The organism is Ruminococcus sp., assembly GCF_017549005.1.
Taxonomy (GTDB): domain Bacteria; phylum Bacillota; class Clostridia; order Oscillospirales; family Ruminococcaceae; genus Ruminococcus.
In genome coordinates, this window is record NZ_JAFYYT010000053.1 from 57,672 (window position 1) to 107,148 (window position 49,477).

Consider the following 49,477-nt stretch of genomic DNA (forward strand, 5'->3'; position numbering starts at 1 on the left):
TGACCAATAATAGAATCTGAATGCCTTTGTATTACCTGACCAAGAACCGACACGCCTTCCATGAACTCTTCATTGGTAAAGAATGCATTTTTCTCTGTGCCTGTAATATTGCCGATCTCCTGCATTACTGCTCTTACTGTATTATCAAATGCTCCGCCTTTGACATATTCCGACGCAAGTTTTGACAGATAACTGTAGTATCTCACTTTATAATCATTATTTGCAAGCAGCTTCATAAAGAATGATCTTTCGGAAAGCTCGCAGGTAAAAGGAGTATCGACAGGAAGGTTTACTACCATTGACGGCATTGCCGCAATAGCTGCTTCTTCAGCTTCCTGCATCTTTTGTTTTTCTTCGTCGCTCAGATTGTTATACCATTCTTCCCATTGCGCTTCCCACTGAGATTCGTCAAGTTCTTCTTCACTTTCAAGTCCATCTTCATAGAACATCTCTTCTTCGCCAAAATCTACATAACCGCCCCATGATAGATTATAATCCCATGGAATAAGACTTATCTTTCCATTGTTTTCATACAGGAAATAATTATGTTCATTTCTGCCTGTCAGGCCATCAAAATTCACGGTCATGGTCTGTATCGCAAGGTATTTCAGTACTGAATCAACGTCAACGTGTGCTTCGATATTCTCGCCGCTGTCAAAACTTTTCAATGCAGCAATAACCTTTTTCAGTGAATCTTTATCCCCTTCAATAACTGTATCTTCTGTTATGCCCTCATAATCCTCTTCGTTATCTCCTTTATATGAAAGATTGTGAAAAGGCTTGTACAGCGCCCCCTTGCTATCCCCGTAATTTCTCTCACAGAAATCATTGTCAACAGGTTCTACCGCAAGATAGCAGCCGAAGTATTCATTATTAAGATATATCTTCACATAATTGCATAACGGAGCGTCAAGGTCGATATATCGGCACATATCATATGCAATAACATCTTTCATCTGTGTTGCATCGCCAAGATTGTTATTCAAAGAGAGCTTGGTAAGTCCGTTATAGTTCTGCCCGTCTGTATATTTGTCAAATTTAAGCATGAAGCTGTAACGGTCTGAGTTTCCCATTGCCTTGACATCGTCAAGACTGCTTCCGCCCTTGGCTCTTATACCGACCTTTGATAGTTTTTCGCCATTTATCGTAATATCACAGGAAGAATACTTTTTCTCCGAAGCATTTTCAAGAAGTTCCTTCCATTCGTTTTCTCCTATTTCTATATTGAGCTCATTGATTTTTCCGGTTTGGAAAAGCTTGTCCTTATATCTCATTTGTGTAACTTTAGTGTCTTGCGTGGCAGGAGCTTTGTCTGAACATGAAGTCAATGAAAACATTGATATTATTGATGTGATAAGTGCTATAGCTTTTTCATGTTTCGTGTTCCTTTCATTATTTTTTTTGCAGAGTTTCTTTTATTATAGCTCATAAGTATTGAATTAGTATTGAAATCATAATAAAGGTATTGCATTTTTCAAAATAGTATGTTATAATACTGCCATAGAAGTAAATATTATTGGTCACCGGAGGACAGTGTGCCGTAGCACGAGGGGCGATAAATATCGTCCGCCTGTCAGATAAGGTGTCGAGTGCGCTCGGTTTTTTCACAGTATATGCTGTGATAAGCCGGGCTTTTTTTATTGGAGGATAATATGAATTCAGAATTATTTGCTAAACTTCCGCCAACAAAGCTGTTTTTCCGCTGTGCAGTCCCTGCTGTTATAACATCTGTCTTTTGTGCGCTGTATTCAGTTGTTGACGGTGTATTTGTCGGCAAGTACCTCGGCGAAGATGCTCTTGCGGCTATCAATCTCATAATGCCAATAATCATGATCGTTGAAGCGATATCCAATATGACAGCAACAGGTGCTTCGGTCAATATGTCCATGCTTCTCGGTCAGCATAAGCGTGAAGAAGCATCAAGAGTATTCTCATTTTCAGTCAAGTTCATTTTGATATTCTCGTTTGGAATAGGTCTGCTCGGTTTCTTTTTTGCAAGACCTTTTGTGACCTTGATATCTCCAGGGGCAAGTGAGAACGCCATTATGCTCAGCACGGAATATCTCAGGGTTTATTCCTTGTTTGCTCCGCTGATACCGATATATTTCGCAACTGACAACTATCTTCGTGTATGCGGACGTGAAAAGCTCAGTATGATACTGAATGTCACATCGCAGTTTGCAAATGTGATACTGGACTTTATACTTATTGCTGTACTTCATCAGGGTGTAAAGGCTGCCGCAATAGCAAGCTGTGTATCTATCAGTTCAGGCTCGTTGGTATCGCTGTTTCTTTTCATGGGTAAGCGCATGGACGTTTACTACACAAAAGAGAATATCCCTATTCCGCAGTTCTTTAGTATCATAGCAAACGGTTCAAGTGAGTTTTTCAGCAGTATCGCCACATCGGTAATGAGCGTGGTCATGAACCTGTTTTTGCTGAAATACGGCGGCACCACCGCCGTTGCAGCATTTTCTATCGTGATGTATGTTGACAGTATCATCGGTATGATGAATTTCGGTATCTGCGATTCGCTCCAGCCTGCGATCAGTTATTGCTACGGTGCAGGTATGCCTGAAAGAATGAGGGCGATTTTCAGGCGCGTCATTACAGCAACTATTACTGTATCGGCAGTATCATTCCTGTTTATGCTATTTATCGGACCTCATGCGGCTGTTCTTTTCATCAAGGAAAGCGATACAGAGCTACTGAAAGTAAGCATAACAGCAATTAAGCTGTTTTCATTCTCATACCTTGTCGGCTGGATTGATATGTGCTTTTCATCACTTTTCACGGCACTTGACCGTCCCGGGCGTTCTTTGCTTGTTTCACTTTTCGGAACATTGTTGTTTCCCATCATATTTCTTTTCCTGCTGACTGCTGTATGGGGACTTGACGGTGTATGGCTCATGGCAAGTATTGCAGCCCTTGCAAGCGGCATATTGACATTATTTCTCTTTAAAACGATGAGAATTAAAAATACTTGATTAACACACAGCACGATTTGATATGCTTTCAGCGCTGTATTTACTATTCTACCGGTAAATCTATAAATGCAGGCTCATGTTTAGCTTCACGGACATATCTCAGCATATCGTCACGGAGAAGTCGGACAGTAGATGTGTTTATGCCCGGGTGGCCGCAGATGTATTCATCCTTCATAAGGTCATTATCAATTACAAGCTGAATATCGTTATCGTCATCAAATATAAGCTCCAGTGCAGATACAGAGCCTGGAATGGTGTGAAGATACTCCTGCATCTTATCAGCTTCAGCAAACGAAAGACGGGTGCAGTTAAGCTGCGAGGTCAGGAACTTTGTCTTGAAAGGTTTATCTCCCGGCATGAGCAGCATATAAAAACTGGTCTTCTGACGGTTGCAGAGGAACAGGTTCTTGCATATCTTAGCACCGAGCACCTTTTCAATAGCAAGGCAGTCTTCCATAGTATCAGCGTGGTCATGATCGGCTCGCTTGTATTCTATACCAAGAGCATCAAGTTTATCGTATATGGCCATTTCAACGTCTGAACGCTGATCTGTAGGTCTTCCAGTGTAAAGTGTGTTATCAATATTCATCGTATCAACTTCTATACTTATATTATACTTGAAAAACTGAATAGATTCAATAAGTTTTTACTCTTTGTAACGAAAAAACTGCTAATATCAAGAGGGTTCGTAAAAAACGGCTCAGAGAGCATTCTCCGAGCCTGTTCCCTTTATATATTTCCGCCGACACCATAAATCCGGATCCGTGAATCATACAGCGTCCCACGGTTGACAAGTTCATGGTCATGGAATATATGCAGTCCGCATTCCCACAGCCAGCCGATCAGACATAAGACAAAAAACATAAAAATATAGTCAGTTATGCCATAGCCGCTGTTTTTGCCTCTTAGCCGCGAAGGCTGATTATGAGGCCTTTCAGGACATATTCATGATCAGCAGATTTTTTGATATAAGGTTCCTGTGAAAATTCAGGTTCACAGGATAATTAGCATTGTGTCCCCATATCGTTTCGCATTGTAAAATAGAATTCAGCGACATTTAAAGCAATACGGCAACAAGCAGAGCTACAAGCGGTATCACAGCTTTATTTATAGTTTCATTTCATGATCTTACCTCTGGAAACAGCGCAGCCGCACGGCATTTCGTGCGGCAATACGCTGTTTATTTGTTTTCTGTTTTCTCATACACCTTGTCAACAAGGTCAAGTCCGTAGTCATTCAGCTTTCCGTTGATTGCGTCGGTCAGCCACTCGGCAACGGATTTGTTCTGCTCCTCGAAGGTCAACCATACCACGGGCATTGCGATGATCGTGTGGGAGGTCATATTCCTTGGATCGTCATAGTAGCCGAGCCCGTCCCAGATAAACAGGCTGACATTCAGCTCCTTGAACTGCGGTATTGCCTCTTTCAGCGTCTGCTGATATTTGTCTGCAACCGACTCATCTACATCCATAATGCCGTTCTGAAAATAATTCTGGACCTTTGCAAGATCACCGTCCCTTGTCGATGTGCCGTAGAGAAGATGAATGTCGTTGCCGTATTTCTCACGAAGATGGCGTAGCATATCCATTGTCAGATTATCAGTCCTGATATTGTCCGTGATAGATTCTGGCGACTGCCAAACATTGACGGCGGTATCATGCCAATCATCAAACAATGCCATAGAAGAATCCACAAACAGATTTTTGTTTGCGGCATTCGGGAAATAGTTTGTATAAATATCGTCTGCAAGTATCGCCGCACCCCAGCCGCCTGCGCTGTAGCCTGTCACAAGCACCGTATCGGCGTTTTCGATGCCAGCCTTTTCCATGATCTGCTTCATGGCGGCGGTATAATTCGTATAGCCGTTGTGATACAGAATCTTCTCCTTGCCGTCCTTGTCGGTGTAGTGGAACTCGCCCGTACCCGAATGGAAATCTCCCGTGGCATAAGGGAACAGAATCATGCTCCAGTTTTCAAACGGACTGCCCTCAACATCGGAAGCAAGACCGCCCATATTCATGGTGGTATTCGCAAGCAGGTCGGGCTTGACGAGCTTTGTGTTGTAGGTATCGTCACGGGCAGTTTCCTCGTTGACGCTGACACCGCCGCCTGCAAAATAGATCATGACCTTATTTTCGCTGCCCTTTTTGAACAAGGCATGATAGCTGCCGCCCTCGGAGTCCTTCATCACGCTGTCGGATACTCGATACCATTTGCCGATCTTCGGGCCTTTCTTCAATTTCGGGTAATTCAGAATAAAGATATAAACGAGCAGCAGTATCACCAATATGGCCGCCAATATGATGCCGATGATCCTTAATGCCTTTTTCATATTATCCCTCCAAATCTGCTTTCTGATCCTGATATAAGCTGTTGCTCAGGATTTCGAGGTTATCTCCGATAAACGCCTTTGCCGCTTCGGTATCACCTTGTAATTGCCACATGAACCACGCTGTCACATAGCCGTCAGCGGAATAGAGCATATCGCCGTGTGCTGCGCCCTTGCGGACTGCCATAGCCTTTGGCGAGGTGACTTTTGCATAGGATTTCTGCATATTATCGGGAGTTATTACATCATTTTCAGTACCCGACAGCATCAATACGGGTATCGCTGTTTTTGCGGGATCATACGGAATATGAAGCACCTGCTCTGCAACCTCCTCCTGCGTAGGCGAGAGCGATACAGCGCACTTGTAAATATCCTTGTGTTCGGTTTCATTGATCGTATTGTAAACGCCGACACCGCCCTGCGAATGTCCCTCAACACCAATATTATCCATATCGAGCCTGTGATAGAAAATACTGTTTTCGTCTTCATTTGCATTCAGAAGATAGGAAAGCGTCAGGTCAGCCTTTTTGCCCTCCCATGTAGACGGATCTTCGTTGCCGATTGCGATAAATCCCCATGAAGCAAGATGCTCAAATACAGGCTTGTATCTCGATGCGCCGACACCCGTGCCGTTCACAAACAGGACAGCAGGATATTTCCTGTCGCTTGTTTCAAGCTCGGCAGGATACCATATGCTGATTGTTTTGATTTCAGCATCATCAGGATAATCTACGGTAAAGCACTTTACTTCATAACTGCCCATAGCCAAATACATTGCTTCAATATCACCGCCTGTTTTTACTTCGGAAGTGTAGTTGTCCGGTGCCATTTGCGCTGTCATGATATTGTTCCATATCTTTTTCAGACCAAACCAGAGCAATACTGCCAGCACAGCGATGATAAGTATTATTATAAAAATCACTTTCATAACTTTTTTCACCTTTCTCATTCCTTTCGTACTTGACATTATGGGATTTTTGTGGTATGCTGAATATGGTTCATCTGTATCATAAGTATAACATGAAAGTGCCCGAAAGTCAATAATATCGTGCAATTTGGTACACTTAGGGAGGTTTTGTATCATTTATGAAACGTGCAAAAAACAAACGCCCGCTGACGGTCAAAGACCGTATAGCAGGGGCGTTCATCAGACTGCTGAAAAAGCGTGAATATCACGAGATAACCGTTGTGGACATCATCACCGAAGCGCAGGCAGGACGAGTGTCCTTCTACCGCAATTTCAATGAAAAGGACGATGTTCTGCGCTATTATATCACAAGCGTCACAGACGACTGGCTCTCGCAGACCGAGGAAAACTACCTCACGCTGACGAAAGAAAGCCTGAGTCCCTACATCGTGTGGCTGTTTGAGCATATGTACGAGCATCGTGATGTGGTGAGTATCCTGATGAAAACGGACAAGCTGTATCTGCTCGAAGAAGAATTTGACAAGCGGCTGTTCGCACGGCTCTCCGATACCGCTTCGCCGTGGGAGATCGTCTACAAGATCGGCGGCGTGTATAAGCTGTTCGTGTATTGGGCGAAGAACGGCTATCAGCAAACACCACAGAAAGTGGCAGAGCTTGTAAAATAAGGAGAGAAACGAATATGGGTTCAATGCTGCTTGCAGTGATTTATTTAGCGTTCATAAGTCTCGGACTTCCCGATTCGCTCCTCGGTTCCGGCTGGCCGACTATTCAGAAGGACTTCAGCGTACCGTCAGCTTACGCAGGGTATGTGTCCATGTCCATATCATTCATGACCATAATTTCCGCACTTCTCGCCCCGACATTGATACGGAAGCTGCGCACACACCACATAGTAACAGGTTCGATACTGCTGACTGTCATAGGTCTTATCGGCTTTTCGCTGTCGAAGTCCTATGCTATGCTGTTTTTGTTTGTTGTACCATACGGTCTGGGTGCAGGCTCGGTGGATTCGGCACTCAACAACTATGTCGCAAAGCATTATTCATCGTCGGTTATGAATTTCCTGCACTGCTTCTACGGCGTGGGTGCAATGATAAGTCCTTACATCATGTCAATTGCCCTTGCCAAATCGCACTGGAACGAGGGCTACCGCTGGACGGCATACATACAGTCGGGAATAATGCTTGTATGTCTGCTTTCAGCCCCTTTGTGGAAGAAAAACGCCGAAGCCGATAATGACAGCGAGGAACATTCCGCAGGCATAACAGAAGCTCTCAGAATCAAGGGAGTTATCCCTACGCTGATAGCTTTTTACGCCTACTGCGCTGGAGAAGCGACCTGCTTTCTGTGGACTTCGAGTTACTTTATCGGCACAAAGACGATATCCGCACAAACAGCGGCGGCTTTCGGCTCGCTTATATTCGGCGGTCTTATGTTTGGCAGACTTATCTCGGCATTCGTTTCAAACAAACTGAACGACAGGCTTCTCATACGAATCGGAGTTGCCGTTGAAGCCGTCGGTCTACTACTGATATTCCTGCCCTTTGAGAGTTATGTCCCTGCTGCGGTGGGCTTTGTGATAACAGGCGTCGGCATGGGACCTGTCTATCCTGCGATACAGCACATGGCTCCCGAGAATTTCGGCAGGCAAAACAGTGCCGCAGTTATCGGTCTGCAAATGGCTTCTGCTTATATCGGCAGTACATTTATGCCTATGGTATTCGGCCATTTACAGCAGGCTGCAGGAATCGGGATAATGCCTGTATATCTGACGGTATTCGCCGCACTGAACATCGGCTTTCTGGAATATGCGTACAGGCATATTGAAAAACAAAATGATTAACGGCATTGCACTGCTTCTGCATATAAATTATTTGAGGCTTGCTCTCTGATTTGAGTGCAAGCCTCATTTCGTCAGAAAACTATCTCATCACGGCGTGAAGAACGTCAATAATAATTCCGATAATATGAAATCCACAGGTATATGAAGACTCTGTATCCGGCAACACATGAAACAGCTAAGAAATGGACTATGCCGCTGAGGAACCGGGGAGATAAAGTCCTGGGCGGGCTGGAGATCATGTATCCCGACAGGCTCGGCTGATATCCTTAGTATCCTGACAAATTACAGTATCCATTGTATACTGTAAAAAAATCTGAGCGGCTGAATAAAGTCGCTCAGATAATAACGTTTTTACCACAGTTTTTGAATTTACTGATTTTTCGCAGAGCCTTTCAAGCTGATTTTACGATATAATGTACAACAGCTCCCGAATTCGGGAGCTGTCTCTTTGGGGGCACAGAAAACGTCCGTTGCAGCTGTTATGCTTTCAACGGACGTTTAAATTTACTCTTTATTAATGAATTCTTCCATAGTTTTTATTGCGTCATCTGATATCGAAGTGTAAGCATAATATGCAAGTATATTGGAAGAATCCACAGCATTTACCTCGCCGTCCTTATTAACGTCAGCGACCGCCTTCTGATCGTCTGTGAATTCACTGTCCTGATATGTGGATATAATCGCATAGTGCCTAAGGACTTTTGATGCGTCAACAGCATCTATAATACCGTCACAGTTTACATCTCCGAGTGAAAGTTTCTTTTTCAGTTTTATTACAAGATCTTCATGCTGTCCGTATTCCTTAAACGAGACCTGATAGCTCTGTGACGAATATTCATACCCCTTGGGAGCGTCTTTTACAAAGACCTTGTAATTGCTTCCCGTATACAACAGATTATCGTATTTCATCACGGGTATATCTGATGTATTCCACGAATAGGAGTAGCTGTTGTTCTTTGAGCATACAAATTTGAGCTGTACATCGTTTATCGGTTCACCAGTAGCTTCGTCAACTACTGATATATCGGCAGAGCAGGCGGTTTCAGCTGTAGGAGCTTCCTCGATAAGGATGATTACCTTATCGCGCTGCAGGCCGTTCTCGACCTTGAATCGGATACCGCTGCTGCCTTTTTCGCTGTTCTGCTCCAGCTCATCGAGTGAAAATCTTTCACGCAATGATGAAACGCACATATATTCACTGCCTGTTTGCAGTACTCTGTAGCCTTCCTTGGGCACTATCCTGAAAGTGTACTCCCCGTCCGGCAAAGCGCCATTTCCTAACTGAAATGATGACAGACCTGATGCATAACAGTATCTGTAGCCGTTATCATCATAAATACCATATGATTCAAGCGGAAATTCCTTTTTGCCGTAGTTGTATACGCTTCCGTAGCTTGTAGCGTTATCCTTCTGGGTACAGATACAGCAGTCAACATCTACATTTCCGTACATATATGAATCATGAAGAGGTACTGCTATTTTATCAGTATCTCCGCCTTTCACGAAGTTTAGTTTTATACGTCCCGCATTATTGTACGATGCCATTGTTATCGGGAACTTTAAGTAATATTCAGCGTCGGGATCGTATTCTATGTCTGTGAAGGTTTTTACAGGCTCTTCGCTGATATCCCAGCTTGCAAGCTCAGTCTCGTTTTTACTTTCATCATTTAATTGTTTTACAAGCGATGCAGTAAGTGATTTCGGCGGCAGGAAGGTATTAAGATCATAAGTCGCTATCGTAACGGCACAGTGCTCGTTATCAACAGGGATCGGGTCTTCCTTGGGAAGTTCTACCTTTTTCAGCTTTGCCGCTTCTTCCTCGGAAACAGTACGCTTTGCTTTTATAACAATATCCTTGTGCTCTCCGAATTCGGTGAAAGTGAAAGAATAATCGGTCTCGGCTTTATAAAACGGAGGAAGATATTTCAATGATATTTCATACTTGTTGTTCAAAGCACGCAGGTCGTCAAATTTTATCGGTTTATCTTTGGCTGTTGACATCATTAAAGGCGCGGACGAACTGAATCTGTTTGCGAATTTAAGAACACAGCCTTCAAGAAGCTCTCCTGTGTCCTCATCAATGACGGATATCTCTGCCGAGCAGCTGTTTTCAGATGTCGAAGTTTCTTCAATATAGAATTCGATCTTTTTGTCTGCCACACCGTTTTTTACGTTGAAATCTATGCCTTTTGAAAAATCATAGTCGAAATAATCGTCCTCGTAATACTTGTGCGGGGCGACGTATAATGCAGCTTCTGAATTCTTTTGTACAAAGCTGTACCCCTCGGCAGGCTTTACATAAGCGGTATAATGACCGTCAGGAACTATGAAGGCTTCTCCCGAGTCAGAAAAGGCATTTATGTATCTGAATCCCTGATCGTCTTTTATATATGCTTCTTCGATCTCGTCTTTGTCATGTGCGCTTGTAATTGATGAATAGCTGCTTCCGAAGGATACGAGTCTTCTTGCAAAATGAAGTTCTGTTCCGTTTGAGATACCAAAGAAAAAGCCGGGGTACATTTGCTTATTAAAGCCACAAATCACAATTTTGTCCGTGCTGTTTCCATTTCCAATATTAATATCAGTTTCTTCAGGCAGATAAAAGTATTCAGGAATGTTTTCAATAATTATTTTGTAGCTGATACCATCACTCAGGCTGAGCTTGGAAAAGGTCTGCATATGGGTTTTTGCAGGCTCCCAGTCAGCCAATACCTTTCTTTCTTCCCCGCTGACTTCCACAAGCTTCGCTGTTATCCCCTCAGGAAGCTTATAATTTGGCGCGATAATTGATATCATCGCACAGCCCTCTGAAATTTGTTCTTCTGCTGACTCTGCGGCATAAGAGCGGAAAAAGCTGTACTGAGCTCCGTTATAAACTGCTGAGTTCCCCATAATTGCGATAGCTGACATTGCTGCTATCATTTTTCTGATCATCATAGTGATCCCTCCTTATATCATGATAAGTATATTATATAATACTTCTGATAAAAATACAAGCAGAATCTGTGATTTTACAATCTGTTAATAAACTTATAAAAAATAGAAAACAAGTAATTTAAATGCGCTGTAAAAACGAATTAAAGATAAATATTGCCCCTTAATATTGCACTTTACTATATCTTGTCATAACCGCCAAAAATTCAGGTAATTTGAACGAATCAAGCAGTATAAACAGAAATAAAATATGGACTGCAGTTATCCGCCGACATCTCACACCACTGTATGCACTGTTTGATACGCAGCAGCTCAATAAACTTAACAAGTAATGCACTTTTCAGTGTAGTAATCTAACATTAAGACTAATCCAAATCAGGTTAATCTCTTGTTGCTTATATTCTGAAAAGACTCTCTCTGCAGTAGTTCAATTAAAGAAAGAGCTATCAAAGATACAAAAAAGTTCTCCTGTGAAATTTCACACAGGAGAACTTTTTATATTATGTTATATTAAGATTATTACTTCATTGATGAGTTTAAACCAAGGTTGACTTTGGGTAACTGAATAGTTACCAAACAAGTAATTATTTATATATATGCTCATACGCTATAAAATAATGATAGGCATATTGGCAGTTTGAATATTATATCATGTCTATTTATCAGTCGAAGTTCCTGAGATACTCTGCTATTACAGGGAACGCCTTTTCAAAGCGTATCGGCAATCCGTGTCCGCAGGCTAACCACTCGGGAGACAGTTTTACTATCCGCTCCAGTGACTTCCGCATAAGCCGCGGACTGACTGCATGAGGCGTGATATCAGGACGTTTCCACAATGCTGTAAAGGCATCACCGCAGTACAGTACGTTCTTGCTGTATACCCCGACAGAACCGTATGTGTGTCCCGGAAGCTGTATAATATCTGCTTCAAAACCGAGCTTTCGTAGAAGTGAGCGCTCTTTTCCGTCAAAGTAGATATCTGCATTGTAGCGAGGGCTTTTGAACAGACTGCCGTTTATCCATTGTGTGTAATTCCTGAATCTGTATTTGGGCAGAGTGGGCTTTACCCTTTGTGACATATAATTTTGTCGGAGAGTTCTGTCACGCATATCAAGCAGAATTTTCGCTCCCATTTGCTGGAGCTTTGCCGCATTCCAGTCATGGTCAGCGTGGGCATGAGTAAGCAGAACGTACCTGATATCATACTCTTTCAGCCATTCGTGCAGTCCGTGCCAAACCTGAGGCATTCCTGTATCTATCAATATGTCTCCATGCTCTCCTCGGATCACATAACAGGTCACATCGGACTGAGCGTAGTAGCATATATGGCCATATTTCCGCGATCTGTCAGTGACAGGAGGAAAGACCTTGTTTACTATTAAATTAATATCAATATTCATAGCTTTATTATAACTTTGATTTCGCCGTCAACGGCCTTGCGGAACGTCTCTCCGTCAGCAGGACTTCCTGCCACTGTTCCGTAGTGTATCGGGATTGCATATTTAGGACGGATAGCGTTTACAAGTTCCGCAGCCTGTGAAGCGTCAGTAGTAAATGTACCTCCCGCAGGAATGAGAGCAATGTCGCAATTCACCTGCTTGTTATCAGGAGTTATGTCCGTGTCTCCTGCGATGTAGACGCGTCCGTGGTCGGGACTGTCGATGATGTATCCAAGCCAGCCGTTGGAATGCGGGTGGAAGGGTTTGCCTATATTGTATGCAGGGACAGCCTCAAATCTGACTCCGAGGACTTCGGACTTCTCGCCTGCGGACACCTGCTTTACGGTCAGACCAAGCTCCTTCGGCTCGTTCATTGAAGCCGGACAGACGATAACGGTACCAGGCTTCATGATCTTGCGGATATCATCGGGGGAATAGTGGTCGAAGTGACTGTGAGTGATGAAAACGATGTCGGCGTCGTGAGGAGTGCCGCTGATGTTGTACGGGTCTGAGTAAATTATCTTTTCCTCGTCGATTCGAATGCTGCTGTGTTCGTTAATGGAAATAAAGTCAAGCATGATGTGACCTCCCTGTCGGAATTATTTTTCAAATTATAGCATAAATTCTCAGAAATAGCAAGCGGTCTCTGTTATAATTCTTGCAAAAGGTCATTTAGTTGCCGTGCTGACTTCTGCCGAGTGGCTGGAGAACAGGAACAAGTTCGATATGGGCATTGAAATGGACATCGACCTCTCCGCTATCCATTCCACCAAAGCCGAGATCAACTACGATTCGCTGACGGTCACTTTTTCTATCCCCGACAGGGAAAACACCTCTCTGCTTAATACATATTTTGCATTTGCACTTGACGAAAAGGGCATAGTTTTTATTGATGACAGCGGCTTCGTGGACAAAACTATAAGCAATATTATCAGCTCAAAGCGCTGGACTATGCCGAGCCTTGAACGCTTCATTTATACTAATGAAAGGTCATCTATTTTCCATGGCTTGTCTTCATATCCTTCATAATATGCTTCATTTATTTCCAACATATGGAATCACCATTCCTTCTTAAAATCCAGTCTTACAAGTGCCTTGCCGTTGGGAAGAGGATGGGACTTCTGAAATATCAGTGTGTAACCTATCTCGACCATAGCGGCCGTCAGCACCTTTTCCTCCATTTGATGATGGACCTCGTCCAGCCTGTCGAATGCGTGAAGGTACGGCGACTCAGACACCCACTGTTTTTCGTCAGTATTTATCTGTATCACGCAGGAAACGTAATCGGGAGCGGTCTGCAAAATGGATTTCTGAAACGCTCCATAGCCGATGTATTCGATGAGCAGATTCGCTATCAGTAGCTGAGTCCGCGGCAGTTTTTCGGCTTCGTTCACAAGGTCGATGTGCAGGCATTCCAGTACGCCCGAAAGCTCCGTATATCGCCCGAACACCGCACGGAGATAGTCCGCATTTATGTCCACGCCGTAGACCCTGCGGAACTTCTCGGGGCGGACGTGCTCAAGACCGTTTCCCCCTGCGATGCCCAGTACCATTGCGGTCTCGGCAGGGTAGGCGCTGAACTGCTCTTGCATTATGGAATTCATTGCCTGAAGCTGCCGCACAGAATCAAGGCTCATGTGTTTTTCGTAGTCGTCAAGACTTATTTCTTCCCATGGATTGCTCATATGCAGCACCTCTCCAGGTCATACTCATTCTCTATCAGGAAGTATTCGAGCCCGTACCTGATACAGCCGCGAAAATACTCCAGATTGTCCTGCTTTATCTCCTCAATGTCGAGGTCGTTGGAAAGCCGCTTTTCGATAACATTTCCGAAGCTGACAATGTCATTGAAATGACTGTTTATATAGTTTTCGCTCATAACAAGGCAGATGTATTTTATCTGCGAAAGGTAGTCGGCGTCGAAGCTGTTCTGCCAGTCGAAGGGAATATAACAGCCCTCGATTATGAGGTTCTGTCCGTTCTCAATAGCGGTTTTTATAATTTCTTTCAGAATGTCCCAGAGGTATGCCGTCAGCTTGTCGTCATCATAGGGCGTGAGCTCGGTCTGACCGCTTCTTATAAGTCCCATTTTCAGGTGATCAATCGACAGGTAGGAATACTTGTATTTTTCAAGCAGCTTCTGTGCAAGTAGCGTTTTCCCCGTATGAGAAGCACCTGTTATCAGTATTATCATAAGTTAAACCGACCGCCTTTCTGTATTTTCCATAATTATACCATATTCGAAGGCGTTTTTCAAATCCATTGTATCAAGTCATATCAGAAATATTTTCAAAGAAGGTGAGTGTGATCAAAATTCAGTTGTTGCAAAATTTGCGGCAACTGCCGCTGACGGTAAAACATATCAAGTTGACTATTATAACCTTGACGTTATTATTTCCGTCGGCTGCCGTATAAAGTCGCAGCGCGTTGTCAAGTTCCGTAGATGGACGAACAAGGCACTGAAAGATTGCATAATCAAGGGTTATGCCGTTAATAATAAGCGTATCTAACAGATAGGTGTGGTCATACGTATTATGAAACTTGCAGAAAAACAGCTTGAAGCAGGACAGGTCCTGTCGGTTATAGAGAAGTTTAATGAGTTTTTTACAAACCGAAATCCCCTTTCCTTAACGGAAAGGGGATTTGATAGTTAATGCTAATTATTTCTTGTAAGGATGCTTTCCCAGTCCAATACCCATTCATTAATCTTTTCGTTGAATACATATGTTTTGATTTGAATGTCGAAGTCGTTTCCTTTCCATATGATTTTACAGGCATCATCGAAAACATATGCGGTATATTGCCCCTCGTTTGTCTTGATATATTCACGGTTGAAGACGTCTCCATAATATGCATATCCGTCATAGTATTCCCCGAGATAAGTATAAGAACCGTCATTTTCTATCTCATAGAATGTATACTGACAGGTATCGTCCATAAAATGATCTTCTGCCACGGTGATGTAGAGCTTGTGTTTGCCATCGGGAGAATCATATTGATGAGCATAGTAATCAGGAGTGAATAATTCAAAATCGAATAATACGCATATACCGTTTGATGTTTCTCTGACTGTTTTGGGCACAGTTACCTGGAACAGAATGATATTCTTTTTCTTTTTATATACCATAGGGTGAGATTTATACTCCTGCCGAGTATAAAGACAGTATATAGCGGATTTCCTTACGCTCTCGGGATCAAATCCATAGTATTCGAAGAACATCTCACTTTCGGCTATATCCAGAAATTTCCCTTGCAGATAATCACATACAGGAGCCATGAAATGAATACCCTCACCGTATTCTTGTTCAAGTGTACCGAGTATAACGTCGCTTTTTTTGAAAAAGTCACCGTCATAGATACCGAGGTATTTCTGTATTTCTTCATCATCAGTGCCGATATTCTCAAGATATGCTGTGAGTTCCCCAGGCGAACTTATGAAAGCTGATTTTATTTCAGCCCTGTCTGCTGTAGCAAGGATATCAACGCTGCTAACCTGTTTAAATGCTGTTTCCGGAGCTATAACTGCTTTTCTCAGTTCTACAAGATCAAAAATGTCGGCGTTTCCGTCCAAATTTATGTCGAGATAATTCAATTCATCGGCATAAACCATCGTATCTTTGTATTCCCTTGAACCATGGAGATAAAGCACCATAGTGACAAGGTCGCTTACATTCAGCTCGTCATCGCTATTTACATCGCCTATGATACGTGTGCTTGAATTATGAAGCATCAAATCATCGGAAGTATCAGGATAGATTTTTTCCTGTGCTTTGGCACTTATAGGATAGATGGATATTAATGTGAGTAAAGAAATAAAAATAGAAACTATCTTTTTCATATAGATCCCACCTTTTTAAAAAGAAGACGGTTGACACTTTTCCTTATACTATTATAATATTAAATATGGTAAGAAATCTATAATATTGTATTTCTTTTTTGTAAAGCTTTTTCTAATTATTAAAAAATACTATTCCGAAAAATCGTAATGGCATTAAGCTAAATAAAGAGATGTATGAGTCAAAACTTCTTGCATCAGTATTTGGCATTGCCTCAATGTCGGTTAAACTAAAAAGATGTAAGAGTATTTGCCTCTTACATCTTTTTTCTTAGGTTAATGACATTACCCGATTAAGGTGTTTCCTCGGTCAATTTGTTCTTTGCGAGTTCGGCATCATACTCCGCTTCAAGCATGGAATCGGCTGTGACCTCACGGCACAAAAAGCAGGCACGATAAAACGAGTCATCATAATCCAGCTTGATGCACTTTTTACAGGTGAATAAGAAATAACATTCATCGACATGATCCAGTGCATCGTGTTGTTGAGGATATGGTGCATGATGCAATCACCTACACTGATGTAGAGAATATCGTTGATGAGAACAAGCAGGTAGACTTATTCAGCGAAAACTTCCTTGATGAACTGAAAAAGGTCAAAATGCCTATAACACGTTTTAATGCCTTATTGAAGCTTTTATGAAAAGCTATTACTGCGTATGGACGCACAACAAAGTTAAGGCTATCGCGTTCGATGAACGATTAAAACAGGTCGTTGACGCCTATAACAGCAGAGATAAACTCGTATTTACGAGCGTAGTTGTAGCTGACTTTGTTAACGACCTTTCTGATCAGCTTATACAAATACTAAAAGATTTGCAGGAAGATAAATCATCTTTCGAAAAAATGAGTATCACTTATGAAGAAAAGGCTTTCTATGATATTCTTGTTAAAGTATGTGATGTTCATGGCTTCAAATATGAGGATGAAAAGTGTATTATTCTCGCAAAGAAAATCAAAGAACTAGCTGATGATAAATCACAATTTGCTGATTGGTCTACTCGTGATGATATAAAAAATCAGTTGAATATGGACTTAATAGTGCTTCTATATCAAAATGGCTATCCGCCTGAGTGGGATGAAGAGGTTTTTGAAAAGGTTATGGAACAAGCTGAGAATTTCAAGAAATATAATTAAAAATTAATTGCCCTGCATTAGCAGGGCATTTATATTATACTTTATCTGAATATAAATAATGTGTTATCATTTCTGCTGTAACGATGTAAAAAGTTTGAGAAATGTATTAAAGGCTTTATGTAAAAATGATATAAGTATTTTTATAATAACATTATTAATTATAGCGAGTGTGGACTTAACAGCAATAATAGTTAAAAAATAAATTTTTCTTAAATCCCTTGACAGTTAGCATCTATTCTGATATAATTAATGTGTTGCGATTGACCAGCGCCATTTTTTATAGGGGTATAGCTCAGTTGGTAGAGCAGCGGTCTCCAAAACCGCGTGCCGAGGGTTCAAGTCCTTCTGCCCCTGCCAGTTTTAAAGTAGAGGAAACGTCGATATATCGGCGTTTCCTCTTTTTGCTTATGGAGTAAAAATGGGGTTTGTCCTTTATCTGTCCTTTATTTATTCATTTAACAGTAAATTACGCACCCTTTGTTTTTTCTCGGTTTAGTATACATTTTGCTACATCGTCCATTGCTCGTGCCTGCGCTTCCTGGAAAGTATGAGCGTAAATGTTCAAAGTCGTTGTAGCGCAGCTGTGACCTAAACAGCCCTGCACAGTTCTGATATCTACACCGTTGTTGATGAGAATTGTGGCATTGAAATGTCTGAACCCTCCGTTTGCACACTACTCAGAGATTATCTCACATTTTTCCACAGTTACGCCCCAAATATTGTGCGTATGAGGAATTCTTTCGTTCCGATAGGTCAAGTGAAAACCGAATGGAATACAAGATAGATAAAAGTCTATCGTACTGTTATCATATACTACTATCTTTTTGAGCATGGAATTATAGACCTCAAAGCTGTCTGTATCCATATTCTCTGTTTGATTGATCTGAGCAATATATCCGCGTATTGCTTCAAGCTGCTTCTGATGATAACGACTAATATCACTGTTATTTGCAATCTGCTCGGATAACTCTGCGATTTCAGCATCATACTGATTCACCTGAACTTTCAGATCGTCTTTTGAAATGATGCCCTCAAGCATAAGATCAACAGAATTGCGCTTCTTTTCAGAGATTTTTTCAATTCTCTCCTGCAACGGCTTTGTATCTGTCACGGTAGCGGTTTCCTGTATGAACTTAATGTCAGCAAGAAGCTGCTCAGAAATACTATCTCGTTTATTCTGAATATGCTCCAGTACATATTTCATGCAGGTGTTGATGACTTTTTCAGTGATAAATCTATTGTCGCATCCGACCATAACACCGTTAACATTCATTTTCTGTACTGTACCATACTTAGAGCGATTGATACAGCGCAGACAACGATTTTTTATAGTTTTCCTACCCGTAATTCCAAAAGGACTTCCACACTTACCGCAATAAACCCGGCTGCTATGCCAATAGTGCTGAGAATACTTACGCCCCTCACGAGATTTTTTACCGCGCTTGCTTAGTAACTCCTGTGCTGCCTCAAATACTTCTCTGGAAATAATCGGTTCATGGTGATCTTGTATCGAAACAATGGGAACATTTGGGTTTGTTCCATCATTCCATGCTTTTTTCTTCGTGAGATAGTCAGTGCATACTTTTTTCCATTGCACCAGATCACCGCAATACTTCTCATTTTTCAGAATTCTTATCACAGAATCCTGACGAAAAATCGCACCCTTTATGCTTGTATAGCCTTCAGCGTTCAGTTCATTTGCAATTATAGAGCTGCCCTTGCCTTCATAAACATACTTATGAAAGATGTGTCTGACAATTTCTGCTTCTTCGGGTATTACTTCTATTTTACCTTCTTTAATACGATAGCCAAGCAGATGAGAATATCCGTAAACGTAACCATTTTCCATTTTACGACGCATTCCCCATTTAACACGCTCAGATATCTTACGACTTTCTTCCTGTGCAATGGATGACATAATTGTCAGGCGAAGTTCACCATCCTTTTCACGGGTGTCAATACCGTCATTCATAAAGATTACGCCGATATTTAACGCAGACAGCTTTCGGGTGTAATTAAGAGTATCCACGGTATTTCTTGCGAATCTACTTACTTCTTTTGTAAGAATGAGATCAATTCTGCCGTCCTCACTATCGGCAATCATACGATTGAAGCCGTCGCGTTTTTTGACGGAAGTTCCTGTGATACCTTCATCATAATATACCTCGACAAGTTCCCAGTCTTCATGCTCACTGATATACTCGGTGAAATACTTTATCTGTGCTGACAGAGAATTGAGCTGATCTTCCATGTTGGTGCTTACGCGGCAGTACGCCGCAACTTTAGTTTTGTTATTCATTTTCCTCCTTTTCCCGTAATGGGGAATGAATCCCCCTGCATTTTTATTATATAACTTTTACACTTTAAAGTCAATACACAAATGCAGAGGGAATGTGTTCATGCTGCCTGTTCGGACTGCTCCTGCAATGCGATAAGCTTTTCAAGCTGTTCCGCAGTTATGAGTCCCTGTTTGTAAAAAGCATTGTAGTAACCGATCTTCATTGCCTTTACAAACTCTTTCTCCTGTTCGTCTGTCAGAGCAATAGATGAAGTGGTTTCTGTTGTTACGATGGTTTCATTTTCATTCCTTTTCATAATACTCCTATCCGCTGCATTTTTTGCAGACTTTTCATATAAAAATTTCGGTATTTTCACTTTCATCCCTCCTTGAAAATTTTTTGTTTCTGAGATGAAACACGTTATGTAATTTGTCTGCGAATCTGCAAATCGTATACCCATTATAGCTCACTGGAACTTCATATTCAATTGACATTATGGCAGAAAAAAGCCCCCGAAAAAAAGCGCTTTTCCGGGGGTATACTGCTATCTCTGATAGGGAGTATTCTGTTGTATTAAAAGTCATAAAAGCACAGCAACTACTCATTCCTGTTGTCAAAATCAAACAAGCGTTTGCTAATCATATTTTTATCCATTCAGATGTTCGTGTAAGGTTTGTACAAATATGCTTCTTCAAAAAATCTGATTTCCGTCAGGGGGCTACTGCAAGTCTGTATTCTGTTGCAACGAAGAATAGATACTTGTAAGATGTGGCTCTGCTCTTGATGCAGTAGATACTGCTGCAAGGGATGATTTTATTTTTTATAGCAAGATAACAAGTTTGAAGTCCTTATACATATTTTATAAAGGCAAAGGGGCTGGGAATTTCCCAAAAAAGCGAGCTGCAAGTGTTACGGATTTTTCAAAAAATCGAAAGTGTACGTACACTTGATATGCTTGCTCCCCTCTGAAAAAGCAAATACAGCTTTTGAAGGAAATGCCAAAGTGTACTGACACTGGCGTTGCTTGCTCTCCTCCCAGGCGCGCTAAAGGAGCCGAAAACTTTTTAAGTTTTTCTCTGTATCGCAGGAGAAACTTTCATTGAAAATCATAATATTCCGAACTCCGTTGGAAATGAAAAATGTACTCAGTTATCACTTCTACAGAAATCATTTTCAGGAAAAATCTCTTTCTGCGCTTGCCATTTTGAAATAGATTTCAAAATCGGTGTATTTGATGTATTTGGTGTCTAATTGCCTGTATTCCGAAACTTCAAAAATACATCTGATACAGCGGCGATGTATTCAGTGTGTATCCGAAAACGGCTTAACACCGTATGTGAATACACTGAATACACCAAATACATCATTTTTCAAATTCAGATGAAAATTACTTTTCCCAAAGGAGACTGTTTTTATAAAGCTGAGTCATGTACCGTGTACCAAAAGTAACAAACGTAACAGCTCATAAATGTGGTACATCTGGTACGTGGTACGGCGCTGCTATTCTTAAGAGTTTGAAAACTGTAATGGATTTCAAAAACGGTGTGTTTGCTGCACATGGTGCGTAAACGGCTATATATCGCGGAGCTTTTTACACAGCTGCTGTTCCATTGCTGTACATGAGGTGTGTAGTGCTGTACATAGGTGTGTAAAAGGAATGCCGTAAAATAGAGGCAAACTGAAATTTTACACATCTACACGGCATTTTTTTAATTCCATCTGAGATTTTTTCTGTAGAGCATATCAATAAAAATCATTTTTTTCAGTTCTGCTTCGACAATTAAAATGAGCATTTCTTTTCTTCATTGACCCTGTGCATTGTAAAAATCCTCACAGTGATATTCGCTGCAAAACTCTTTTTCCTTTGCTACTTTTTTCCCTGATTTAAGGGCGCACTTATATACCACTTTCATGGTATGTGCGCTCTGCGAGGCTTTAATATAAGTCTTGAAATAATTTTTACATTATAATTTTTGTCTGAAAATATCAGCGAGTATAGCTATAATCTTCACAATTGCTTAACAAAGGAAATCTTATAATAACTAAATTGTAAAATTTTTATTATCATATTGAAAAAATATGTAAAATGTGATATAATGCTATTGTTGATAAGCTACACATTTTTATTTAAAATTTATAAAAGGAGAGATATTATTTATGCAGCAGAATAACATGGAAATTGTCAATGGAGTTTTAATAAAATATAATGGATTAGATGATGAAATCATTATTCCAGATACAGTTACTCGTATTGGCACAAAAGCCTTTTTTGAATATTTTAACATTGAAAGTATTATAATGCCAGATTCGGTATTATATATAGACGAATTAGCTTTTCGTGACTGTATAAGTTTAACAAGTATTAAACTTTCTGCCAATTTGATTAGTATTGGAAAATCAGCCTTTATGGGGTGTAGTGATTTAAAGAAAATAATAATTCCAGATTCAGTAACAGATATAGGTTACGAAGCTTTTGAATACTGTAGTTCATTAAAGGAAATCTCCTTATCAAATTCTCTTAAAAGCATTGAATCCGGCATGTTTGAAGGCTGTGCAATTGAAAAAATAATAATTCCCGATTCGGTAAATATAATTGATGATGCTGCATTTTTTGAATGCAGTAAGCTTAAAGAAATAGTAATTCCCAATTCAGTTACTTGCATTGGTAGTCAAGCTTTTACTGGATGTAGTAGTTTAATATCTATAACTATTCCAGATTCTGTAACAAGTATCGGTGACCTTGCTTTTGAGAATTGTACCAGTTTAACATCTGTAACAATTCCTGATTCAGTAACAAAGATGGGAAATAACGTTTTTGAGGGTTGCATCAATTTAAAAAATTAGGAGTACATATTATGCCTCCAAAACAGAAAAAGCCAAAAGAAGAGTGGAAAGACTACATCACTGATTCTAAGTTGATGGTTTTATACGTACTGCTGAAGTATACTGATGAAAAACATATGCTTGAAAAAAAGAAACTTGCTTCCATAATTGAAAGAGAATTCGGAGAGCATCATGCTATAAACATCAAAACCATTGACACAAGTCTAGATGCAATCGAAAGCTTCCTTGAGAACAAAAGCGATATATTCGGAAAATATAAGAGCGGCGCCAAAAATGGTAAAAAGATAAAGACTAACATTAGGATTGAGCATATATTCAGCGATCATGAGTTGAGATTTCTAATCGATATGGTAAGTTCATGCGAATATATAAGAATCGAAGAACGCAAAGATCTTATTCAAAAACTACTGACACTTTCTTCAAAGAATCTTGCTTCTGAGCTAAGACCTTATATTTTAAACTGTCCTAAAAAGAATAAGCCTATGAGGACTGAATTTGACAGAAACCTGAAAGTGATTCATGAAGCAATCGTTCATAAAAAACAGATACGTTTTTACCGTGCAACTCGTCAGACTAGTGGATTTCTGCTGCTTTCTCAGTTTCAGCTTGCGTTTCCTTTTCTGTTACAGCAGCAGTTGTTACCGCCTCTGTCGCCTGAGTTGTTTCAGCAGTTGTGTCAATACTTTCCTGACTTCCACAGCCTGTGAGCAGTCCTGCGATCATCAGGAATGGGATCATGATTTTCATTGTATGTTTCATAAGCAATACCTCCGTTTCGGTTTTCTTTACCTACATTATAGCAAAACGGAGACCTCATGAGAAGTCTCCGTTTGTTATGACCTATTAACCTTTGGGTTATTACTTATTCAGCTTTTTTCACCGCATTCAGGAACCGCTTCACGGTCTTGCTCGGTTTCGGTGCATGAAGCAGACCGAAGGGCATAGAATAGTCCCAGTCCACAGGCAGCGTTTTCAGCAGCGGATGGACATTAGACCACATATCAATGCACATCAGGACATGATCGCTGTTCTCGCAATCGTTGAACACCGAAAGATTGATGAAATCAAAGGTCACAATGTTGATCTCAGGGTGTTCTTCCGTGAGCCATTTGCGAAGCCTGTCCGTTTCCTCGTTCCAGCCCTCACGGATCAGCATGATCGACCTGCCGTGCAGGTCTTCCACGGTCAGCCTGTCTTTTTTCGCAAGAGGATCATAAACCGATACTGCACAGCGCATCGGTACATCTGCTACAAATTGTGCAGCACACTGCCAGTGTTTCAGCGCCCGTTCATCATAAACTCCGCACACGATGTCAATGTTCTTTCCCATGTTTTTGAGTATCTCTCTTGCGTTTTCGGGAGTGTTTTCAAAGGGGACGAGCTGGAATTTGATGTCGGGGATCTCCTCTCTGATCTGCGTCCACATATCCACAATGGTCTGTCCGGGTGTCATGGTCGATGTACCGATACGAAGTACAGACGGTTGTGTGTCATCGGCTTTCTTCGCCCTCTCTACCGATTCACGGCAATAGGCAATGATATACCGTGCATCCTCATAGACCGATTGTCCTGCCTTTGTAAGCTGCAAGCCCCTGTGCGTGCGTGTAAACAGACGAACGCCGAGACTGTCCTCCAAAAGATTGATCTGCTTGATTACCGCAGGTGGCGAGATAAACAGTGCTTCCGCCGCTTTATTGAAGCTGCCGCTGTCTGCGACAACGATAAATGTGTCGAGCTGGTGGTTATACATAATAATGCTCCCTTCGTAGAGATCTGCTATATTCCATTATATCACAGCACCGACGAAAAAGCAAGCATAAACCTTTAGGTTAATGCCAAAAGACCTGTCCAAACATATCAGACAGGTCTTTCATACATCTTATACCTTTGCAGACAGCTTTTTTGCATCGGAGGAGTTCACGATCATACCCTCATAGGAAAGTCCGTAAAGCCCGGCAAAGCGTGACATTGTATATTCTCCGGCTTCAAGCATCCACTTTTCGGGTGCTGCTCCCTGAAAGATAAAGAACAGCTTGCCGCTCAGTTCTCCTTGCCCGACCGGACCATAGCATCTGTCAAGCAAAGTACGCACACTGCCACAGATGTTGTGCCAGTAAAGCGGCGAGCCGATCACAAGCACATCTGCCGCCTTGATCTTTGCGATCACTTCATCAAACTGATCGTTAGGGAGCTTCTGTCCGTACACGCCGATCACATAGTTTGTCAGATTCAGCGTTTCGTAATTCTTACCGTTCAGCAATATCTTCGCAAGTCCGGCAGTATTTCCATCAGGATTCGGGCTGCCGTTGATAAATAAAATGCTCATATCATTTCTCCTTACCAGTTCTTTGTTTCCTTCTCACTTCGATTGTTCTTCTTGCGTTCCTCGACCATCTTCACGAACCACTCCACCATTGCAGGATCGTAGTGGGAGAAGAACGAGCTTGTCGCCGTGTCGAGGGCGGCGATCGCTGTCATATCCTCATCGGACAGTACGAAATCGAAAACGTCGATATTCTGGATCATACGATCTCTGTGTGTGGACTTTGGCAGCACCACAACACCACGCTGGATATTCCAGCGGAGCATGACCTGTGCGGAGGTCTTGCCATATTTTTTGCCGATATTTATGAGCGTTTCATTCTCAAACAGACCTCCTCTGCCTTCACCGAAGGGCGCCCACGCCTCACACTGTACGCCGTACTTGTCCATATACTCCTTAGCAACCTTCTGCTGATTGAGGACGTGCGTTTCCACCTGATTTACCATTGGCACGATGTTCGCAAAGCTGGCGATGTCTACCAGTCTGTCAGGATAGAAGTTGGATACGCCGATCGCACGGAGAACGCCCTCGTTGTAAAGCTCCTCCAATGCACGGTATGCACCGTAATAATCACTAAATGGCTGGTGCAGGAGCATCAGGTCGAGATAGTCCGTTTTCAGCTTTTCAAGGGAGGTGTAGACCGACTTCTTGCATTCCTCGTAGCCGTAATGCTCCACCCAGACCTTAGTTGTCAGGAAAATATCCTCCCTCGGAATACCTGACTTTGCGATCGCTGCCCCGACTTCCTCCTCGTTGAAATAACTCTGCGCTGTGTCGATCAGACGATAGCCCACTGAAAGTGCATCGGTCACGCATCTCTCGCACTCATCCTTTGTCACCTGATACACGCCGTAGCCGAGCATAGGCATTTTGATCCCATTGTTGAGCTGTACATATTCCATAGTAGACCTCCCATTAGTCATTGATATATCCCTGACTTTTCAGCCAATTCGTAACTTCATTCAGATCGGTATTATTTCCGTTAAAACCCTCTGCGACCGTTGCCCCGTCACATTCGTCCTTCAGAAGCTCATAGCCCGAATCCACGCCGCTGCCCTGATTGGTGCAGAACGGAACGATGGTCTTTCCGCTGACATCGTATTCCTCAAAGAAAGAACCGATCGGCATCGGGGCATTGAACCACCATACGGGAAATCCCACATAGATCGTGTCGTACTGATCGAGATCATCGGGAAGTCCGATCAGCTTCGGACGGGTGTTAAACAGTTCCTCCCAGAACGCACGATAAGCCGTCAGCGGATAACTCTCATAATAGAGCCTGCTTGTCTGAATGCTGTACAAGTCAGCACCCGTTGCTTGCTGGAAAAGTCTTGCAACGTACTCCGTGTTACCGTAAACATTGCCGCTGTTATCCGTTCTCATACTTGCCGATGAAACAGCATCGGTCTTGTCGAGATCGACTACATCTGCCTGCGAGAAATAGACCACAAGCGACTTCGTTTCACTTTCACCTCTGATAATCGCATTGTCCTTCTTGTTGCTCTTACCACCTAAAATGATGACAAGCGATATGATAACAAGTATCAGCAGGACAACAAGAAGCGCTTTCAGAAGTCCCTTGACTGTCAGTTTCTTTTTTGCCTTTTCTTCCATGATAACACCCCCGATCGAAGTTCTTTGAGTGTATTATACCATGAAAAGAAGGCTTTGAGAAGTTTCGATTGGTTATATGGTTTGAACCTTTGGGTTATAACTTGCTGTAATTATGGATCATCAAAGAGCTACGCCTTCCGTACACGGTCACTGAGGACATAGCCCTTTCCTTATGCTGTGATCATATCAGTCCTGAATCTCCTGCATCATAGTTGCACCGTCCTTGAAGCCGACCTTGTAGGCAGCTCTCATCTCAGCGGCGGCAGTCTCGCTCACGCAGTCAAGTATCTTGTGGAATACGTCAATCTGCTCCTCGTTCAGTGAATTTTCAAACGGTATGCAGAGCTTGTTGAACTCGTCTCGGTTTTATTACTGTAAAACCAACCGTCCAAACTTTACTACCCTTGAGGTATATAACTATATCCCGAGAGGCTATGATAATGATTATGGAGCTCCAAACGGAGAATCTTTCATAATAACTGATATACATTACGACCACGCTACAGCTCTTGTCGCATATGGCGGCTGCTACTGGGCCGGTCCTTCAGAGGTCATGGTTGGAGATCTTTCGTCTCCTCTTTCCTTTAAGCCACATCTCATAAGGCTGTACGATTTATTTGATCCAGATAGTGAAGCAGAGATTGACGTTATTGATTTTGAAAGCTGGGACAACGGATTATCACTAAAAATTGACTGCAAAAGAACTGTTATCATGAGTATTGAATAATTGAAACAAATGCTGTATTGAAGGCTTGTACTGCATTCTTCTAGGCTCAGAGATAATGTTGTTGAAACCGTATTCAATTAGAAGAATAGTATTTCATCAGGTAAAATCTCATTCCATACAAGTATTCCATACGAAAAAAATAAAAGGCTAATTATAGGCGAAAACGAGGCTTTATAAATATTCGAATCCCTCTCTGTCCGCTCTTTTAAGAAGCCTGTATTTCGAGAAAAACACCGAAATACAGGCTTTTCTCATGCCTGTAGAAAACAGTTTTAAATGCATTTTTGCAGTCGCGTGTGAAGAAAAAACAGGCGTTATGCACACGGAATGCACATGAAATGCACACGACGAAAGGCAGTATAACGATACAAAATAAGCCAGCTCCTTTACGGAGCTGGTCTTTTTATAATTTCATATTTGTTGTTGCTAATGGTATGTATAGTTTACCAGTTTTCATATCGTTTTCCTGTATGCAGTGCTCTCATTCTATGCATTTCCTCATCGGACAGATCAAAATCAAATACACTGATATTTTCAAGGATATGATCTGGGTTCTGCGAACCAGGTATCGTAATATATCCTGCCTGCAAATGCCAGCGAAGGATTATCTGAGCGGAAGTCTTGCCGTGTGCTTCTGCTATATCCATGATCGTTTCATTGCCGAACAAGTCCTGCGTATGACCTCTACCGCCGAATGGATACCATGATTCGATTACTGTTCCATACTTTGATACATATTCTTTGAATTCCGTATTCTGATAGAATGGGTGGTTCTCATTCTGTACCACCGCCGGCTTGATGTTCTCACCTGCAGTAACACGCTCATATTCTTCCGGAGTATAATAATTTGAAATACCAATACTGCGGAGCTTTCCGTCTCTTACGCCTTGACACAGAGCCTTATAGACCTCCGTATCCTTGCTGCCGGATTGATGTATCAGCATAAGGTCGATGTAATCCACGTTTAGTCTTTTAAGCGAATCGTCTATAGACTGATATGCCCTCTCATAATTGGAGGGCATTACTTTTGTTGTGATGAAAACATCTTCACGTTTTACTATACCTTCGGATACAGCTCTTTTCAGACCGTTGCCTACGCCTGTTTCGTTGCCGTAATACTGAGCCGTGTCGATAAGACGATAACCGTCTTTCAATGCTGTATAGACTGATCCTTCAACTGTTTCCTCGTCCTGCGTCCAGGTACCGAGTCCGAGTATTGGCATTGCATAGCCGCTGTTCAGCAATACGGTCTTGCTGTCAAAATCAAATTCTGTTTTCATATTTTTCTGTTCAAGTATCTTTTTTCTCATCAGAACAATATCAAAGGTACTCCATATACCATCATTATCAAGATCATAATGTTTATCTGTCAGGTCATTTTCTGTTGGTTTCCCAAGGATAAAATCGCTGAGATTGCGTATATCCTGCACTGTATATGTGACCTTGGTGGGGGCGAGCTGAAAAGAAACAGTTACTCCGCCGCTTCCAAGTGCATCGGTCAATCCGGTTGTATCCTTGATATGACCAATCTTAGTGTAGGTGTATGATGTGTCAAAGCTCTTGTAGAAAACAACAAGGCAGTTATCACCATACAGCATAATATCACCTGCGGTTATCCTGCCGACTTTTTCTGGAGCTGACGGTAATTTCAAATCAAGATAATAATACTTCTCATTGCTGTTAAGTTCTGACATATCAAGTGTCATGGGCAGAAACTCCTTCAATGCTGTAACGGTATCATTATTTTCAAGCGTGATCTGAAACTCTTTATCTCCGACAGAAATGTTCATAATAGGCTCGGATTCTTTCACTGTCTGTTCTTTAAATTCCGTAGCAGTGGCTGTTATGGAACTTCCTTTGTTTGTTGGTAAGGCGTCTTCATATGCTCCGCAGCCGCTGAACATAAGCATGACAACAGAAAAAAGAAATGATGTAAACAATCTATTTTTCATCATATATACTCCTTATCACTTTCGCTGGACTTCCGACTGCTATCATATTTTTGAGAATATCTTTTGTCACCACCGAACCTGCACCGATGACAGCATTATCTCCGATCGTAACTCCCGGAAGAACTGTTGAGTTAGATCCTATCCAGACATTTTTGCCGATATGTATAGGCTTTGGTATCAGGTCATGGCGTTCTTCGGGAAGCAGTCCGTGATTCAGCGTTGCAAGCACTGTGTTATGACCAATCAGCGCACCATCTCCGATATAGATACCGCCCTGATCCTGAAATTTACAGCCGGCGTTGATGAATACGCCTTTACCAAGATGGATATTCTTGCCGCAGTCTGTATAGAACGGCGGGAACAGCCCGACTTCAACAGGGTCTCCAATCAGCTCGGACATAAGGACATTTATTTCATCGGGTGTATGATAACGGCTGTTGATCTCCATTGTGATGCGGATAGCCTCCTGACTGAGACGGTGCATCGTCTGATGTATCCCGCACTCCGCCGTGACCTGTTTGCCGCTGTCCATATATGCAATAAACTCTGATGTTGTCATAGCTGCCACGCTCCTCAGACATTATTTCCTAATTCATAAGCAGCTTGCAGATATGCTTCATTTGCTTCTGCATCGGCAGGCTCGGATAGTCCTCCGCCAGAAAGTACCTTGACGAGACTTGCTTTTTCAAAGCAGTTCACCCAGCCCTGCATACCGCCTTTAGCTGTCTGACAGACCTCATCGCCGTCCTCAGCAGAGGCAGTGATAAGATACACATCTCTGAACTTGTAGTCGGACGGATAAAGCGGATTACAGCGGTCAAGCAAGGTTTTGAGCTGACCGCAAAGCTCATAGTAATAAATCGGATTTGCGAAAATCAGCACCTCGGCATTTCCGACTTTCTCACAGATTTCCGAAGCATCGTCATTTATCACACACTTCATTGTTTTCTGACAGGCAAGACAGCCCTTGCAGAAATTCAGTGTTTTGTCTTTCAGCGTGATGAATTCTACATCGTGACCTGCGTCCTCTGCGCCCTTTGCCGCCTGTCGGGCAAGTATTTCGGAATTGCTTTTGTTACGCAGGCTCGATGATATGACAAGTACCTTTTTAGACATGTTTTTCTCCTTTATTTAAGATATTCACGGTAGAACTCTTCAATCTTATCAAACGGAATTGCGTCCTTTCCACCGCCGTCATAGAGGTCGGTATGAACCGCATCAGGAATGATCATGAGTTCCTTATTGTCAGCATATTTGCTGTCCTTAGTCATAGCTTCATAAGTGTCTCTGCTGAAATAACATGAATGAGCCTTTTCACCGTGGATAAGAAGAACCGCGCTTCTTATCTCGTTGCTGTAGGTATTGATAGGCTGATTGATGAATGACATGCAACCTATTGAATTCCAGCCATCGTTTGAATTAAGTGAACGACTGTGGTATGCTCTGCCCTTGTAATACTCGCTGTAGTCCTTTACATAAAACGGAACATCATCAGGCACCGGAAGAGGCAGACAACCGCCGCCGCGTACATATTCTCCTGAAGCGTAGTCTTTTGTACGCTGTGCGTTGAGAGCTTCTTTCGTCGCAAAACGTGATTCTTCATTATCATTCTCATCAAAGTATCCGTTTGCATTGACTCTGGACATATCATACATTGTAGCTGTAACAGTTGCCTTGATGCGTGTGTCCAGTGCTGCAGTATTTATCGCCATGCCGCCCCAGCCACAGATTCCGCAGATTCCTATCTTATCAGGATCAACATTATCCTGTACTGAAAGGAAATCAACTGCTGCCTGAAAGTCCTCTGTATTTATATCAGGAGAAGCCATATATCTCGGCTGACCTCCGCTTTCTCCCGTAAAGGAAGGATCAAAAGCGATAGTCAGGAAACCGCGCTCCGCAAGTGTCTGTGCGTAAAGACCGCTGCATTGTTCCTTGACTGCGCCAAAAGGTCCGCATACTGCGATAGCAGCTAATTTTCCGTCGGAGTTCTTCGGAGTATACATATCAGCCGCAAGTGTAATTCCATATCTATTGTGGAAAGTAACCTTCTGATGGTCAACCTTGTCAGACTTCGGGAAAGTCTTGTCCCATTCCTGCGTAAGTGTAAGATTTTCCATGAAATTCATTGTATTTCCTCCTTTTTCTGTCATATCAGTGATGAGCTGTTCGGTTGGATCAGCTTCTGTCTGTGAGCTTTTAGGCGTATCAACGTTATTCTGTGTAGAATTGTTCTGAGAATTGCCGCATCCAGTAAGTAATGCAGTACATAGGCAGATCATTATAGTTGCCAATCTAATCTTTTTTTGTTTCATAATAATACTCCTTCTAAGTAATGTGATACGTAAAGCTTTACTGATGTGATCATGATCGTTTTATCGTGTGGGTGAAGTAGTCAAGGCAGTCTATACAATAATTATACTTATGGACTCTGTCGAGCAGTGAAAGTCTGTGCTTTGTAATCAGCTTATCAAGTGCTGTGTACTGCTTCTGTTCGATCAGCTTTATACACTCAGATATTTCTGCTTCTGACATACCTGCATCGGTCAGGTTGCGCTTTATTCTGAACAGGTCTATTTTGTCTGCCATGCTGTTCACCTCCCTGTGCTTTCATTCTAACATAGTTCATACGAAATAGCAAATACTTTATAAGCAAATCAAGATATGCTTGACAGGCATATCACGAAATGATATAATATAGCCATACCCGAAAGGAGGTACGGCTATGGAAATTCGTGTATTACGCTATTTTCTTACTATCGCAAGAGAAGGAAGCATTACGGCAGCTGCTGAACAGCTTCATATTACTCAGCCTACGCTGTCAAGACAGATCAAGGACTTGGAGGATGAACTTGGACAGAAATTGTTTCACCGAAGCAGTCACAGCATGAAACTGACACAGGAAGGTTTCATATTTCGTAAAAGAGCCGAAGAAATAGTTGCAATGGTGGATAAGACATCCGCTGAATTTCTTTCTATGGATAAACCGATTGCAGGTGATATCTATATCGGTGGCGGAGAAACTCTTGCAGTAAGTCTTATTGCTGACCTCATTTCAAAGCTAAGGACGGAATATCCAGATATACGATATCATCTTTACAGCGGCAATGAAGCTGATGTAACTGAACGGCTTGACCGTGGTTTGCTTGATTTCGGTATTCTTGTTCAGCCTGCAAATGTTACGAAATATGACTATATACATTTGCCTGCCGAAGATATATGGGGAGTTGTTATGCGTAAGGATTCTCCGCTTGCAAAAAAGAAAGCTATCGCCAAAGCAGACATTATAGATTTACCGTTGATTTTTTCTCGTCAAGTATTGAATACAAAAAGCGAAAACAACGCTTTCATTCAATGGTTCGGTGATGACTTTGATAAACTGAATATAGTCACTACTTTCAATCTGATGTATAATGCTGCACTTATGGTAAAATCCGGGGTTGGCTACGCTGTAGGTATAGACGGTATAACTAACACGAGTGACGAAAGCGAACTATGTTTCCGTCCGCTTGCTCCGAAAATGATCTCGGGACTTGATCTTATATGGAAAAAGTATCAGGCTTTTTCTCCTGCAGCTGAGCTGTTTCTTGAAAAATTACGGGATACTTTCGGTTGAAAGAGATTTGGAACCGGCAAAAATGCCGGCTCTTTCTTAATTCACATATACTTTACTTCATATCCCATAACAGCATATGAATAAGCCCTGCCCCAAACGGGGCAAGGCTCTTATCATTCCATCACATATTCTGCTATCTCCTGCGGAGTTTTTTCATCAACCGTCCCTTTTTGTCAAAATTTTCTCTCCAATATCATATCCGCCATTTTCTCAGCCGCAGGAGAAAGCTCGTTAAAATCATGAGCGATAAGGCTTATCTCCACTTCAATATCCGGCTTGACTTTGCCTATCACAAGGCTGTTGGGAATGCTCGACAGCATAAGCTCCGACAGCACACCTGTACCATTTCCCTGTGACACCATGTTGAGCTGTGTGCTTGCGGCATCAACGATCATTGCGTGGGACAGGTCAATGTTTTCTTGCTCGGCGATTGAATCTCTCGCAATACGGCATAGCACAAGGTCGGTTTGCACCTTCCTGAGATCAACGCTTACCGCCTTATCACGGTTGACCGAGACCATGTGATCTTTCGTCAGAACTCTGTGCTGTAAGCCGAGATAGGGCGATGTGCTTATGCCTATATCAGCCTTGTAATCAAGCACCATATTTTTCACTTCAAGGGGATTGCTTTCCAGCAGCTCTACCTTTACATCGGGGAACTGTTTGCGGAATATTGGCGATATCCTCGGCAATATAATTGATGTTCCTATGGGTACGGCAGCGATACGAACAACACCGCCGGACAGTTCGTTTTCCTCCATAGCCGTCTGATAGAGCCTGTTTTCAAGAGCCTGCATCTGATTTGCAAGCAGCAGTATCCTTTCACCCACATCGGTGAGGATAAGGCTGCTTCTTTTGTTTCTGATGAACAGCTTCACACAAAGCTCGTCCTCTAATTTCTTCACAGCCTGACTGACAGCAGGCTGTGAGATATACAGCTTTTTTGCGGCTTCGGTCAGACTGCCTTTTCTGCTCTCGGAAGCAAGTGCTTGACGGCTATCTGATACTTTTCACTCTCCGTGTAGCCACTGAACTGAATGACCTCCATGCGATTGAGAAGTGGTGCGGGGATTTTTTCTTCAAACATCTATTCACTTTTCAGCTATACCGTCCAGCACTTCCTGAATATCCCCATTGATACAGATGCTTTGCTCCTGTATCTCATCGGGAACATAGGCTTCACCGAAATTCACGCAGGCATAGACAGCTTTCGGATTTGCATAGGTCATCTTCCAGAAGGGATATTTAATGATGACGGGCGTGTTCATGCCGACGCCGAGTTCAAGGAACAGGATATGCTGTCCGTTGTGGCTGTCGAGGAAATCATGATAACGCTCAGCAGCTTTGTGCCAGCCCTCATCCTCGACAAAGGTATCATCTGCACGAAGGTTCATGCTCATAGGCTTTCCGCAGACGGGACAGTGCGGTATCAGCTCGGTGGGGATACGCATATCTTTCTGCTGTTCAAACATTGCCCTGACTGTTTCCTTGTTGTCGTAGGTCTTTTGGTGACACGGTTCACTGCACTGCCACAAGCCGTAATCGCCCTGCGTGTAAAACAATCGGCTCTTGTCAAATCCTGCCTTTTGAAACTGATGATCGACATTCGTGGTCAGCACGAAATAGTCTTTGTCCTTCACAAGCTCAAACAGCCGCTTGTATGTGCCGTTGTCTGCGTCCATGTAGCGGTTGATGTAAATGTAGCGTGACCAGTATGCCCACTGTTCTTCAAGTGTCGGGAACGGATAAAAACCGCCGGAATACATATCCCTGAAGCCGTATTTTTCAACGAAATCGGCAAAGTATTTCTGCAAACGCTCTCCCGAATAGGTAAAGCCTGCTGCTGTGGAAAGTCCTGCACCAGCACCAATTATAATAGCATCAGCAGTCTGTATTTCTTTTCTCAGGCGTTCAATTTCTGCCGAGTAATCCTTTGTATATCTCATAATCGTCCTCCTTGAACACGTTGAAAACAACCTGTATATCGTGTTTCTGACGATATTCTCTTACTGTTCGGGCAGCGATCTCCGCCGCTTCTTTCTGCGGAAAACCGAATACTCCTGTTGAGATACAGCAGAATGCAATACTGCCGATTCCGTTCTGTACAGCAACATCAAGACAGCTTTTGTAGGAGCTTTCAAGCAGCCTGCAATGCTCCTCGGTGAGCTGTCCCTGAACGATCGGTCCGACGGTATGTATTACATAGTCGCAGGGCAAGTTATATGCTTTCGTGATCTTTGCCTGTCCGGTCGGTTCTTCGTGTCCCTGCTTTTCCATAAGCTGACCGCATTCGTACCGGAGCCGAACGCCAGCAAAGGTGTGTATGCAGTTGTCGATACAGCTATGGCACGGCTGCCAGCAACCTGTCATTCCGGAGTTGGCGGCATTAACGATCGCTCCGCATTTCAGCGTGGTAATATCGCCCTGCCAGAGATAAACACCGTCCTCTATGAGCGTTAAGTCCGCAATATCGGTGATGCCTTTGCTTTCGGTCAGCTCTCGCAGATACTCGTCCTCCGTCTGCAGAAAGCTGTCATCTGCTTTCACCGCAGGACGGATATTCACAAGGCTTCTGTAAAGTCGGAACTTGTCGTTGTTATTATCGGGAATACGGATATCGCCCACATCTTTTCTTTCCGAAAGAAGATAGTCTATCAGAAAATCGAGTTTGTTTGTCATACGATCACCTCTTTACAACAGCACCTACGGGACATATCGCCTCACAGTTTCCGCAGTGCAGACAGTTTTCCTGCCTGATAACAGCCTTTTCCATCAGGGCAATACAGTTTTGCGGACAATCTGCAAGGCATGAACCGCAGGCGATACAATCATCGGTCACGAAATATCCGCTTGCTTTATTCTCAGCACCGCCGAATATGAAGCTGTCACGCTCTATGGGTTTCTTGGAAAGATCGAACCATTCTCCGCTGCCTTCATATATCTGGAAGACAGTCAGAGCCTTCCGGCTTTCTTCGGTCGGATATATTTCAAGCATATACGGATTTTTTTCAAACAGCAGTGGGAGCATATCCTGTCCAATCTCTCTGACTTTGCCACGAACAGAAACGGCGGTACAGCTCATGGTATCCTCGCCCTTTTTGCCCGATAATGCAAGATAGCTCTTATCCTTTAACCGCTGATAGAAGTTCTTACCCTTTGCAGTGAGGAAGTACAGACCGTTTTCATCGGCGTACATCATATCTATCACGCAGGTCACGGGCAAGCAGTCCTCGTCCACGGTCGCAATTACGGTGGAGTGTATCTGCTCCACGATGAATGCGAGATAATCTTTCACTGTCATAACATCACCCTCTATGGAAAGAGTGTGCTGGGTTTCAGCACACTCTTATGTTTATTCTTCTTCGATGATCTTCTTGGTATCGGCAACGATCTCTGCAAGCGTAGTCTTTTTCAACTCATTTTCAAGAGCCGACTGAGCCGCTTCAAGTCTGCCGTCCATGACCTTATGTATATTCCGTCCCACGGGGCATTTCGCATTGGGGTTCTCATGAAAGCGGAAGAGTCCGTCATCGTCCGTGCATTCTACAGCTCTGTAAACATCATACAGCGTGATCTCGCTTGTGGGCTTGGCAAGGTGTGCGCCGCCGCTGCCCTGACGAGTTTCTACGATTCCTGCCTCACGGAGCTGTCCGAGGACATTGCGGACGATCACCGCATTCACGCCCGTACTGCCCGAAAGGAAATCGCTCGTTACACGCATCTCACCGTCGAAAACCTCGATACAGGTGAGGATATGAACTGCCGCTGTAAATTTACTTGTAATCTGCACGAATGATCATCTCTTTCTTATTCTCTAACTACGCTGATGCGCTGACCAATGTGACCGCCTTTTTCAATCTCGTCAACCATAGCAACTGCATAGTCTGCATAGCTGATAATGCTCTCGCCCTTGCTGTTGAGAGTAAGTTCTTCGCCTGCAAGGATGTATTTGCCTGTGCGTTCGCCGTCAGCCTGAAAATCTCCTGCGGGGCTGATGTAAGTCCACTTGACATCATTACGCTCACGGAGTTCGCCCAGAGCTTTAGCCATAGCAGCCGCAAGGGGCTTGAAGATCTCAGGGAAATCAGCACCGTCAGAAACGCAGGCGGTATGCTCGGCATTCACATAAAGACTTCCTGCACCGCCGACAACGAGCAGTCTTGTATCCGTTCCCGAAAGAACATCACAGATGTGTTTCAGAGAAGTGGAGTGCTGACCGAGCGTTTCGGGAGTCCATGCACCGAATGCGTCCACAACTGCGTCGAAGCCTGCGAGGTCAGCCGCTGTCAGATCGAACAGGTCTTTTACGATAGCATTCTGCGCTGCGGACTTGTTCTCGCCTTTGACAACTGCGGTAACGTCGAATCCTCTGTTTACAGCCTCTTTAACGATGAGCTGTCCTGCCTTGCCGTTTGCACAAATAACTGCGATTTTCATAGTGAATACCTCCTAAAGTATAACATAAATGTGGGTTTCTGTAAAGTTGTAACATCGTTTGTTTCAACTTTCTGACATTAGTATATCACAAGAACTGAAAGTTGTCAATATTATTATTACAACTTTGACGAAGTGCATATAATTTCATGAGATTTATGCGCTTATTAAACAAAAAAGGAGCGCATTGCTCCTTTTCATCATTTATCGCTGTCCAGTATCTCCTCGCTCTTGTAGCGGTATCCAGCAAATGCTTCTTTCATAAAATCAGGTGTCTTTTCGTAGAGAAAAGCTGACATCTTCTCGACGTTCATTTCAAGTGTTTCATAAATCAGCTCATAAAAAACGCCCATAACACCATGCATATGATATTTTAGCTGAACCATCTGCTCTGCTGACAGTTCCTCTCCCGTGACCTCCTTCACGATCTTCTTCGCATTCTGCAAATTGAAGTTGAACATATATGTGTTGACGGCATTTTGTGAATGATCGTTGTATGCTCGCTGATAGAAAATGCGTCTTGCTACCAGATGATTCGTCATCTCTGTAAGTCGTTGCGGAGAGTAATCTGGCTCGGCATCACCAACGATATAGGCAAAATCATGCAGGAACACCCACGCAGCCAGCTCATACTTATCGTGGAAATGATAGTAAAAGGTCTGCGGAGTCGTTTCACATCGCTTGCAGAGGTCAAGCACTCTGACCTTATCAAATGGTTTCTCCTGCAATATTTCTTCCAATGCGTCTGCGAACATCAGCTTTGTACGGTCTTTCATAGTCATGGCTGTGACCTCCTTTTTCATCTGATTATATCATAGATTTTAGAAAATGTAAAGTATCTTGATAGAACTGCATTTTTATCAATTGAAATTGGAACAATCTTATCGTATAATAGAATTACAGAAAAACCGATCAAGATCAAAAAGATCTTAAACTAACTACGAGGTGAGATTATGAAAACAATCATTATCAACGCAAGTCCGAGAAAAAACTGGAATACGGCACAGCTCCTGAAAGAAGCACAGAGGGGAGCTGAATCCGTCGGCGCAGAAACAGAGTATATCGACATCTTTGACCTGACCTTTACGGGATGCCGTTCATGTCTCGCCTGTAAACGGAAGGGGGCGGAGCGCAATAAGTGCTATTGGAAAGATGACCTTTCTCCGTTGATTGAAAAGATTCTCGCAGCCGATGCAGTCATTATCGGTTCTCCGATCTACTTTGGTCAGCCTACCGCTTCTTTCCGTGCATTGTGGGAACGCCTTGCATTCCCCGTGCTTTCCTATGACGGTCAACCGATAAGCTACTATGACAGCAAGCTGAATGTCGGCTTTATCTGGACGATGAATGCAACTCCCGAATATTATGAAAACGGCTTGAAGCCCACGCTTGCAGTTACCGAAAATACCGCTCCGATGTTCTTCCACGGCGAGGTAAGGTCTTATGCGGCACTCGACACTTTGCAGGTCAGCGATTACAGCAAATACAGTATGGGTGCATTCGATGAGCAGGCGAAGAAACAGCGCCATGATACACAATTCCCGATAGATATGCAGGAATGTTTCAGGATGGGAGCTGATTTCAGCAGATGAAAAAGATTCTGATACTCAACGGCTCTCCCCACAAAAACGGCAGTACGGCTTCACTCGTAAAAGCGTTTACCGAAGGCGCAGAAAGCACAGGCAACGAGGTCAGTGAGCTTTATTTGCAGAGCATGAATATCGGTGGTTGTCTTGCCTGTGAAGCTTGCAGCAGGAACGGCGGACAGTGTGTTCAGAAAGACGATATGGAAAAGGTAAATGAAGCCTATCTGTGGGCTGATGTGATCGTGTTTGCTTCTCCTATGTACTGGGGTACGGTCAGTGGACAGCTCAAAGTCTGTATCGACAGGCTCTATGCGCTCCAGAACCGCATTGGCTATGCAGATATGTCTAAGCAGTATAAAGAAACGGCTTTTATCATGACTGCTCGGGGCGGATACTATAAGCAAGCACTTGATTTTTATCACATTTTCACCGATGTTATGGGCTGGAAGAACTGGGGTACTGTCCTTGGAAAGGGCAAGGAAGATGAAGCCCGAAAACTAGGTGCATCTATCCACTGAAAGGAGAAATGACTATGTTTAACAATTTTTTGGAGCTTGCCGAAGCAAGGTATTCAGTCAGACAGTATTCGGACAAACCGATAGAACAGGAAAAGCTCGACCGTATCCTCCGTGCAGGACAGGTCGCTCCGACTGCCATGAACGCTCAGCCACAGCGGATATTGGTTCTGAAAAGCAATGAAGCGGTAGCAAAGATCAGAACGCTGACACGATTTCACTTCAATGCACCGATGTATCTTTTGATCTGTGCGAATACAGCAGAATCCTATAAAGCGGTAGACGGTAATGATTCGGCAGAAGTCGATACCGCAATCGTCACAACACATATGATGATGCAGGCGTTTGATGAGGGTATCGGCACTTGCTGGGTGCGAGGATTTGATGCAAATATGGTATCGGCTGCATTCGGACTTCCGGAGCATATAGAGCCTGTTGCATTACTGCCGATCGGCTATCCCGCAGAAGATGCAAAGCCCTATCCGGGCGCACATGAAAAACGCAAGCCCATAACAGAAACCGTCAAATATCTTTAATACAGGAGGTAACCACTATGAACATTATGATAACAGGAGCCGCAGGAGGATACGGCAGCTATGCGATCAATTTCTTAAAGGAGTTCGCTCCGAATGACAACATTATCGCCCTTGTGCGTGATAACGGCAAAAAAGCCGACCTCGAAGCAAAGGGCTTTGAAGTCCGTGTGGCTGATTATTCCGATCTGTCGGGAATGACAAAGGCTATGGAAGGTGTTGACCGTCTGCTGTTTGTTTCCGTTCCCGTATTCGATCTGCAAAAGAATGTGGTCGAAGCAGCAAAGGCAAGCGGTGTGAAATATATCGCCTACACAAGTATCTGCGAACCGCAGTATCATAAATTCGGTTTGGAGATCAATCACAAGCAGACCGAGGAGCTTATCCGTCAGACAGGCATTCCCCATACATTCCTGCGTAATGGCTGGTATCTGGAAATGATGATGCCCTATCTTGAAGCAAGTGCTAAAATGGGCGCTTTTCCGTACTATGCAGGAGATGCTAAGGTGGCTTGAGCAGCAAAGCGTGACCTTGCCGAAGCAGGTGCAAGAGTGATCGCTTACGGCTGTGATGAGGAGATACTGGAGCTTTCGGGCAATGCCGTGACCTATGCAGAGCTTGCAAGATCTTCGGGAAAGGATATGGAGATCAAGCCTGTCAGCCGCAATGAATTTATGGCTGTTATGGCAAGATCGGGTATCCCGCAGATGGGAATGATGCTCGCCCAGAGTTATCAGGACTATGCGGTCCAGGGCAGCAATGGCGAGGAAAAGCTGACCTCTGCCGTGCTTGAAAAGGTCATCGGACATAAACTGTTGACGGCAGCGGAGATGATATAACTCCACTTTGAACCCATTGGATTCAAAGTATATGATAGAGAAGCTCTCAGTAATGGGAGCTTTTTCTTTTACTGCCGATTGACCTTTCGCTGGTTGTATGGTAGATTATATACTGTCTTCGATAATCATATATTGACATATTCTGCAATTAGCGATATAATGTAAACAAAGCAATGGTGCTGTCAATAATAACAGCACCATTATTTTTTCGGAGGTATCGTTATGAAAAAAGCCCCAATCATAGGTATTGTACCGCTTATTGACTGCTCAAAAAACAGCTATTGGATGCTTCCTGGATATTTCGGTGGTATCATTGAGGCTGGCGGACTTCCTGTAATGCTTCCGTTGACAAGTGAAAATACACATATTGAACAAATCACAGAAATGTGCAGCGGATTTTTGTTTACAGGAGGACAGGACGTAAGCCCTGAAATTTATTCGGCAAGAAAAATAGGTGCCTGCGGAGAATGCAGTCCCGAACGTGACGCTATGGAAACGCTTCTGCTGAAATATGCAATGCAGATTAATAAACCTATTCTAGGAATATGCCGCGGTATTCAGTTCATCAACGCTGCTCTCGGCGGAACTCTCTGGCAGGATATCCCTTCACAATTTTCGGACACAGTTACACATTGTCAGAAACCACCGTATGATGTTCCTAGTCATGAAGTATATATAGATAAAGGAACTCCTCTGCATGAGCTGCTTAAAAAACTTGAGCTTCCTGTCAACAGCTATCATCATCAGGGCATACGTTTGCTGTCAGAGGAGCTCAAAACTATGGCAAAAGCCCCTGACGGCCTTATTGAAGCCGTTTATTCGCCCAAGCATAAGTTCTTATGGGCTGTGCAGTGGCATCCTGAATTTTCTTATGCGCGAGACGATAATAGTCTGAACATTTTCAAAGAATTTATCAGGCACTGCTAATCAATAAGGTTATTATGAAAACGCTATAAATGGCCAAAAGGCAAAATTTTCTGCCGCGGAAAAGTCCGCAGCCTCTTTTATAAGATGATTATTTATGGTAATGAAAGATATCATTTTTCATTCCTTGTTCTTGGTTGTAGTTATAGTTGTCGTGGAAGTTGTTGTGGTGGATGCAGTGAATGAAGCCGGCTGTTTTTTATACATCTATCTTATTGAAATCCTGAACATTTACCCTGCAAATCTTTTTAGTCTTTTCACAGTATTGTTTCCTCTGTCTACATTGATACACTTCATATTGTCCCTTGATACTGCCTAAGAGTTCGTTCGTAGAGCTAAACAGGAGCCTATACCAATAGACCACGGTCTATTGACACAGCGAAAAACTGTTTCACAGAAATGGTATTTTCTTTTTTGAAACATTGCAATGAAAACGGACACCCTATTGAAATATGATTGGAGCCGGTCACCCGGCTCCTTCTTACATTATATATACTTTCTTTCGTATTCTTTGAGCCTGCGGTAAAAGGTGTTGGCACGCAGGCCCATCTCTTTCTGAAACCATACAGCCGTAATAGTACCAGACTTCCACTGCTCATACAGCTGCCCAAACTTTATCCAGTCGATATCTATAGGTTGTCTGCCTTTATACTTACCCAGAGCCTTGGCTATAGCAATGCCCTCGCGCTGGCGCTGTAATGTCTGTTCGCGTTCAAGCTCGGATAGTGCTGCAAATATAGATAGGACGAACCGTCCCTGCGGAGTGTTGGTATCAATGTTGCACTGTTACCGGAATAGCCTGAACTTACGCGGACTTTGGGCATAGCGTCCCTCATTCCGCTAAGTAAAGAACACTGTTTGTTGAGCTGCGGAAGAAATACGAGAATCTCGTCGATTGTCATATCAAAATCCGGAACAATAGTTGTTGTGTTGAACACATTTAATGCGTGCTTGAGTTTGCGTATCTTTCTCTCGACCTCAGCCTGAGCGTCACGCATTTCCTTGAAGTTATACTTTGGACGAACAGATTCGATGTCCTCCTGAAGCGCTGCCAAAAAATCTCCGCTGACCATTCTGCGGAGACGATAGGATAAACTCTTTCAATTCACTTCCTGTCATCAGCAAACCTCCCTGCATTTTCATATATAACTATTACAGAATAAAGCCTATGTGGGACTACCTGAAACTAATATTTATATTTTAACAAAAAAATCTCTGCCAAACTCGGCAGAGATCTATCATTTTGCAGCGCTTTTCAGCGCATTTAGTATCTTTTTCTGCACAGGGAATCTCTCTCTGCGCGGACATTTTTTCTCATAAAACTCATACAATGCGGAAGCGTCCTCACGGGACAGCATTCCCACAAGCTCCGCGGTGAATCCGTGGACCGCGTTCAGGAGCCAGTAAACGCTGACGGGGTCTTTATGCTCGGTCTGAATGCTGTAGATGAACTCCAGCACTTCCCTTATATCAGAAGTATCAGGTTTTTCAGCGGCATAATCCTCAAGCATTTTCCCAAGCCGCTCCGAAAAGCGGTCATGGCAGGGATCGTCGGCAATTTTCTTCCCGAACCCTAAAAGGCCGTCCGCAGGCTTTTTGCTGCGCTCGAGCTGCTCCACCTCGGATATATACTCATCATAGAGAGCTTTTATGGCAGAAAGCCCGTTTCTGTATTCACTCATCGTTTTCCTCCGCGTCTGTTTCGGGAGCTTCATCGGCTAAAGCGGCAGCTTTCATCTCCTTATGGAACTGATTATAGGTGTAAATGATAAAAGCGATATCTGCCGCCATGAAAATGGCTCCGATGATGCGGCTGACCGTGACGCTCATGGAAGTATTCTCGGCAAAAAATATCTTAAAGGCAAGATATGCGATATATATTGCAACGACTGCTCTTAATGCCGCACCCTTTCCCGCTTTTGACAGCTTTTCCGTATCATATTTTATCCCGTTCATATTTTCACCTCACAATGCTGTAAACCGAGTTGCGGCTCAGGATATTGTTTCCTGAGCCGCAAAAAGTATTATCAGCCAGCTTTACCTGTCTTTTTGTTTGATACAACGTCAAAGATAACAGCTATAAGAAGAACTGCACCCTTGACTACGTACTGCCAGTTGTTATCAAGTCCCTTGATGGACATACCCTGGTTGATAACGCCGAGAAGGATAGCTCCGACTACGACGCCGCCTACAGTACCGCTTCCGCCGTATGCCGAAGCACCGCCGATGAAGCATGAACCGATAGCGTCCATCTCAAACGAGTTACCTGTATCGCCGTTAACAGAGCCAACACGCGCTGCAACGAGAAGTCCCGAAAGACCTGCGAGGAGCGACATTGATGTATAAGCGAGGAAGTATACTTTCTTTGTGTCGATACCAGAAAGCTTTGTAGCCTTTTCGTTTCCGCCGACTGCATAGAAGTAACGTCCGAAAGCAGTCTTTGATGTGATGAATGCATAGATGAATACTATTGCAAGCACCCAGATAGCCATTACAGGGATTCCCTTATAGTGTGCTATCTTCCATGTGTAAGCCAGCACGAGAACGTCGATAACGATTATCTTTGCAAACTGTGATACGGCAGAAACCTGCTTGTAGCCCTTCTTAGCCTTCTTTATACGGTTGAGGAATGTGATAACCACAAGAGCTGCTGCAATAATGATACCCAGAATGAAAGCAGACCACTTTACGTCCTTGGTGTCAATTCCCGGAACTTCGATATAGGAAGCGAAGATGTCAAGGAACTTCTTTCCTACAGTACCGTCAGACTGAGGGATAGCGATAGTCTTTGAATCGAGTATCGCACGGCCGAAGCCTCTGAACAGGAACATTCCCGCAAGAGTACAGATAAACGGCGGAATATGTATGTAACCTATCCAGAATCCCTGCCACATACCGATGAGACAAGCAAATATCAGGCAGAGGCAGATGACGATTATCGGGTTCATATTATGCTTTGTAAGCATCTGAGCCGCTATAGCTCCTATGAGGCAGACTGTAGAGCCTACCGAAAGGTCGATGTTACCGCCTGTGAGGATACACATGAGCATACCGCAAGCAAGCACCAGAACGTATGCGTTCTGTATCAGAAGGTTTGAAAGATTCTGTGGATAAAGGAGACGTCCTTCAGTCCAAAGAGAAAAGAATATAAATACAACGACGAGCGCGATGACCATCGTGTACTTTTTTATGAAAGTTTTAGCGTTCATGTTACACTCCTTCGATCATTTATTTTTTGTCAGACTGAAGGATAGCGGACATGATCTTTTCCTGCGTTGCTTCTGACGCAGGCATTTCCGCAACCATTCTGCCTTCGTTCATAACGTATATACGATCGCACATACCGAGCAGCTCGGGCATTTCAGAGGATATCATTATCACGGATTTGCCCTGTGCCACAAGGTCGTTCATTATGCAGTATATCTCGTACTTAGCGCCGACGTCGATACCTCTTGTAGGCTCGTCGAGTATGAGCACCTCAGGATCGGCGAACATCCACTTGGCAAGCAGCACCTTCTGCTGATTACCGCCCGAAAGATTGCCGACAGCCTGCTGTACGGAAGGCGTCTTTGTACGAAGCTTTTCCTTGTACTCATCCGCAACTGCATTTTCCTTGTTGACGTCAACTATGCCCTTATTGCACACCTTTTCAAGACGCGCCATAGTTGTGTTCTGAGCAATGCTCTGCTCGAGGATAAGACCGTTTCCCTTTCTGTCCTCGGTAACGTATGCAAGACCTGCCTCGATAGCGTCACGGACGTTCCTGAGGCTCTTGTCCTGACCGTCGATCTTCAACTCGCCGCTGATATTCGTACCGTATGATCTTCCGAAGATAGACATTGCAAGCTCAGTACGTCCTGCGCCCTGCAATCCCGAGAAGCCGACTATCTCGCCGCGATGAACATTGAACGAAACGTTGTCAACGACCTTTTTCTCGTTGTATATGGGGTGATGAACGCTCCAGTTCTTCACTTCCATACCTATCTTGTCGCTCACGTTATGTTCACGTGCAGGATAACGGTCACTGAGCTCACGGCCGACCATTCCGCGTATGATACGTGCTTCGTCGATATTATGGGCTTCATTGTCGATAGTCTCGATAGTCGAGCCGTCGCGGAGGACCGTGATCTTATCGGCAACGTAGGAAATTTCGTTGAGCTTATGGGAAATAATGATCGAAGTCATGCCGTCCTTCTTGAATCCGAGAAGAAGGTCAAGAAGCATTTTTGAATCCTCTTCATTAAGAGATGAGGTAGGCTCGTCGAGTATGAGCAGCTTAACGTTCTTGCTGAGAGCCTTTGCGATCTCAACGAGCTGCTGCTTACCTGTACCGATGTCCTTTATGAGAGTGGTCGCCTCTTCTTTAAGGCCTACCTGTTTCATATGCTCCCTTGCTTCGTGATAGGTTTTGTCCCAGTCTATTCCGAAGCGTCCCTTGCGCTCGTTTCCGAGGAACATATTCTCACCGATGGAAAGCTCGGGGATAAGCGCAAGCTCCTGGTGTATGATAACTATTCCCTTTTCTTCACTGTCGTGAAGCGTTTTGAACTGGCAGATCTCGCCGTTATACACGATATCGCCTGTATAGCTTCCGAAAGGATAGGTTCCGCTGAGAACGTTCATAAGCGTGGATTTTCCTGCGCCGTTTTCACCTACAAGGGCGTGTATCTCGCCGGAGCGGACCTGTAAATTAACATTATCGAGAGCCTTTACACCGGGGAACTCTTTAGTGATATTTTTCATTTCAAGAATAAACTCTGCCAATTATATCCCTCCTTTACCATGTCTGAAACAGCGATTTTACGGGGTATTTTTTCCGAATGCGCCTAATTTCATTCAGAAAAAAGGGACGGACTCAGTCCGTCCCCCATTTTTTCAGACATTATGATTTATAATATGTTATTTCTTCATCAGGTCGTAGAAGCTGTTGATTCAAGATACTTATTGTTGCTGTCCCACTTATAAAGTCCTGTATCTACAAGCTTATCAAGTGAATCCTTTGTGATAACATAAGGAACGAGCAGATATGAAGGAACTACCTTAACGCCGTTGTTGTATGACTCTGTATCATACTTTGCCTCAGCTGAGAGTGAAAGGCTTGCGTCAGGTGTCTGACCTGAAAGAATAGCCTTTGCAACGTCGAGAGTAACGCCTGCCTCATCGCTTACGTTCTTGTATACTGTCATTGACTGCTTGCCGTCAACGATGTTCTGGAGGTTAGCGATATCGCCGTCCTGACCTGTTACGAGAGGAGCATTGCCTCCGCTGTAGTCAGAGTCGATAGCCTTTGCAACACCGAGAGCTGTTGAGTCGTTTGAGCAGAGTGCAACATCGAGCTTTGTACCGTCTGAGTAGTAAGAAGCAAGAGTGTTCTGCATATTCTCGAATGCCTTATCAGTAGACCATGTAGGTGTAGCTACCTGCTCGAAAGTAGTCTTGCCCGAAGGAACCTTGAGCACGCCCTTTGAGATATAGTCCTTGAGAACATCGTAAGCGCCGTTGAAGAAGAAGCCTGCATTGTTATCTGCAGGGTCGCCTGCTGTGAACTCGATATTGAAAGGACCTGCCTCGCTGTCAAGCTTGAGGGTATCGCGTACAAACTCGCCCTGGAGCTTACCAACGGTGTAGTTATCGAATGATACATAGTAAGAAACAGCGTCTGTGTTCATGATAAGACGGTCATAAGCGATAACAGGGATATCTACAGCCTTAGCGTCGGCAAGTGTCTGAGAGAGGGTCTCGCCGTCGATAGCAGCGATAAGGAGAAGATCTACCTTATCTGCGATCATTGACTGGATATCGTTGTTCTGCTGCTCTGTCTTATTGTCTGAGTACTTGAGCTCAACATCATAGCCTGCTGCCTCAAACTGCTCCTTGAGGTATTCGCCGTCACGGTTCCAACGCTCGAGAGATTTTGTAGGCATAGCAATTCCGACAGTCTTCTTGCCGCCGCTGTTTGAATCGCCGTCGTTGTTTGCTTCGGCGTCGTCCTTCTTAGCTGCGGTAGTAGTCTTAGTGTCGTTATTGCTGCTGTTGTTGTCTGATGAGCTTGAATTATCGCCGCATGAAGCGAGTGAACCTAACATCACCAGAGTTGAGAGTACTGCAAGAAACTTTTTCATTAGATTTTCCTCCTTAAATGTTAAAATTAATATGTGAAAAAATTATTGCCTTACATTAATTTATAACTTTCTTCCTGATACTTAGTATTCTACACAATATTCCCCCCATTGTCAATACGTTATATATTAACTTTGGTGGATTGTATAATTTGATAGCAGCAAATATGTGAAATATGCTAAAGGATTATATACGTTTTGTGATTTTTTTAAAGATTATTACAAGAAACGACACCAAAAAACCTCGAATGTCCACACAGTTCCACACATAATTTTTACCTAAAAAGAACGGGAGCAATATGCAGATATTGCTCCCGTAAAAATCATATTAACTTTATAAAAGGATCTTTAGTCAGCGCTTACTGCTTGTTGTATGTTGCCCACTGATAACGAGCTGTAAGCGGAGTTCTTCCGTCATAGTGGTTCAGCCAGTCGTCAACACCTGTACCCGGCCATACGTTCATCATAAGCTTACCGGGTGTCTGAGGAATGTTGTCATAAGCTGTGTATACTGCCTTTCCGTCAACGTACCATGTGATATGGTCGCGCTGCCAGTCGAAGCCGTATGTATGGAAGCCCTGTGAAGCGTCGAAGCCGAGGTCATAGAGCTTTTCGTGGTCAGCCTTACCATTTGTATAGTAATTGAACTGAACCTTTGTAGTGTCCTTGCCAAGGATCTCGATATCTATCTCGTCCCATGGATTATTGTCAGACTCACCTGTATAAGTGAAGAACGAAGATACAACACCGTTGTTCTTTATAGCCTGCATAGATGTCTCATAGTAACCGAAACCATAGAAATCGTTGGTTCTGTACTCAGCACCTGCATAGTTGTACTTGCCTGTGTTATCCTTGTCGATAGTGAGCTCGAGCGCACCGTTTCTGAAAGCAGTCTGAGACTTGTACCAGCCGCAGTCGAAAGGATTGCCGTTTGTCCAGCCGTCAGAAGCTATGAAGTAACGTGAAGAACCGGTCCTGAAGTCATCAGCCATTGTAGCAGAGCTGTTGAAGCTGCCTGTTGAAGCGCCTCCGTTGCCCTGATTCTGGTTCTGATTGTTGTTCTGCTGGTTGTTCCAGTCATTTACTTCCCAGTTGTACCATGAGTTGTTGTTATTCTGCTGGTTCCAGTCATTATTCTGCTGACCCTGATTCCAGTTGCTCCAGTCGTTCTGCTGCTGTCCCTGATCCCAGTTGTTCTGCTGATTCTGATTGTTCCAGTTGTTTACGTCCCAGTTATTCCAGTCCTGACCGCCCTGATTCCACTGATTCTGGTTGTTCCAGTCATTATTCTGGTTCCACTGGTTCTGATTATTCCAGTCATTGTTCTGGTTCCACTGGTTCTGATTGTTCCAGTCATTATTCTGCTGTCCCTGATTCCAGTTGTTCCAGTCATTCTGCTGCTGTCCCTGGTTCCAGTTGTTCTGCTGATTCTGATTGTTCCAGTCATTTACATTCCAGTTGTTCCAGTCAAAACCGCCCTGATTCCACTGATTCCAGTCATTATTCTGCTGCTGACCGTTGTTCCAGTTATTCCAGTCGTTGTTCTGCTGGCCCTGGTTCCAGTTATTCCAGTCGTTGTTCTGCTGGCCCTGGTTCCAGTTATTCCAGTCGTTATTCTGCTGACCCTGGTTCCAGTTGTTCCAGTCGTTGTTCTGCTGTCCCTGATTCCAGTTGTTCCAGTCGTTATTCTGCTGTCCCTGATTCCAGTTGTTCCAGTCGTTGTTCTGCTGTCCCTGGTTC

The 49,477-nt window shown here is 43.3% G+C and carries 53 protein-coding genes, 1 tRNA gene and 5 pseudogenes (1 of these 59 running past the window's edge); 18 read left to right on the top strand and 41 right to left on the bottom strand.

Annotated elements, in window-relative coordinates:
- Positions 1 to 1,274, bottom strand: the 5' portion of a protein-coding gene (locus tag IKW96_RS12955) for a CotH kinase family protein (protein WP_296575641.1). 91 nt of this gene lie to the left of the window's left edge; 1,274 of the gene's 1,365 nt are visible here — the first part of the coding sequence; its start codon is at positions 1,272 to 1,274; the stop codon falls past the left edge of the window.
- Positions 1,275 to 1,652: 378 nt separating this feature from the next.
- On the opposite strand from IKW96_RS12955, the gene IKW96_RS12960 reads away from it, so the two are divergent.
- Positions 1,653 to 2,987 (top strand): MATE family efflux transporter, encoded by a 1,335-nt coding sequence (locus tag IKW96_RS12960; RefSeq protein WP_296575644.1) that lies wholly within the window; start codon positions 1,653 to 1,655, stop codon positions 2,985 to 2,987.
- Positions 2,988 to 3,030: 43 nt separating this feature from the next.
- Here the strand turns inward: IKW96_RS12960 and IKW96_RS12965 are convergent, their stop codons facing one another.
- The 4 genes from IKW96_RS12965 to IKW96_RS12975 all read right to left on the bottom strand — a co-directional run bounded on the left by IKW96_RS12965 (position 3,031) and on the right by IKW96_RS12975 (position 6,244).
- Entirely contained in the window at positions 3,031 to 3,576 is a 546-nt protein-coding gene (locus tag IKW96_RS12965; RefSeq protein ID WP_296575647.1) for a prolyl-tRNA synthetase associated domain-containing protein, read from the bottom strand.
- Between the two features lie 140 nt (positions 3,577 to 3,716).
- Positions 3,717 to 3,851 carry a hypothetical protein gene (locus tag IKW96_RS14840; protein WP_367112960.1) on the bottom strand — a complete coding sequence of 45 codons (135 nt, stop codon included), beginning with the start codon at positions 3,849 to 3,851 and terminating at the stop codon, positions 3,717 to 3,719.
- A gap of 316 nt (positions 3,852 to 4,167) precedes the next feature.
- Entirely contained in the window at positions 4,168 to 5,319 is a 1,152-nt protein-coding gene (locus IKW96_RS12970) for a pectin acetylesterase-family hydrolase (protein WP_296575649.1), read from the bottom strand.
- Between the two features lies 1 nt (position 5,320).
- Positions 5,321 to 6,244, bottom strand: coding sequence for a hypothetical protein (locus tag IKW96_RS12975; RefSeq protein ID WP_296575652.1), 924 nt, complete (start codon positions 6,242 to 6,244; stop codon positions 5,321 to 5,323).
- A gap of 158 nt (positions 6,245 to 6,402) precedes the next feature.
- Here IKW96_RS12975 and IKW96_RS12980 point away from each other — a divergent pair, with 158 nt between their 5' ends.
- Positions 6,403 to 6,909, top strand: coding sequence for a TetR/AcrR family transcriptional regulator (locus tag IKW96_RS12980; protein ID WP_296575654.1), 507 nt, complete (start codon positions 6,403 to 6,405; stop codon positions 6,907 to 6,909).
- A gap of 14 nt (positions 6,910 to 6,923) precedes the next feature.
- Positions 6,924 to 8,087, top strand: a complete 1,164-nt coding sequence (locus tag IKW96_RS12985) for a sugar MFS transporter (RefSeq protein WP_296575657.1) — start codon at positions 6,924 to 6,926, stop codon at positions 8,085 to 8,087.
- 504 nt (positions 8,088 to 8,591) lie between these two features.
- Here the strand turns inward: IKW96_RS12985 and IKW96_RS12990 are convergent.
- The 3 genes from IKW96_RS12990 to IKW96_RS13000 all read right to left on the bottom strand — a co-directional run bounded on the left by IKW96_RS12990 (position 8,592) and on the right by IKW96_RS13000 (position 13,038).
- Positions 8,592 to 11,024, bottom strand: a complete 2,433-nt coding sequence (locus tag IKW96_RS12990; RefSeq protein WP_296575661.1) for a dockerin type I domain-containing protein — start codon at positions 11,022 to 11,024, stop codon at positions 8,592 to 8,594.
- A gap of 659 nt (positions 11,025 to 11,683) precedes the next feature.
- Entirely contained in the window at positions 11,684 to 12,421 is a 738-nt protein-coding gene (locus IKW96_RS12995) for an MBL fold metallo-hydrolase (protein WP_296575667.1), read from the bottom strand.
- Positions 12,418 to 13,038, bottom strand: coding sequence for an MBL fold metallo-hydrolase (locus IKW96_RS13000; protein ID WP_296575672.1), 621 nt, complete (start codon positions 13,036 to 13,038; stop codon positions 12,418 to 12,420). The genes IKW96_RS12995 and IKW96_RS13000 overlap by 4 nt, the downstream gene beginning before the upstream one ends.
- A gap of 103 nt (positions 13,039 to 13,141) precedes the next feature.
- Here IKW96_RS13000 and IKW96_RS13005 point away from each other — a divergent pair, with 103 nt between their 5' ends.
- On the top strand, positions 13,142 to 13,489 hold the full coding sequence (locus tag IKW96_RS13005) for a hypothetical protein (protein ID WP_296575673.1): 348 nt from the start codon (positions 13,142 to 13,144) through the stop codon (positions 13,487 to 13,489).
- 29 nt (positions 13,490 to 13,518) lie between these two features.
- Here IKW96_RS13005 and IKW96_RS13010 read toward each other — a convergent pair whose 3' ends face one another.
- The gene (locus tag IKW96_RS13010) at positions 13,519 to 14,145 is read right to left on the bottom strand and encodes a methyltransferase type 11 (protein WP_296575677.1); all 627 of its coding nucleotides are present in this window, start codon (positions 14,143 to 14,145) and stop codon (positions 13,519 to 13,521) included.
- Positions 14,142 to 14,654 (bottom strand): AAA family ATPase, encoded by a 513-nt coding sequence (locus IKW96_RS13015; RefSeq protein WP_296575679.1) that lies wholly within the window; start codon positions 14,652 to 14,654, stop codon positions 14,142 to 14,144. Before IKW96_RS13015 ends, IKW96_RS13010 begins: the two co-directional genes overlap by 4 nt.
- A 91-nt stretch (positions 14,655 to 14,745) precedes the next feature.
- On the opposite strand from IKW96_RS13015, the gene rhuM reads away from it, so the two are divergent.
- Positions 14,746 to 14,970 (top strand): RhuM family protein, encoded by a 225-nt coding sequence (gene rhuM / locus IKW96_RS13020; protein ID WP_296575788.1) that lies wholly within the window; start codon positions 14,746 to 14,748, stop codon positions 14,968 to 14,970.
- A gap of 146 nt (positions 14,971 to 15,116) precedes the next feature.
- On the opposite strand, the gene IKW96_RS13025 is transcribed toward rhuM, so the two are convergent.
- Positions 15,117 to 16,298 (bottom strand): hypothetical protein, encoded by a 1,182-nt coding sequence (locus IKW96_RS13025; protein ID WP_296575681.1) that lies wholly within the window; start codon positions 16,296 to 16,298, stop codon positions 15,117 to 15,119.
- Positions 16,299 to 16,788: 490 nt separating this feature from the next.
- Between IKW96_RS13025 and IKW96_RS13030 the strand changes: the two genes are divergently transcribed.
- The 3 genes from IKW96_RS13030 to IKW96_RS13040 all read left to right on the top strand — a co-directional run bounded on the left by IKW96_RS13030 (position 16,789) and on the right by IKW96_RS13040 (position 17,789).
- On the top strand, positions 16,789 to 16,938 hold the full coding sequence (locus IKW96_RS13030; protein WP_296575683.1) for a hypothetical protein: 150 nt from the start codon (positions 16,789 to 16,791) through the stop codon (positions 16,936 to 16,938).
- Positions 16,935 to 17,432: a type I restriction enzyme endonuclease domain-containing protein gene (locus IKW96_RS13035; protein ID WP_296575686.1), complete on the top strand. Its 498-nt coding sequence runs from the start codon at positions 16,935 to 16,937 to the stop codon at positions 17,430 to 17,432. Before IKW96_RS13030 ends, IKW96_RS13035 begins: the two co-directional genes overlap by 4 nt.
- A gap of 281 nt (positions 17,433 to 17,713) precedes the next feature.
- Positions 17,714 to 17,789: transfer RNA gene (locus IKW96_RS13040), tRNA-Trp, on the top strand.
- Positions 17,790 to 17,898: 109 nt separating this feature from the next.
- Here the strand turns inward: IKW96_RS13040 and IKW96_RS13045 are convergent.
- The 3 genes and pseudogenes from IKW96_RS13045 to IKW96_RS13055 all read right to left on the bottom strand — a co-directional run.
- Positions 17,899 to 18,081 (bottom strand): annotated as a pseudogene (locus IKW96_RS13045) (tyrosine-type recombinase/integrase); the annotation flags it as partial.
- A gap of 24 nt (positions 18,082 to 18,105) precedes the next feature.
- The gene (locus IKW96_RS13050) at positions 18,106 to 19,731 is read right to left on the bottom strand and encodes a recombinase family protein (protein WP_296575689.1); all 1,626 of its coding nucleotides are present in this window, start codon (positions 19,729 to 19,731) and stop codon (positions 18,106 to 18,108) included.
- A gap of 98 nt (positions 19,732 to 19,829) precedes the next feature.
- Positions 19,830 to 20,027, bottom strand: a complete 198-nt coding sequence (locus IKW96_RS13055; protein ID WP_296575692.1) for a hypothetical protein — start codon at positions 20,025 to 20,027, stop codon at positions 19,830 to 19,832.
- 1,841 nt (positions 20,028 to 21,868) lie between these two features.
- Here IKW96_RS13055 and IKW96_RS13060 point away from each other — a divergent pair.
- Positions 21,869 to 22,555: a leucine-rich repeat domain-containing protein gene (locus tag IKW96_RS13060; RefSeq protein ID WP_296575695.1), complete on the top strand. Its 687-nt coding sequence runs from the start codon at positions 21,869 to 21,871 to the stop codon at positions 22,553 to 22,555.
- Positions 22,556 to 22,566: 11 nt separating this feature from the next.
- On the top strand, positions 22,567 to 23,262 hold the full coding sequence (locus tag IKW96_RS13065; protein ID WP_296575697.1) for a hypothetical protein: 696 nt from the start codon (positions 22,567 to 22,569) through the stop codon (positions 23,260 to 23,262).
- A gap of 155 nt (positions 23,263 to 23,417) precedes the next feature.
- Here the strand turns inward: IKW96_RS13065 and IKW96_RS13070 are convergent, their stop codons facing one another.
- The 5 genes and pseudogenes from IKW96_RS13070 to IKW96_RS14845 all read right to left on the bottom strand — a co-directional run.
- Positions 23,418 to 24,305, bottom strand: a complete 888-nt coding sequence (locus IKW96_RS13070; protein ID WP_296575701.1) for a LysR family transcriptional regulator — start codon at positions 24,303 to 24,305, stop codon at positions 23,418 to 23,420.
- A 129-nt stretch (positions 24,306 to 24,434) separates the two neighbouring features.
- Positions 24,435 to 24,881, bottom strand: coding sequence for a flavodoxin family protein (locus IKW96_RS13075; RefSeq protein WP_296575704.1), 447 nt, complete (start codon positions 24,879 to 24,881; stop codon positions 24,435 to 24,437).
- 11 nt (positions 24,882 to 24,892) lie between these two features.
- Positions 24,893 to 25,780: an aldo/keto reductase gene (locus tag IKW96_RS13080; protein WP_296575707.1), complete on the bottom strand. Its 888-nt coding sequence runs from the start codon at positions 25,778 to 25,780 to the stop codon at positions 24,893 to 24,895.
- 13 nt (positions 25,781 to 25,793) lie between these two features.
- Positions 25,794 to 26,492: a flavodoxin gene (locus IKW96_RS13085; RefSeq protein WP_296575710.1), complete on the bottom strand. Its 699-nt coding sequence runs from the start codon at positions 26,490 to 26,492 to the stop codon at positions 25,794 to 25,796.
- Between the two features lie 186 nt (positions 26,493 to 26,678).
- Positions 26,679 to 26,852: pseudogene (locus tag IKW96_RS14845) on the bottom strand (DUF6809 family protein); the annotation flags it as partial.
- Between IKW96_RS14845 and IKW96_RS13090 the strand changes: the two are divergent.
- Entirely contained in the window at positions 26,782 to 27,219 is a 438-nt protein-coding gene (locus IKW96_RS13090; protein ID WP_296575713.1) for a hypothetical protein, read from the top strand. The pseudogene IKW96_RS14845 and the gene IKW96_RS13090 overlap by 71 nt on opposite strands.
- Positions 27,220 to 27,662: 443 nt before the next feature.
- On the opposite strand, the gene IKW96_RS13095 is transcribed toward IKW96_RS13090, so the two are convergent.
- From IKW96_RS13095 to IKW96_RS13115, 5 genes are all read right to left on the bottom strand, one after another.
- The gene (locus IKW96_RS13095; RefSeq protein WP_296575716.1) at positions 27,663 to 29,171 is read right to left on the bottom strand and encodes an aldo/keto reductase; all 1,509 of its coding nucleotides are present in this window, start codon (positions 29,169 to 29,171) and stop codon (positions 27,663 to 27,665) included.
- Complete coding sequence (locus IKW96_RS13100; protein WP_296575719.1) at positions 29,161 to 29,730, bottom strand: sugar O-acetyltransferase; 570 nt, start codon at positions 29,728 to 29,730, stop codon at positions 29,161 to 29,163. Before IKW96_RS13100 ends, IKW96_RS13095 begins: the two co-directional genes overlap by 11 nt.
- A 14-nt stretch (positions 29,731 to 29,744) precedes the next feature.
- A complete protein-coding gene (locus tag IKW96_RS13105; RefSeq protein ID WP_296575721.1) occupies positions 29,745 to 30,287 on the bottom strand; it encodes a flavodoxin family protein in 543 nt (180 codons plus the stop codon).
- Between the two features lie 11 nt (positions 30,288 to 30,298).
- The gene (locus IKW96_RS13110; RefSeq protein ID WP_296575791.1) at positions 30,299 to 31,300 is read right to left on the bottom strand and encodes an alpha/beta hydrolase; all 1,002 of its coding nucleotides are present in this window, start codon (positions 31,298 to 31,300) and stop codon (positions 30,299 to 30,301) included.
- 235 nt (positions 31,301 to 31,535) lie between these two features.
- Positions 31,536 to 31,760 (bottom strand): hypothetical protein, encoded by a 225-nt coding sequence (locus tag IKW96_RS13115; RefSeq protein ID WP_296575724.1) that lies wholly within the window; start codon positions 31,758 to 31,760, stop codon positions 31,536 to 31,538.
- A 136-nt stretch (positions 31,761 to 31,896) separates the two neighbouring features.
- Between IKW96_RS13115 and IKW96_RS13120 the strand changes: the two genes are divergently transcribed.
- Positions 31,897 to 32,787: a LysR family transcriptional regulator gene (locus IKW96_RS13120; RefSeq protein WP_296575728.1), complete on the top strand. Its 891-nt coding sequence runs from the start codon at positions 31,897 to 31,899 to the stop codon at positions 32,785 to 32,787.
- A 173-nt stretch (positions 32,788 to 32,960) separates the two neighbouring features.
- On the opposite strand, the gene IKW96_RS13125 is transcribed toward IKW96_RS13120, so the two are convergent.
- From IKW96_RS13125 to IKW96_RS13160, 9 genes and pseudogenes are all read right to left on the bottom strand, one after another.
- On the bottom strand, positions 32,961 to 33,665 hold the full coding sequence (locus tag IKW96_RS13125; protein WP_296575730.1) for a LysR family transcriptional regulator: 705 nt from the start codon (positions 33,663 to 33,665) through the stop codon (positions 32,961 to 32,963).
- A 3-nt stretch (positions 33,666 to 33,668) separates the two neighbouring features.
- Positions 33,669 to 33,746, bottom strand: a pseudogene (locus IKW96_RS14850) (LysR family transcriptional regulator); the annotation flags it as partial.
- Positions 33,743 to 33,874 (bottom strand): hypothetical protein, encoded by a 132-nt coding sequence (locus tag IKW96_RS13130; protein WP_296575794.1) that lies wholly within the window; start codon positions 33,872 to 33,874, stop codon positions 33,743 to 33,745. The pseudogene IKW96_RS14850 and the gene IKW96_RS13130, both read right to left, overlap by 4 nt.
- A gap of 4 nt (positions 33,875 to 33,878) precedes the next feature.
- Positions 33,879 to 34,733 carry a Sir2 silent information regulator family NAD-dependent deacetylase gene (locus IKW96_RS13135; protein WP_296575733.1) on the bottom strand — a complete coding sequence of 285 codons (855 nt, stop codon included), beginning with the start codon at positions 34,731 to 34,733 and terminating at the stop codon, positions 33,879 to 33,881.
- On the bottom strand, positions 34,699 to 35,466 hold the full coding sequence (locus tag IKW96_RS13140; protein WP_296575734.1) for a protein-ADP-ribose hydrolase: 768 nt from the start codon (positions 35,464 to 35,466) through the stop codon (positions 34,699 to 34,701). The genes IKW96_RS13135 and IKW96_RS13140 overlap by 35 nt, the downstream gene beginning before the upstream one ends.
- A gap of 4 nt (positions 35,467 to 35,470) precedes the next feature.
- Positions 35,471 to 36,088, bottom strand: a complete 618-nt coding sequence (locus IKW96_RS13145) for a 4Fe-4S binding protein (protein ID WP_296575738.1) — start codon at positions 36,086 to 36,088, stop codon at positions 35,471 to 35,473.
- 51 nt (positions 36,089 to 36,139) lie between these two features.
- Positions 36,140 to 36,577, bottom strand: a complete 438-nt coding sequence (locus tag IKW96_RS13150) for an Rrf2 family transcriptional regulator (protein ID WP_296575740.1) — start codon at positions 36,575 to 36,577, stop codon at positions 36,140 to 36,142.
- A 17-nt stretch (positions 36,578 to 36,594) separates the two neighbouring features.
- Positions 36,595 to 37,224, bottom strand: a complete 630-nt coding sequence (locus IKW96_RS13155; protein ID WP_296575743.1) for an NAD(P)-dependent oxidoreductase — start codon at positions 37,222 to 37,224, stop codon at positions 36,595 to 36,597.
- A 197-nt stretch (positions 37,225 to 37,421) separates the two neighbouring features.
- Positions 37,422 to 38,003, bottom strand: a complete 582-nt coding sequence (locus IKW96_RS13160) for a TetR family transcriptional regulator (RefSeq protein WP_296575746.1) — start codon at positions 38,001 to 38,003, stop codon at positions 37,422 to 37,424.
- Between the two features lie 171 nt (positions 38,004 to 38,174).
- Here IKW96_RS13160 and IKW96_RS13165 point away from each other — a divergent pair, with 171 nt between their 5' ends.
- From IKW96_RS13165 to IKW96_RS13190, 6 genes are all read left to right on the top strand, one after another.
- Positions 38,175 to 38,813, top strand: a complete 639-nt coding sequence (locus tag IKW96_RS13165; RefSeq protein ID WP_296575750.1) for a flavodoxin family protein — start codon at positions 38,175 to 38,177, stop codon at positions 38,811 to 38,813.
- A complete protein-coding gene (locus IKW96_RS13170) occupies positions 38,810 to 39,325 on the top strand; it encodes a flavodoxin family protein (protein WP_296575753.1) in 516 nt (171 codons plus the stop codon). The genes IKW96_RS13165 and IKW96_RS13170 overlap by 4 nt, the downstream gene beginning before the upstream one ends.
- Positions 39,326 to 39,339: 14 nt before the next feature.
- Entirely contained in the window at positions 39,340 to 39,858 is a 519-nt protein-coding gene (locus IKW96_RS13175) for a nitroreductase family protein (RefSeq protein WP_296575756.1), read from the top strand.
- A gap of 17 nt (positions 39,859 to 39,875) precedes the next feature.
- Positions 39,876 to 40,370, top strand: a complete 495-nt coding sequence (locus IKW96_RS13180; RefSeq protein ID WP_296575759.1) for an NAD(P)H-binding protein — start codon at positions 39,876 to 39,878, stop codon at positions 40,368 to 40,370.
- A 36-nt stretch (positions 40,371 to 40,406) separates the two neighbouring features.
- Positions 40,407 to 40,694: a hypothetical protein gene (locus tag IKW96_RS13185; RefSeq protein WP_296575762.1), complete on the top strand. Its 288-nt coding sequence runs from the start codon at positions 40,407 to 40,409 to the stop codon at positions 40,692 to 40,694.
- Positions 40,695 to 40,916: 222 nt separating this feature from the next.
- On the top strand, positions 40,917 to 41,621 hold the full coding sequence (locus IKW96_RS13190) for a gamma-glutamyl-gamma-aminobutyrate hydrolase family protein (RefSeq protein WP_296575765.1): 705 nt from the start codon (positions 40,917 to 40,919) through the stop codon (positions 41,619 to 41,621).
- Positions 41,622 to 42,104: 483 nt separating this feature from the next.
- Here IKW96_RS13190 and IKW96_RS13195 read toward each other — a convergent pair.
- The 8 genes and pseudogenes from IKW96_RS13195 to IKW96_RS13230 all read right to left on the bottom strand — a co-directional run.
- Positions 42,105 to 42,398 (bottom strand): annotated as a pseudogene (locus tag IKW96_RS13195) (recombinase family protein); the annotation flags it as partial.
- A complete protein-coding gene (locus IKW96_RS13200) occupies positions 42,287 to 42,673 on the bottom strand; it encodes a hypothetical protein (RefSeq protein WP_296575767.1) in 387 nt (128 codons plus the stop codon). The pseudogene IKW96_RS13195 and the gene IKW96_RS13200, both read right to left, overlap by 112 nt.
- A 183-nt stretch (positions 42,674 to 42,856) precedes the next feature.
- Positions 42,857 to 43,300, bottom strand: coding sequence for a hypothetical protein (locus IKW96_RS13205; protein ID WP_296575770.1), 444 nt, complete (start codon positions 43,298 to 43,300; stop codon positions 42,857 to 42,859).
- Positions 43,293 to 43,574 (bottom strand): hypothetical protein, encoded by a 282-nt coding sequence (locus tag IKW96_RS13210; RefSeq protein WP_296575773.1) that lies wholly within the window; start codon positions 43,572 to 43,574, stop codon positions 43,293 to 43,295. The genes IKW96_RS13205 and IKW96_RS13210 overlap by 8 nt, the downstream gene beginning before the upstream one ends.
- 71 nt (positions 43,575 to 43,645) lie before the next feature.
- Entirely contained in the window at positions 43,646 to 44,827 is a 1,182-nt protein-coding gene (locus IKW96_RS13215; protein WP_296575776.1) for a sugar ABC transporter permease, read from the bottom strand.
- Positions 44,828 to 44,846: 19 nt separating this feature from the next.
- Positions 44,847 to 46,382 (bottom strand): multiple monosaccharide ABC transporter ATP-binding protein, encoded by a 1,536-nt coding sequence (mmsA, locus tag IKW96_RS13220; protein WP_296575780.1) that lies wholly within the window; start codon positions 46,380 to 46,382, stop codon positions 44,847 to 44,849.
- 146 nt (positions 46,383 to 46,528) lie between these two features.
- Positions 46,529 to 47,740 carry a sugar-binding protein gene (locus IKW96_RS13225; protein ID WP_296575783.1) on the bottom strand — a complete coding sequence of 404 codons (1,212 nt, stop codon included), beginning with the start codon at positions 47,738 to 47,740 and terminating at the stop codon, positions 46,529 to 46,531.
- 377 nt (positions 47,741 to 48,117) lie between these two features.
- Positions 48,118 to 48,705, bottom strand: a pseudogene (locus IKW96_RS13230) (glycoside hydrolase family 16 protein); the annotation flags it as partial.
- Positions 48,706 to 49,477: the final 772 nt, after the last annotated feature.

Bases quoted from the DNA above. Each gene is read 5' to 3' on its own strand.
- IKW96_RS12960 (WP_296575644.1), top strand. From the start codon at position 1,653: ATGAATTCAGAATTATTTGCTAAACTTCCGCCAACAAAGCTGTTTTTC.
- IKW96_RS12965 (WP_296575647.1), bottom strand. From the start codon at position 3,576: ATGAATATTGATAACACACTTTACACTGGAAGACCTACAGATCAGCGT.
- IKW96_RS14840 (WP_367112960.1), bottom strand. From the start codon at position 3,851: ATGTTTTTTGTCTTATGTCTGATCGGCTGGCTGTGGGAATGCGGACTG.
- IKW96_RS12970 (WP_296575649.1), bottom strand. From the start codon at position 5,319: ATGAAAAAGGCATTAAGGATCATCGGCATCATATTGGCGGCCATATTG.
- IKW96_RS12975 (WP_296575652.1), bottom strand. From the start codon at position 6,244: ATGAAAGTGATTTTTATAATAATACTTATCATCGCTGTGCTGGCAGTA.
- IKW96_RS12980 (WP_296575654.1), top strand. From the start codon at position 6,403: ATGAAACGTGCAAAAAACAAACGCCCGCTGACGGTCAAAGACCGTATA.
- IKW96_RS12985 (WP_296575657.1), top strand. From the start codon at position 6,924: ATGGGTTCAATGCTGCTTGCAGTGATTTATTTAGCGTTCATAAGTCTC.
- IKW96_RS12990 (WP_296575661.1), bottom strand. From the start codon at position 11,024: ATGATGATCAGAAAAATGATAGCAGCAATGTCAGCTATCGCAATTATG.
- IKW96_RS12995 (WP_296575667.1), bottom strand. From the start codon at position 12,421: ATGAATATTGATATTAATTTAATAGTAAACAAGGTCTTTCCTCCTGTC.
- IKW96_RS13000 (WP_296575672.1), bottom strand. From the start codon at position 13,038: ATGCTTGACTTTATTTCCATTAACGAACACAGCAGCATTCGAATCGAC.
- IKW96_RS13010 (WP_296575677.1), bottom strand. From the start codon at position 14,145: ATGAGCAATCCATGGGAAGAAATAAGTCTTGACGACTACGAAAAACAC.
- IKW96_RS13015 (WP_296575679.1), bottom strand. From the start codon at position 14,654: ATGATAATACTGATAACAGGTGCTTCTCATACGGGGAAAACGCTACTT.
- IKW96_RS13025 (WP_296575681.1), bottom strand. From the start codon at position 16,298: ATGAAAAAGATAGTTTCTATTTTTATTTCTTTACTCACATTAATATCC.
- IKW96_RS13030 (WP_296575683.1), top strand. From the start codon at position 16,789: ATGGTGCATGATGCAATCACCTACACTGATGTAGAGAATATCGTTGAT.
- IKW96_RS13035 (WP_296575686.1), top strand. From the start codon at position 16,935: ATGAAAAGCTATTACTGCGTATGGACGCACAACAAAGTTAAGGCTATC.
- IKW96_RS13050 (WP_296575689.1), bottom strand. From the start codon at position 19,731: ATGAATAACAAAACTAAAGTTGCGGCGTACTGCCGCGTAAGCACCAAC.
- IKW96_RS13055 (WP_296575692.1), bottom strand. From the start codon at position 20,027: ATGAAAAGGAATGAAAATGAAACCATCGTAACAACAGAAACCACTTCA.
- IKW96_RS13060 (WP_296575695.1), top strand. From the start codon at position 21,869: ATGCAGCAGAATAACATGGAAATTGTCAATGGAGTTTTAATAAAATAT.
- IKW96_RS13065 (WP_296575697.1), top strand. From the start codon at position 22,567: ATGCCTCCAAAACAGAAAAAGCCAAAAGAAGAGTGGAAAGACTACATC.
- IKW96_RS13070 (WP_296575701.1), bottom strand. From the start codon at position 24,305: ATGTATAACCACCAGCTCGACACATTTATCGTTGTCGCAGACAGCGGC.
- IKW96_RS13075 (WP_296575704.1), bottom strand. From the start codon at position 24,881: ATGAGCATTTTATTTATCAACGGCAGCCCGAATCCTGATGGAAATACT.
- IKW96_RS13080 (WP_296575707.1), bottom strand. From the start codon at position 25,780: ATGGAATATGTACAGCTCAACAATGGGATCAAAATGCCTATGCTCGGC.
- IKW96_RS13085 (WP_296575710.1), bottom strand. From the start codon at position 26,492: ATGGAAGAAAAGGCAAAAAAGAAACTGACAGTCAAGGGACTTCTGAAA.
- IKW96_RS13095 (WP_296575716.1), bottom strand. From the start codon at position 29,171: ATGAAAAATAGATTGTTTACATCATTTCTTTTTTCTGTTGTCATGCTT.
- IKW96_RS13100 (WP_296575719.1), bottom strand. From the start codon at position 29,730: ATGACAACATCAGAGTTTATTGCATATATGGACAGCGGCAAACAGGTC.
- IKW96_RS13105 (WP_296575721.1), bottom strand. From the start codon at position 30,287: ATGTCTAAAAAGGTACTTGTCATATCATCGAGCCTGCGTAACAAAAGC.
- IKW96_RS13110 (WP_296575791.1), bottom strand. From the start codon at position 31,300: ATGAATTTCATGGAAAATCTTACACTTACGCAGGAATGGGACAAGACT.
- IKW96_RS13115 (WP_296575724.1), bottom strand. From the start codon at position 31,760: ATGGCAGACAAAATAGACCTGTTCAGAATAAAGCGCAACCTGACCGAT.
- IKW96_RS13120 (WP_296575728.1), top strand. From the start codon at position 31,897: ATGGAAATTCGTGTATTACGCTATTTTCTTACTATCGCAAGAGAAGGA.
- IKW96_RS13130 (WP_296575794.1), bottom strand. From the start codon at position 33,874: ATGTTTGAAGAAAAAATCCCCGCACCACTTCTCAATCGCATGGAGGTC.
- IKW96_RS13135 (WP_296575733.1), bottom strand. From the start codon at position 34,733: ATGAGATATACAAAGGATTACTCGGCAGAAATTGAACGCCTGAGAAAA.
- IKW96_RS13140 (WP_296575734.1), bottom strand. From the start codon at position 35,466: ATGACAAACAAACTCGATTTTCTGATAGACTATCTTCTTTCGGAAAGA.
- IKW96_RS13145 (WP_296575738.1), bottom strand. From the start codon at position 36,088: ATGACAGTGAAAGATTATCTCGCATTCATCGTGGAGCAGATACACTCC.
- IKW96_RS13155 (WP_296575743.1), bottom strand. From the start codon at position 37,224: ATGAAAATCGCAGTTATTTGTGCAAACGGCAAGGCAGGACAGCTCATC.
- IKW96_RS13160 (WP_296575746.1), bottom strand. From the start codon at position 38,003: ATGACTATGAAAGACCGTACAAAGCTGATGTTCGCAGACGCATTGGAA.
- IKW96_RS13165 (WP_296575750.1), top strand. From the start codon at position 38,175: ATGAAAACAATCATTATCAACGCAAGTCCGAGAAAAAACTGGAATACG.
- IKW96_RS13170 (WP_296575753.1), top strand. From the start codon at position 38,810: ATGAAAAAGATTCTGATACTCAACGGCTCTCCCCACAAAAACGGCAGT.
- IKW96_RS13175 (WP_296575756.1), top strand. From the start codon at position 39,340: ATGTTTAACAATTTTTTGGAGCTTGCCGAAGCAAGGTATTCAGTCAGA.
- IKW96_RS13180 (WP_296575759.1), top strand. From the start codon at position 39,876: ATGAACATTATGATAACAGGAGCCGCAGGAGGATACGGCAGCTATGCG.
- IKW96_RS13190 (WP_296575765.1), top strand. From the start codon at position 40,917: ATGAAAAAAGCCCCAATCATAGGTATTGTACCGCTTATTGACTGCTCA.
- IKW96_RS13205 (WP_296575770.1), bottom strand. From the start codon at position 43,300: ATGAGTGAATACAGAAACGGGCTTTCTGCCATAAAAGCTCTCTATGAT.
- IKW96_RS13210 (WP_296575773.1), bottom strand. From the start codon at position 43,574: ATGAACGGGATAAAATATGATACGGAAAAGCTGTCAAAAGCGGGAAAG.
- IKW96_RS13215 (WP_296575776.1), bottom strand. From the start codon at position 44,827: ATGAACGCTAAAACTTTCATAAAAAAGTACACGATGGTCATCGCGCTC.
- IKW96_RS13225 (WP_296575783.1), bottom strand. From the start codon at position 47,740: ATGAAAAAGTTTCTTGCAGTACTCTCAACTCTGGTGATGTTAGGTTCA.